The sequence below is a fragment of the Pseudomonas sp. PDM16 genome (assembly GCF_014851865.1).
GTDB lineage: Bacteria > Pseudomonadota > Gammaproteobacteria > Pseudomonadales > Pseudomonadaceae > Aquipseudomonas.
The window spans coordinates 284,139-340,469 of record NZ_JACVAM010000004.1 but is presented as its reverse complement, the minus strand read 5'-3'; the positions used below and the strand labels follow the sequence as shown (position 1 = coordinate 340,469).

Annotated in this window: 53 protein-coding genes (2 of these 53 running past the window's edge); 27 read left to right on the top strand and 26 right to left on the bottom strand. The window is 63.5% G+C overall.

Annotation, left to right across the window (positions count from 1 at the left end):
• The 7 genes from IB234_RS16475 to IB234_RS16445 all read left to right on the top strand — a co-directional run.
• Positions 1-251, top strand: the 3' portion of a protein-coding gene (locus IB234_RS16475) for a hypothetical protein (RefSeq protein WP_192319816.1). 133 nt of this gene lie to the left of the window's left edge; the window shows 251 of its 384 coding nt (coding positions 134-384); the start codon falls outside the window, past its left edge; its stop codon occupies positions 249-251.
• A gap of 162 nt (positions 252-413) precedes the next feature.
• Positions 414-1,256, top strand: coding sequence for an STAS domain-containing protein (locus tag IB234_RS16470; RefSeq protein ID WP_192319814.1), 843 nt, complete (start codon positions 414-416; stop codon positions 1,254-1,256).
• Positions 1,257-1,266: 10 nt separating this feature from the next.
• Positions 1,267-1,692 (top strand): STAS domain-containing protein, encoded by a 426-nt coding sequence (locus IB234_RS16465; protein WP_192319812.1) that lies wholly within the window; start codon positions 1,267-1,269, stop codon positions 1,690-1,692.
• Positions 1,652-2,050 (top strand): ATP-binding protein, encoded by a 399-nt coding sequence (locus IB234_RS16460; protein WP_192319810.1) that lies wholly within the window; start codon positions 1,652-1,654, stop codon positions 2,048-2,050. Before IB234_RS16465 ends, IB234_RS16460 begins: the two co-directional genes overlap by 41 nt.
• 11 nt (positions 2,051-2,061) lie before the next feature.
• On the top strand, positions 2,062-3,021 hold the full coding sequence (locus tag IB234_RS16455; RefSeq protein WP_225580632.1) for an ATP-binding protein: 960 nt from the start codon (positions 2,062-2,064) through the stop codon (positions 3,019-3,021).
• The gene (locus IB234_RS16450) at positions 3,014-4,777 is read left to right on the top strand and encodes an ATP-binding protein (RefSeq protein ID WP_192319806.1); all 1,764 of its coding nucleotides are present in this window, start codon (positions 3,014-3,016) and stop codon (positions 4,775-4,777) included. The genes IB234_RS16455 and IB234_RS16450 overlap by 8 nt, the downstream gene beginning before the upstream one ends.
• Entirely contained in the window at positions 4,767-5,873 is a 1,107-nt protein-coding gene (locus IB234_RS16445; RefSeq protein ID WP_192319804.1) for a response regulator, read from the top strand. The genes IB234_RS16450 and IB234_RS16445 overlap by 11 nt, the downstream gene beginning before the upstream one ends.
• A 54-nt stretch (positions 5,874-5,927) precedes the next feature.
• Here the strand turns inward: IB234_RS16445 and IB234_RS16440 are convergent, their stop codons facing one another.
• Together IB234_RS16440 and IB234_RS16435 are read right to left on the bottom strand one after the other, a co-directional pair.
• Positions 5,928-8,366 carry a glycogen/starch/alpha-glucan phosphorylase gene (locus IB234_RS16440; RefSeq protein WP_192319802.1) on the bottom strand — a complete coding sequence of 813 codons (2,439 nt, stop codon included), beginning with the start codon at positions 8,364-8,366 and terminating at the stop codon, positions 5,928-5,930.
• Between the two features lie 10 nt (positions 8,367-8,376).
• Entirely contained in the window at positions 8,377-8,712 is a 336-nt protein-coding gene (locus tag IB234_RS16435; protein ID WP_192319800.1) for a DUF2513 domain-containing protein, read from the bottom strand.
• A 146-nt stretch (positions 8,713-8,858) separates the two neighbouring features.
• Here IB234_RS16435 and IB234_RS16430 point away from each other — a divergent pair, with 146 nt between their 5' ends.
• The 4 genes from IB234_RS16430 (at position 8,859) to IB234_RS16415 (ending at position 11,731) form a co-directional block, all read left to right on the top strand.
• On the top strand, positions 8,859-9,287 hold the full coding sequence (locus IB234_RS16430) for a hypothetical protein (protein WP_192319798.1): 429 nt from the start codon (positions 8,859-8,861) through the stop codon (positions 9,285-9,287).
• Positions 9,272-10,387 (top strand): DUF3182 family protein, encoded by a 1,116-nt coding sequence (locus tag IB234_RS16425; protein ID WP_192319796.1) that lies wholly within the window; start codon positions 9,272-9,274, stop codon positions 10,385-10,387. Before IB234_RS16430 ends, IB234_RS16425 begins: the two co-directional genes overlap by 16 nt.
• Positions 10,374-11,144, top strand: coding sequence for an alpha/beta hydrolase family protein (locus IB234_RS16420; protein WP_192319794.1), 771 nt, complete (start codon positions 10,374-10,376; stop codon positions 11,142-11,144). Before IB234_RS16425 ends, IB234_RS16420 begins: the two co-directional genes overlap by 14 nt.
• Before the next feature lie 77 nt (positions 11,145-11,221).
• A complete protein-coding gene (locus tag IB234_RS16415; RefSeq protein WP_192319792.1) occupies positions 11,222-11,731 on the top strand; it encodes a DUF4142 domain-containing protein in 510 nt (169 codons plus the stop codon).
• 31 nt (positions 11,732-11,762) lie between these two features.
• Here the strand turns inward: IB234_RS16415 and IB234_RS16410 are convergent, their stop codons facing one another.
• Genes IB234_RS16410 through IB234_RS16380 form a run of 7 tightly spaced genes read right to left on the bottom strand, consistent with a single transcriptional unit; the run spans position 11,763 to position 22,760 of the window.
• On the bottom strand, positions 11,763-15,347 hold the full coding sequence (locus tag IB234_RS16410; RefSeq protein ID WP_192319790.1) for an EAL domain-containing protein: 3,585 nt from the start codon (positions 15,345-15,347) through the stop codon (positions 11,763-11,765).
• Positions 15,344-16,408, bottom strand: a complete 1,065-nt coding sequence (locus IB234_RS16405) for a chemotaxis protein CheB (protein WP_192319787.1) — start codon at positions 16,406-16,408, stop codon at positions 15,344-15,346. The genes IB234_RS16410 and IB234_RS16405 overlap by 4 nt, the downstream gene beginning before the upstream one ends.
• A gap of 11 nt (positions 16,409-16,419) precedes the next feature.
• Complete coding sequence (locus IB234_RS16400; RefSeq protein ID WP_192319785.1) at positions 16,420-18,618, bottom strand: response regulator; 2,199 nt, start codon at positions 18,616-18,618, stop codon at positions 16,420-16,422.
• A gap of 7 nt (positions 18,619-18,625) precedes the next feature.
• Positions 18,626-20,254 carry a methyl-accepting chemotaxis protein gene (locus IB234_RS16395; protein ID WP_192319783.1) on the bottom strand — a complete coding sequence of 543 codons (1,629 nt, stop codon included), beginning with the start codon at positions 20,252-20,254 and terminating at the stop codon, positions 18,626-18,628.
• Positions 20,255-20,267: 13 nt separating this feature from the next.
• The gene (locus IB234_RS16390) at positions 20,268-20,876 is read right to left on the bottom strand and encodes a chemotaxis protein CheW (RefSeq protein WP_192319781.1); all 609 of its coding nucleotides are present in this window, start codon (positions 20,874-20,876) and stop codon (positions 20,268-20,270) included.
• Positions 20,873-22,297: a CheR family methyltransferase gene (locus tag IB234_RS16385; RefSeq protein WP_192319779.1), complete on the bottom strand. Its 1,425-nt coding sequence runs from the start codon at positions 22,295-22,297 to the stop codon at positions 20,873-20,875. The genes IB234_RS16390 and IB234_RS16385 overlap by 4 nt, the downstream gene beginning before the upstream one ends.
• A complete protein-coding gene (locus IB234_RS16380; protein WP_192319776.1) occupies positions 22,284-22,760 on the bottom strand; it encodes a chemotaxis protein CheW in 477 nt (158 codons plus the stop codon). Before IB234_RS16380 ends, IB234_RS16385 begins: the two co-directional genes overlap by 14 nt.
• Positions 22,761-23,008: 248 nt before the next feature.
• Between IB234_RS16380 and IB234_RS16375 the strand changes: the two genes are divergently transcribed.
• Positions 23,009-25,582 carry a PAS domain-containing protein gene (locus tag IB234_RS16375; protein WP_192319774.1) on the top strand — a complete coding sequence of 858 codons (2,574 nt, stop codon included), beginning with the start codon at positions 23,009-23,011 and terminating at the stop codon, positions 25,580-25,582.
• A 17-nt stretch (positions 25,583-25,599) separates the two neighbouring features.
• Here IB234_RS16375 and IB234_RS16370 read toward each other — a convergent pair whose 3' ends face one another.
• Positions 25,600-26,748: a DUF1624 domain-containing protein gene (locus tag IB234_RS16370; RefSeq protein WP_192319772.1), complete on the bottom strand. Its 1,149-nt coding sequence runs from the start codon at positions 26,746-26,748 to the stop codon at positions 25,600-25,602.
• A gap of 135 nt (positions 26,749-26,883) precedes the next feature.
• On the opposite strand from IB234_RS16370, the gene IB234_RS16365 reads away from it, so the two are divergent.
• The 3 genes from IB234_RS16365 (at position 26,884) to IB234_RS16355 (ending at position 28,779) form a co-directional block, all read left to right on the top strand.
• Complete coding sequence (locus IB234_RS16365; protein WP_192319770.1) at positions 26,884-27,570, top strand: SDR family oxidoreductase; 687 nt, start codon at positions 26,884-26,886, stop codon at positions 27,568-27,570.
• Between the two features lie 163 nt (positions 27,571-27,733).
• Entirely contained in the window at positions 27,734-28,147 is a 414-nt protein-coding gene (locus tag IB234_RS16360; RefSeq protein WP_192319768.1) for a DUF2000 domain-containing protein, read from the top strand.
• A 17-nt stretch (positions 28,148-28,164) separates the two neighbouring features.
• The gene (locus IB234_RS16355; protein ID WP_192319766.1) at positions 28,165-28,779 is read left to right on the top strand and encodes a LysE family translocator; all 615 of its coding nucleotides are present in this window, start codon (positions 28,165-28,167) and stop codon (positions 28,777-28,779) included.
• Here the strand turns inward: IB234_RS16355 and IB234_RS16350 are convergent.
• From IB234_RS16350 to IB234_RS16340, 3 genes are all read right to left on the bottom strand, one after another.
• Positions 28,757-29,653, bottom strand: coding sequence for a LysR family transcriptional regulator (locus IB234_RS16350; RefSeq protein WP_192319764.1), 897 nt, complete (start codon positions 29,651-29,653; stop codon positions 28,757-28,759). The two genes, IB234_RS16355 and IB234_RS16350, sit on opposite strands and share 23 nt — an antisense overlap.
• A 61-nt stretch (positions 29,654-29,714) precedes the next feature.
• Positions 29,715-30,347, bottom strand: a complete 633-nt coding sequence (locus IB234_RS16345; protein WP_225580631.1) for an FMN-dependent NADH-azoreductase — start codon at positions 30,345-30,347, stop codon at positions 29,715-29,717.
• Between the two features lie 37 nt (positions 30,348-30,384).
• Positions 30,385-30,867, bottom strand: a complete 483-nt coding sequence (locus tag IB234_RS16340; protein WP_192319762.1) for a GNAT family N-acetyltransferase — start codon at positions 30,865-30,867, stop codon at positions 30,385-30,387.
• Positions 30,868-30,931: 64 nt separating this feature from the next.
• Between IB234_RS16340 and IB234_RS16335 the strand changes: the two genes are divergently transcribed.
• Positions 30,932-32,365, top strand: coding sequence for a PLP-dependent aminotransferase family protein (locus IB234_RS16335; RefSeq protein WP_192319760.1), 1,434 nt, complete (start codon positions 30,932-30,934; stop codon positions 32,363-32,365).
• 11 nt (positions 32,366-32,376) lie between these two features.
• Here IB234_RS16335 and IB234_RS16330 read toward each other — a convergent pair whose 3' ends face one another.
• Together IB234_RS16330 and IB234_RS16325 are read right to left on the bottom strand one after the other, a co-directional pair.
• Positions 32,377-32,856 (bottom strand): carboxymuconolactone decarboxylase family protein, encoded by a 480-nt coding sequence (locus IB234_RS16330; RefSeq protein WP_192319758.1) that lies wholly within the window; start codon positions 32,854-32,856, stop codon positions 32,377-32,379.
• Positions 32,857-33,024: 168 nt separating this feature from the next.
• Positions 33,025-34,536: a PLP-dependent aminotransferase family protein gene (locus IB234_RS16325; protein WP_192319756.1), complete on the bottom strand. Its 1,512-nt coding sequence runs from the start codon at positions 34,534-34,536 to the stop codon at positions 33,025-33,027.
• 125 nt (positions 34,537-34,661) lie between these two features.
• Here IB234_RS16325 and IB234_RS16320 point away from each other — a divergent pair, with 125 nt between their 5' ends.
• On the top strand, positions 34,662-35,870 hold the full coding sequence (locus IB234_RS16320) for an NAD(P)/FAD-dependent oxidoreductase (RefSeq protein ID WP_192319754.1): 1,209 nt from the start codon (positions 34,662-34,664) through the stop codon (positions 35,868-35,870).
• Positions 35,871-35,925: 55 nt separating this feature from the next.
• Complete coding sequence (locus IB234_RS16315; protein ID WP_225580630.1) at positions 35,926-36,945, top strand: hypothetical protein; 1,020 nt, start codon at positions 35,926-35,928, stop codon at positions 36,943-36,945.
• Between the two features lie 7 nt (positions 36,946-36,952).
• On the opposite strand, the gene IB234_RS16310 is transcribed toward IB234_RS16315, so the two are convergent.
• From IB234_RS16310 to IB234_RS16300, 3 genes are all read right to left on the bottom strand, one after another.
• Positions 36,953-38,176, bottom strand: coding sequence for a cytochrome c biogenesis protein DipZ (locus IB234_RS16310; RefSeq protein ID WP_192319752.1), 1,224 nt, complete (start codon positions 38,174-38,176; stop codon positions 36,953-36,955).
• A gap of 63 nt (positions 38,177-38,239) precedes the next feature.
• Positions 38,240-38,998 (bottom strand): alpha/beta fold hydrolase, encoded by a 759-nt coding sequence (locus IB234_RS16305; RefSeq protein WP_192319750.1) that lies wholly within the window; start codon positions 38,996-38,998, stop codon positions 38,240-38,242.
• Positions 38,999-39,043: 45 nt separating this feature from the next.
• Positions 39,044-39,298 carry a DUF2790 domain-containing protein gene (locus IB234_RS16300; protein WP_192319748.1) on the bottom strand — a complete coding sequence of 85 codons (255 nt, stop codon included), beginning with the start codon at positions 39,296-39,298 and terminating at the stop codon, positions 39,044-39,046.
• Positions 39,299-39,490: 192 nt separating this feature from the next.
• Between IB234_RS16300 and IB234_RS16295 the strand changes: the two genes are divergently transcribed.
• The 4 genes from IB234_RS16295 (at position 39,491) to IB234_RS16280 (ending at position 42,841) form a co-directional block, all read left to right on the top strand.
• On the top strand, positions 39,491-40,231 hold the full coding sequence (locus IB234_RS16295) for a response regulator (RefSeq protein WP_192319746.1): 741 nt from the start codon (positions 39,491-39,493) through the stop codon (positions 40,229-40,231).
• Between the two features lie 8 nt (positions 40,232-40,239).
• Positions 40,240-41,535, top strand: coding sequence for an ATP-binding protein (locus IB234_RS16290; RefSeq protein WP_192320075.1), 1,296 nt, complete (start codon positions 40,240-40,242; stop codon positions 41,533-41,535).
• Between the two features lie 124 nt (positions 41,536-41,659).
• Positions 41,660-42,322 carry a ferric reductase-like transmembrane domain-containing protein gene (locus tag IB234_RS16285; RefSeq protein WP_192319744.1) on the top strand — a complete coding sequence of 221 codons (663 nt, stop codon included), beginning with the start codon at positions 41,660-41,662 and terminating at the stop codon, positions 42,320-42,322.
• Positions 42,323-42,334: 12 nt separating this feature from the next.
• Positions 42,335-42,841: a DoxX family protein gene (locus IB234_RS16280; RefSeq protein ID WP_192319742.1), complete on the top strand. Its 507-nt coding sequence runs from the start codon at positions 42,335-42,337 to the stop codon at positions 42,839-42,841.
• Here IB234_RS16280 and rlmKL read toward each other — a convergent pair.
• Complete coding sequence (gene rlmKL / locus IB234_RS16275) at positions 42,838-45,030, bottom strand: bifunctional 23S rRNA (guanine(2069)-N(7))-methyltransferase RlmK/23S rRNA (guanine(2445)-N(2))-methyltransferase RlmL (protein ID WP_192319740.1); 2,193 nt, start codon at positions 45,028-45,030, stop codon at positions 42,838-42,840. The two genes, IB234_RS16280 and rlmKL, sit on opposite strands and share 4 nt — an antisense overlap.
• Positions 45,031-45,435: 405 nt before the next feature.
• On the opposite strand from rlmKL, the gene rmf reads away from it, so the two are divergent.
• Positions 45,436-45,651, top strand: coding sequence for a ribosome modulation factor (rmf, locus tag IB234_RS16270; protein ID WP_192319738.1), 216 nt, complete (start codon positions 45,436-45,438; stop codon positions 45,649-45,651).
• 95 nt (positions 45,652-45,746) lie between these two features.
• Here the strand turns inward: rmf and IB234_RS16265 are convergent, their stop codons facing one another.
• The gene (locus tag IB234_RS16265) at positions 45,747-46,769 is read right to left on the bottom strand and encodes a quinone-dependent dihydroorotate dehydrogenase (protein ID WP_192319736.1); all 1,023 of its coding nucleotides are present in this window, start codon (positions 46,767-46,769) and stop codon (positions 45,747-45,749) included.
• 108 nt (positions 46,770-46,877) lie between these two features.
• Entirely contained in the window at positions 46,878-47,099 is a 222-nt protein-coding gene (locus IB234_RS16260) for a DUF2835 domain-containing protein (protein WP_192319734.1), read from the bottom strand.
• A 144-nt stretch (positions 47,100-47,243) separates the two neighbouring features.
• On the opposite strand from IB234_RS16260, the gene IB234_RS16255 reads away from it, so the two are divergent.
• Positions 47,244-48,134 (top strand): DUF6685 family protein, encoded by an 891-nt coding sequence (locus tag IB234_RS16255; protein ID WP_192319732.1) that lies wholly within the window; start codon positions 47,244-47,246, stop codon positions 48,132-48,134.
• Between the two features lie 62 nt (positions 48,135-48,196).
• Here IB234_RS16255 and IB234_RS16250 read toward each other — a convergent pair whose 3' ends face one another.
• The 4 genes from IB234_RS16250 to IB234_RS16235 form a co-directional block, all read right to left on the bottom strand.
• Entirely contained in the window at positions 48,197-48,553 is a 357-nt protein-coding gene (locus IB234_RS16250) for a ribonuclease E inhibitor RraB (protein WP_192319729.1), read from the bottom strand.
• Between the two features lie 230 nt (positions 48,554-48,783).
• Positions 48,784-49,539 (bottom strand): SDR family oxidoreductase, encoded by a 756-nt coding sequence (locus IB234_RS16245; RefSeq protein ID WP_192319727.1) that lies wholly within the window; start codon positions 49,537-49,539, stop codon positions 48,784-48,786.
• On the bottom strand, positions 49,536-50,459 hold the full coding sequence (locus IB234_RS16240; protein ID WP_192319725.1) for an alpha/beta hydrolase: 924 nt from the start codon (positions 50,457-50,459) through the stop codon (positions 49,536-49,538). Before IB234_RS16240 ends, IB234_RS16245 begins: the two co-directional genes overlap by 4 nt.
• The gene (locus IB234_RS16235) at positions 50,443-51,915 is read right to left on the bottom strand and encodes a flavin-containing monooxygenase (RefSeq protein ID WP_192319722.1); all 1,473 of its coding nucleotides are present in this window, start codon (positions 51,913-51,915) and stop codon (positions 50,443-50,445) included. The genes IB234_RS16240 and IB234_RS16235 overlap by 17 nt, the downstream gene beginning before the upstream one ends.
• A 107-nt stretch (positions 51,916-52,022) precedes the next feature.
• Between IB234_RS16235 and IB234_RS16230 the strand changes: the two genes are divergently transcribed.
• Complete coding sequence (locus tag IB234_RS16230; RefSeq protein WP_192319720.1) at positions 52,023-53,027, top strand: AraC family transcriptional regulator; 1,005 nt, start codon at positions 52,023-52,025, stop codon at positions 53,025-53,027.
• Between the two features lie 3 nt (positions 53,028-53,030).
• On the opposite strand, the gene IB234_RS16225 is transcribed toward IB234_RS16230, so the two are convergent.
• Positions 53,031-55,103, bottom strand: coding sequence for an LTA synthase family protein (locus IB234_RS16225; RefSeq protein WP_192319718.1), 2,073 nt, complete (start codon positions 55,101-55,103; stop codon positions 53,031-53,033).
• 288 nt (positions 55,104-55,391) lie between these two features.
• Between IB234_RS16225 and IB234_RS16220 the strand changes: the two genes are divergently transcribed.
• Positions 55,392-56,171: a class I SAM-dependent methyltransferase gene (locus IB234_RS16220; protein ID WP_192319716.1), complete on the top strand. Its 780-nt coding sequence runs from the start codon at positions 55,392-55,394 to the stop codon at positions 56,169-56,171.
• A 36-nt stretch (positions 56,172-56,207) separates the two neighbouring features.
• Positions 56,208-56,331 carry the start of a VOC family protein gene (locus IB234_RS16215; protein ID WP_192319714.1) on the top strand. Its footprint extends 227 nt past the window's final position, so only the first 124 of its 351 coding nucleotides appear in the window; the start codon lies at positions 56,208-56,210; its stop codon lies beyond the right edge, outside the window.

The following is a 56,331-nucleotide window of genomic DNA, read 5'->3' as shown; positions in this document are numbered from 1 at the left end:
CCGAGCAGCTCACGCTGCAGGTGAAGCGCCCCAGTGACGGAGCACCCTGTCGTTACCGCATCGCCGCGCTGGCGAGTGTGCCGCAGGTAATGCACGAGAAGTGCTATGGCGCGGACATCGACTGCCTGGAAGCCACACTGGATTCGGTCAACCAGACCGTGGTGGAGACCGAGCTGGCCAGCTTCTTCATTCGCTCCGCCGCCCTACCCCTGGACTATATCGCCCAGCGCCACCACCCCGACTATACCTAGCGGCAACTGAGCTTCGGCATGTCGTGAAATAAAGGTTGAACTTGCCCGGCGGCATGGCAGTCGGTTGAGCGGCTTCATCATCACGTCAACCATTCCGTACGGCATGGTTATAAGGGTGCTAGTGTTCCGTCCAATCAGTCACCACGCGACAAGGAATCAGCGATGTCCGTCTCCGCGCTTGCCGAACTGCTCAAACAAAACGAACAACCGCTTTTGGAAAAATGGATGGCTGCCCAGCGTGCGGCAGGCATCCGCGTTGACCTGGTCGACGATCACACGGTGCAGGAAAACTCACGCGAGCTGATCAAGGCCTTCATCATGGCTCTCGCCCAAGGTTCCGACGACATCAATTCACAACCATGGAAGCCGCTCAAGGCCCAGCTCGAGCGCCTGTCCGTCACTCAGGCCCGCCAGGGTTTCAGCCCGTCGGAAACGGCCACCTTCGTGTTCTCTTTGAAAGAACCGCTGTTCGATCTGATTCAGACACAGGGCAATAGCGCCATCGAGCAGGTCTGGCTGCTCAGCAAGGTGATCGACAAGCTCGGCCTGTTCAGCGTCGAGTACTTCATGACCGGTCGCGAAATGGTCATCCGCGAGCAGCAGGAAAGCCTGCTGGAACTGTCCACCCCCGTGGTGCAGCTCTGGGACAGCGTGCTGGCCGTGCCGCTGATCGGCGCGCTGGACAGCAACCGCACGCAGATCGTCATGGAGGCGCTGCTGGAGAAGATCGTCGAAACCGAGTCCGACATCGCGATCATCGACATCACCGGCGTGCCGACCGTGGATACCATGGTCGCCCAGCACCTGCTCAAGACCATCACCGCCGCCAAGCTGATGGGCGCCAAGTGCATCATCAGCGGCATCCGCCCGCAGATCGCCGCTACCATCGTTCACCTGGGTGTGGAACTGGGCGATGTGGTGACCAAGGCCTCCCTTTCCGACGCCTTCAAGACGGCGTTGAAGGAGCTGAATGTTCGCCTTGTCCGCGGCGAAAAGGCACGCTGAGGGAGCAGCCATGGTAGATCGCATTCCGATTCTCAAGATGGGCAAGTACCTGCTGCTCAGCATCCAGGTAGACATGCACGACCAATTGGCCATGGACCTGCAGGAAGACCTGACCGCGCAGATCGTGCGGCACAAGTCCAAGGGCGTGCTGATCGATATCTCCTCGCTGGAGATCGTCGACTCCTTCATCGGCCGCATGCTCTCCCATATCGCCAATGTCTCGCGGATTCTCGATGCCAAGGTGATCGTCGTCGGCATGCAACCAGCAGTAGCCATTACCTTGGTCGAGCTGGGGTTGTCGCTGGAGGGTATCGCCACCGCACTGAACATCGAAAAAGGTATGCGCTGGCTGGAAAACAGCGTGGACGAGGACGACATCGCCGTGGAGCTAGAGAGTGACGAAGACACAGACGCTCCCGCTGAAGCAGGAAACTGACATCGTCGTCATCCGCCAGAAAGTCCGCAAAGCCGCCGAAGAGGTCCGTCTGGGCCTGGTCTCACAGACCAAGATCGTTACTGCGGCCAGTGAAATTGCGCGGAACGCGCTGATCTACGGCGGTGGCGGCGAATGTCTGATCGAAATGACGATGCGAGCAGGACGCGCTGCGCTGCGTCTGGTCATCTCCGACCAGGGGCCGGGGATTCCGGACATCGAGCGCGCGCTGGTCGATGGCTACACCTCGGGCAGCGGCCTCGGTTTGGGCCTTAGTGGTTCGCGGCGCCTGGTGGACGAGTTCCTGCTGCAAAGCCAGGTAGGCGTTGGCACAACGGTGGAATTGTGGAAGTGGAAATGATCGAGCGGAGCATGCAGTTTGCTCATGCCGTTACCCATGAGGCGCACGCGGATGCGGTGCGCCGCCTTGTCGTTCGTCACGCCAATCAGGTCTGCGACGATGAGTCGGTGATCGGCCGCCTCACCGTAGTAGTGCAGGAGATGGCGCGTAACCTGGTGTTGCATGCCCAGGGCGGAGAAATCATCTATTACCAGGATGGCGAGCGCCTGGAGCTGCTGGCGGTGGACCGGGGGCCGGGAATGGCCGACGTGGCCCGCTGCCTCGCTGACAGCTACTCCACCACGGGCACCATGGGGGCCGGTCTGGGCGCGATCAGCCGGTTGTCCGACCGTTTCGACATCTACTCGCAGCCTGGACAAGGGACGGTGGTGTTCGCCCAGTTTCGCCTGATGCCCATCCAGAGCCCGTTGATTTCGGCTGGTATCAGTACGCCTTACCCAGGTGAGGAACTCTGCGGCGACGCATGGGCGGTCAGGGCCAATCGCGTGCTGGTATGCGACGGCCTGGGGCATGGTCACGCCGCGAATGCGGCCAGCACCAAAGCACGCGACCTTTTCCTCGAACATGACCTGAACCTATCGCTGGAAACTCTGCTCGAACGCCTGCATCGGGTTCTGATGTCGACCCGCGGCGGTGCGGTGGCTTTGGCCGAGGTGGTACCAGAACAGGCCCTGATACGCTTCTGCGGCATGGGCAACATCGCCGGCACCCTGCATGAGGGGCGCAGCCGCAGCATGGTCTCTGGTAACGGTACCGTGGGCTACAAAATCGGTCGTATCCAGAGCTTCAGTTATCCCTGGTCACCCGCGACAGTGATGATGCTGGCCTCCGATGGCATCAACACGCGCCACGACCTGAGCGCCTATCCCGGCCTGACTGGGCGGAATCCGGCCATAATCGCCGCGGTGATCCACCGCGACTTCAGGCGTCACAATGACGACGCGACGGTAGTAGTGATGAAGCATGCATAGCGCGCGGCGTATCGCCACCATTCACATCCGTGAAGAAACCGATGTGGTCACCTGTCGGCAGAGCGCCAAACGTATCGCTGGCTGGCTCGAACTATCTCAACTCGAACAGATCCGCTTCGCCACCGCCGTCTCGGAGTTGGCGCGCAACGTCTACCAGTACGCTGGAGAAGGCGCCTTCCATTTCGATCTTGCCGAAAATGCCACAGGCCAGCTCGCCGGCCTTGGCTTCGAGGCCACGGACCATGGCCCAGGCATTGCCGCCATCGACCAGATCCTCGACGGTAGCTATGTCTCGCCCACAGGCATGGGCGTGGGGCTGCGCGGTGCGCAGCGACTGATGGACGACTTCGACATCCGTACCTCGGCCAAGGGCACGCGCATCCGCGCGCGGAAGTTCATCTACCCTCCCCGCTCCTTCCCTGCCCCGGCGCAGCTCAATGTGATCCGCGAGCAGCTGCAAACCGATGGCGCCGCCGACCCCTTCATCGAGTTGCAGGTACGCGGTACCGAGCTGCTGCTGACCGCCGCTGAACTACAGAACAAGCAGGTCGAGCTGGAAGCCACCAACCTCGAGCTGGAGAACACCAACAAGGGCGTTGTGGCGCTGTATTCCGAACTGGAAAAGGCCACCGATGAAGTGCGTGAGGCCAGCGAGTCGAAGAGCCGCTTCTTCGCTAACATGACCCACGAGATCCGCACGCCGATCAACATCGTCGAGAACATCAGCAAGCTGCTGCTCAAGGGGGTTGACGGTCCACTAAACCCCGAGCAGCACAAGCAGGTATCCTTCATCAGCGACGCGGCCTCCGAGTTGTCCGAACTGGTCAACGAGCTGCTCGACATCTCCGAGGCCGAATCGGGGCGGATCGAGATCGTGCCCGTGCGCTTCACCCTCGCCGACTTCATCGAGCAATTGCGCCAATTCGTCAGCGCCCTGTCCCAGCGTTTCCCGGTACTCGACTGGGAAATAGCCGGCACCACCCAGGATGTAGAACTGGAGACCGACCGCCATAGGTTGTTCCAGATCATGCGCAACCTGATCGGCAATGCGTTCAAGTACACCCCGTCTGGCAAGGTCTGCATTCGTACTTACCTGCCCGACGAGCACAGCATCGAGTTCCTGGTTGAGGACACGGGGGTCGGCATCGCGCCGGAGAACCATGCCAAAGTCTTCGAGGAGTTCCTGCGGGTTCGCAGCCCCTCGCAGAACCAGATACAGGGGACGGGCCTCGGTCTACCCCTGGCTCGTCGCCTGGCAGGCCTCTTACATGGTGACATCACGCTGCACAGCGAACTGGGCAAAGGCAGTCGTTTTCTGCTGAAGGTGGACCGCCATCACGGCAGTACGGCCAGAGAGCCAGTGGGGCTGGATCTAAGTGGCGTCAACATCCTGCTGATCGATGACAGCGAAGCAGACCGCTACCTGATTTCCCGCCTGCTACAACCCTATCACCCCGTCATCATCGAGGCCGTTACCGCAGCATCGAGCATCGACAAACTGCACGCCGTACGCCCGGACATCATCTTCCTCGACCTCGACTTGCCGGATATTGCGGGCGAGGACCTGCTCGAAAGCATGGACTGGAGTATGCACGCGCGGGTGCTGGTGAATACCGCCAAACCGCTCGACGAAGCGGCGCTGGAACGTCTCGGCCGCCAGTGCCGGGCGGTTCTGCAGAAGTCTCACCCCGACTACCCAGAACAGGTTCTCTACCAGGTGAGACGCCTGACGGAGGAGCAACGCGATGCGCACTAGACGAATCCTCATCGTCGATGACATGGAAGCCAACCGTTATGTGCTGCGCAAGATCCTCGGCAGCGAATCGAACTTCCAGGTGATCGAGGCCGGTACCGGTGCCGAGGGTCTGGAGCTGATGCTCGAGGGTGTCGATCTGGTGATTCTCGACATCAACCTGCCGGACATGACCGGTTTCGAGCTGATCCAGAAGGCCGAACAGCATCTCGGACCTGCCCGACTACCAGCAATCATCAATATCTCGGCCACCTTCATCAGCGGCAAGGACAAGGCCACCGGCCTCAACACCGGTGCCCGTGCCTACCTGACCCATCCGATCAACCCGGAAGAAGTGCTGGCTACCATCACCAGCCTGATGAAGAGCAATACCCGGCTGGAGCGAGTCGAGCGCCAGCGCAACTGGGCCGAAGCACGCAACGAGCAACTGGGTAAGGAAAAGGTCATGCTCGAGCGCTTCATGCGCTCGTTCAGCCACGACCTGCGCTCCCCACTGGCCGCTGCGGTGATGGCCACCGGCCTCATGCAGCGCAATCCGGCACGTCGTACCGAGCAGCTGCTGGACGTGCTGCAGGAGAACCTCAAGCGCATCGACGAGATGGTGTCCAACCTGCTGGACATCTCACACGTCAGCGTCGGGGGTGGCATCAAGCTGATCGGCGAGTCGCTGGATCTGCCGAGCCTGCTGCGCGAGGCCATTGCCAATCTGACCTTGCAGGTGGAAAACCCCCTGCAGTTGCAGACCGACGAGAGGCCCGTGCAGGTAACCTGGGACCGTACAGCCTTCCTGCGCATCATCGACAATCTGGTGGGCAATGCCGCCAAGCACGGAGAGCCCGGCACACCGATTCGTATCGAGCAGGGGTGCGAGGGAGAATGGGTCCGGCTGACTGTCAGCAACCAAGGCGCCTTCCCTGAGGAGGTGCTTAGCAACCTGGCGACGCCCTACTTTATCTCCAGCCGCAGCGACACCAAGGGCTGGGGCCTCGGCCTACCGATCGTCAAAGCGCTCAGTGAAAGCTTCGGTGGCCAGGTTCAGTTCAGAAACGTCGGTGATCAGGCTCAGGTCGAACTGCAATTGCCGGTCACGGTCACCTGAGTGAATCGACTCCCTCGGGCGCACTGGCGCACCCGAGGGAACTGACGATACGCCTTAGCGTGGTAGCGCGCCCCAGATTTCCTGGGCGTACTCGCGAATCGTACGGTCCGACGAGAACCAGCCCATCCGAGCCGTGTTCAGCACGGCCGCCCGCCACCAGCGCGCCGGCGAACGCCACAGCTCGTCGACGCGGCGCTGAGCCTGCCAGTAGTCCTCGAAGTCGGGACAGACCATGAAGCGATCGTCGTAGACCAGCGAATCCACCAGCCCCACGTAGCGCGCCGGATCGTCCGGCGAGAAAACCCCCGCGCGAATCGCCTCGAGCGCCGCTTCCAGGCGCTCCGACGATGCGATTACCGAGGCCATGTTCAGATCGCCGGTACGCTTGCGTTCCTCTACCTGCTGAGCCGTCATGCCAAAGATGAACATGTTCTCGCCACCGACCCGCTCGCGCATCTCGACGTTGGCGCCATCCAGAGTCCCGATGGTCAGCGCGCCATTGAGACCGAACTTCATGTTGCTGGTCCCCGAGGCCTCCAGGCCGGCAGTGGAAATCTGTTCCGACAGATCGGCCGCCGGGATGATCACTTCGGCCAGGCTGACGTTGTAGTTGGGGATGAATACCACCTTGAGCAATCCACGCACGGTCGGATCGTCGTTGATCGTGCGGCTGATGTCGTTGGCCAGCTTGATGATCAGCTTGGCCTGGTGGTAGCTGGCGGCGGCTTTGCCGGCGAAAATCTTCACTCTCGGTGCCCAGTCGGTAGTCGGGTCGTTGCGAATCGCCTGATACAGCGCCACGGTATGCAGCAGGTTGAGCAGTTGGCGCTTGTACTCGTGGATACGCTTGACCTGTACGTCGAACAGCGCCCCGGTGTCGAGGGTCACACCCATGCGTTCGTGTACCAAAGCCGCCAGCGCCGCCTTGTTGCGCTGGCGCAGTTCGGCGAAGCGTCGGTGCATGGCCTTCTTGTCCGCCTGGGCCTCCAGCTCCTGCAGCACCTGCTCCGGCGAGTCCAGCACCTCGGCCCCCAAGGTCTCGACCAGCAGCTCTGTGAGACCGGGGTTCACCTGAAACAGCCAGCGGCGCAGGGTCACGCCATTGGTCTTGTTGTTGATGCGTGTCGGGTAGAGACCATGGAGGTCACGGAACACCGTTTTGCGCATCAGCTCGGTGTGCAGGGCCGATACACCGTTGACACTGTGGGCCCCGAGGAACGCCAGGTTACCCATGCGCACCCGTCGACCATGATCTTCCTCGATCAGTGATACCGAGCGCAGCAACGCGAAGTCATGGATATCCTGCGCCCGCAGCGAGTCGATGTGATACGCGTTGATCAGATAGATGATCTGCATGTGCCGGGGCAGCAGGCGTTCCATCAGCGACACCGGCCAGGATTCCAGCGCTTCGGGCAACAGCGTGTGGTTGGTGTACGACAGCGTCGCCACCGTCACCTGCCAGGCGTCGTACCAGCCAAGCTGATGCACATCGACCAGCAGGCGCATCAGCTCGGCGACGGCGATGGCCGGGTGGGTGTCGTTGAGCTGAATCGCCGCGTGCCGGGGCAGGCTGGCAATCTCGCCCTGCTCGCGCAGATGTCGCTGCAGCAGATCCTGCAGCGAGGCGGATACGAAGAAGAACTCCTGGCGCAGGCGCAGCTCCTGCCCCGCCTCGGTGCTATCGGCAGGGTACAGAACCCGGGAGATACTCTCGGCACGCACCACATCCTCGACGGCACCTATATGGTCGCCGGCATTGAAGCGGTCCAGTTGCAGATCTTCCTCGGCACGGGCGCGCCACAGACGCAAGCTGTTCACCGCGGAACGTCGCCATCCCACCACAGGAGTGTCGTAGGCGATGGCGCGAATGGTCTCCATCGGCTGCCAGGTCTGCCGCGGCACTTCGCCTTCTTCCGCGTGGCTGAGCACACTGCCGCCGAAGCCAATGCTATAGGCGACTTCCGGTCGCTCGAACTCCCAGGGGTTGCCGAAGTCCAGCCATGTTTCGGTCTGCTCCAGTTGGAAGCCGTCGGCGATCACCTGGCGAAACAGGCCGTGTTCGTAGCGTATGCCGTAGCCGTGGGCGGCCAGCCCGAGGGTCGCCATGCTCTCCATGAAGCAGGCGGCCAGGCGGCCAAGCCCGCCGTTGCCAAGCGCCGCGTCGGGCTCGACCTGGCGTATGCGTTCCAAGTCGACGCTCAGCTCCGCCAACGCCTCACGGGCGATCTCGAGCAAGCCGAGGTTGCTCAGGTTGTCGATCAGCAAGCGACCAATCAGGAACTCTAGCGACAGGTAGTAGATGCGCTTCTGCTCACGCCGGTCGATGTCGGCAGAAGCCTCCTCCCAACGGTCGACGACGTGATCTCGTGCAGCCAGGGCGACTGCCTCGAACCAGTCATGGTCGTAGGCATGGCCGGGATCCTTGCCGACCGCGTACTTGAGTTTGGCGAGGATACTTTCCTTGAATTCGGCGACATCCGGCTGCCCAGCCATCGCAACCTCCTCAGGCACTGCGACGCAACGCTTCGGCGCCATCCACGGCGGCCACCTGCGTCAATACCGGCACCGGCTGCAAAGTCGGGCGGGAAACGCCCTCGCGTAGGCTATCCAGCAGATCATGCCCTTGCAGGGTCAGGTTGCGGCCGATCAGTTGAGGGGCGCCGTCCCAAGGTTCGTCGAGTTCACACTCGACCAAACCTGCCTGGTCGAGCAGATGCAGGTGGTATTTCACCGAGTCCAGATCGTGGCCGGCGAACGGTTCGGGAATGAAATAGCGGCCCTGCTCGCAACCTTCTATCTCCAGCATCAATGCCTTGATCAGCTCCCAATCTCTTTTCATTACTGCCATCCCTCCTCTGGGTTACTCCAGATATGGGTCCGCACGGGCGCGCTTAGTTCCCCCTTTCTTACCGGAGAAAATCTGAACTTCCGCTGCGCCATTCTGTTCGGAAACCATAGGTCCGCGAATCGCACTGGAGGCAACAGATGATCGCCAAGACTGCAGTTTTGCTGGTCGGCAGCCTGTTCGGCTCGCTGGCCATGGCCGAGGGCTGCCACGTCCTGACCCGATCCGCCAGCCCGGGCGTGGAAGCAGTGGAGACCGAGAGCTGTTACGAGTTCCGCGGCCTGCCGCAGGGCTCGATCAACTGGTCCTGCAGTAACGAGAGTCAGGAAACACTCGGCACCAAGCAGGAAAAAGTAGCCAAGTGCGAGACCAACTACGACGCCAGCTGCTCTGCCTCTATAACCCAGGAGACGCTGGCCAACCACAAGTCGTCCAGCACCAACCCACCAGCCAATGAGCCGAACGTCCCTGACGATGCCAAGGTGGTGACCTACTACTACGGCCTGGCAGACAAGGCTCAGGCCCGAAACGATTGCGAGCGGGGTGGTGGCGAATGGCAGGACCGTTGAGCAATAACAAGGACGGTGTGCTGCTATTGCCAAGCGATTCCGGTGTGAGCCAGCACGAGCTGGGTGTGCATCATGTGCTGGGACGCAAGATTGCCGCCCAGCTCGGCATCCGCTTTCTCGGCGAGTACGAAGCCGCCACGCATGGCGAGGGCCGGTTCTATTTCATACCCAGCGATACTCTCATCGGTGCCGATCAGCGCCGGGCACTCGGTATCGGTGGCCCGGACGACTTCTTCGGCGGCGCGATCGCCGAGCCTTTCATGGCCACCAAGGCCATCACCCATCCCCTTCCAGAGCATGCGCGGCATGTGCCGGAAGGCTGGTCCTCCGATTTTTCCAGCGAGGTGGCCAGCGCCATTCTCGGCGGATACACGGTGTTCGACCTGGCCGATGCTCAGCTCGCCGGAGAGCAACTCCTGGAACGCGGCACACTGCGCATCAAACCGGTGCTGGGCAAGGCCGGGCGTGGCCAGGAAGTGGTGCATGACCGCCAGTCCCTGGCCGAGGTACTGGCTTCGCAAGCCCCGGAAGAAGTCGCCACCTGGGGACTGGTGCTGGAGGAGAATCTTACCGATGTGGTCACCTTCAGCGTCGGGCAGGTGCTGGTCGCAGGTCAGGTTGCCAGCTACTACGGCAGCCAGCGTCTGACGCGTGACAATACGGGCGAGGAAGTCTACGGCGGGTCTGATCTCACTATCGTCCGCGGTGACTACGAGGCGTTGATGCGTCTCGAGATGCCGGAGGCGATTCGCCTCGCGGTTGCCCAGGCCCAGGTCTACGAGCGCGCCGCTTTTGCGGCCTTCGGACTGTGCGCCTCACGGCGCAACTACGACGTGGCTCAAGGCATGGATAGCCAGGGGCAGCAGCGCTCCGGCGTGCTGGAGCAATCCTGGCGTATTGGCGGAGCCAGTGCCGCGGAAATCTTCGCGCTGGAAGCCTTCGCAGGTGACCCGCAGCTGAAATGCGTACGTGCCTCGACGTACGAGTGCTACGGCGAGAGCAGGCCGCCCGACGACGCCGTACCGCTGTACGAGGGCGAAGAGCCCGAGGTGGGTCGGATCAGCAAGTACGTCAAGGTGGAGCCTCATGCCATCCCATAGTGAAAAGGTGGAGATAGTCGTGAACGAGGATGTGCTCGACGGCACCATGGTCTCGCCGCAGAGCAAGGTGCCCGGCGTGCTGTTCGTCCATGGCTGGGGCGGCAGTCAGGAGCGCGACCTGGCTCGCGCCAAAGGCATTGCTGGCCTTGGCTGCGTGTGCCTGACCTTCGATCTACGCGGCCATGAGCGGACGCGCTCGCGCAAGCAAAGCGTGACCCGTGAGGAAAACCTGGCCGATATAATCGCCGCCTACGACCGCCTCGCCAACCACCCGGCCACGGACACTGAGGCCATCGCCGTGATCGGTACCAGCTACGGTGGCTACCTGGCGGCGATCCTCAGCACTCTACGTCCGGTCAAGTGGCTGGCACTTCGCGTTCCAGCACTGTACTGGGATGACGAGTGGGATTCGCCCAAGCAACTGCTCGACCGTGAACGCCTCGCCGACTATCGCCGCACCTTCATTCCTCCACAGGGCAACCGCGCCTTGTCGGCTTGTTCGGAATTCACCGGCGACGTGCTGCTGGTGGAATCGGAACACGACGATTTCGTCCCGCACACGACGCTGATGAGCTATCGCGCCGCCTTCGTCAAAGCCCACTCGCTGACCCACCGCATCGTCGATGGCGCCGACCACTCGCTACGCAACGACAGCGACCAGCGTGCCTACACGTCGATGCTGACCAGCTGGATCAGCGAAATGGTCATCGGCGCTCGGGTAGGAGACTACCCGCACCACCTGGCCATCTACTCCTGATCGTCGAGAAAGGCTGAACCCTGGCTGCTCGAGCCCGTCACAACCCTACAACCTGAAACGGCACGGGAGGACCCGTCATGTTCCACTCTCTCATCCCCAGGAGCCTTGGCCTCTGCCTGTTGCTGGGCCTTGCCGGCCCCGTGTTGGCCAATCCCGGCCTCGATCCTCAGTCATTCATCGAGCAGGCGGTAGCCGCCAAGGTGGCAGACTCGGAGTCCGCGCAATTGGCGCTGCGCGAGAGCCAGTCCGCCGATGTGAAGAGCTTCGCCCAGCAGGTCATCGACCATCACCCGCGGGAAAACGCGGACTTGCAAGCCTTTGCGCGCACCCGACAGGTGGAGCTGCCCGCCGACGAGGATCTGCGGGCCCAGGCCAAACCGGAGGTCCGTGAGCTGGCCGGAGAAAACTTCGACGCGCTCTATGCCGAGCAGCAGGTCAAACGCTACGAGAGTTCGCTAGCCCTCTACACGCAAGCTGCCGAGCAGGGTGACCAGGAGCTGCAGGCCTTCGCCCGGGCCAAGCTGCCCGTGCTCAAGCATCACCTGCAAATGGCCCGGATGCTGACCCGAGCTCATCCCCTGTCTTGATATCGCGGTCATGGCGGCGGGCAGCGCGTGTTCAGCGAGCTGCCGCCGAATGCTTGCGCAGGCGCTTGTTCTCCCGATGCAGCTCGCGCTGCTGGAAAGCATCGCGCAGCTGGTTGCGCAGGTCTTCTGGCTCGCAAGGCATGGTCACGAAACGGTAGATAACCCCTTCGTTGACCGCCTTGAGGATGCTGCCAACCTCGGCAGCGCTGGTTACCAGCATGCGGATCACGTCGGGATAGATGGTCCTGATCTTGCGAAGAAACTCCACGCCGCCCATGTCGCCCAGCCGTAGTTCGCTCAGAACCACTTCAACCGGATGAGTCGCCAGGATGTTGAGCGCCTCCGCTCCATTGCTGGCCATCAGCACCTTGTAGCTTTCCAGGCGCAGTGTGCGGCTGAGCAGTTCATGGGCGGCGGGATTGCCGTCGATCACCAGCAGATAGCGTTCGGTGCCATCGATAATGTTCGCCGGCAGGCTCAGCTGACCGCCGGTCTGCAGGAACTGCATGCAGGCCAGGGGGGGCAAAGGTGGCGAGTAGAAATATCCCTGCAGTTCGTCGCATCCTGCGGCGCGCAGGAAACTCATCTGCTCGGCCTGCTCCACCCCTTCGGCGATCACCTTGATGCCCAGGTTGTGACCGATGGAGATCATCGAACGGGCCAGCGAAGCGCTGTCCGGCTCGGTGAGAATGTCCATGATGAAACTGCGGTCGATCTTCAGCTGGCTGAACGGGAAACGCTTGAGATAGCCGAGCGATGAATAGCCGGTACCGAAATCATCGATGGAGAAACGCACGCCGTGTTCGCACAGGCGCTCCATCTTCTGCTGCACCACATCGGCGTCGCTGGCCAGGATGGTCTCGGTCAGCTCGATCTTGATCCAGCGCGATGGTATGCCCTGCGACTTCAGCACGCTCAGGATACGCTCGATGAAGTTCTCGTCGGCGAAACTGATGGCGGAGAAGTTCACCGCCACGCTGAGGTCCTGGCTGAAGTTCTCGCGCCAGATGGCCAGCTGCTTGCACACTACTTCGAACACGTAGAAGTCGATGGCAACGATCCAGCCTGTCTCCTCGGCCAGCGGAATGAATTCGCCGGGCGACACGATGGTACCGCCACGGTTCCACCGCACCAGTGCCTCGAAGCCGCACAGGCGGCCATTCTGCAGGTCCAGCTGCGGCTGGTAGAAAACGACGAACTCGTTGTTCTGCAGGGCATGGCGGGTCTGCTGCTCCATCGCCAGGCGGGCCTGCACCTGCTCGTTCATCTCCTGCATGAAGGCGCAGATGCGGTTACGCCCCTGGTGCTTGGCCTGGTACATGGCGGTGTCGGCGTTGCGCAGCAGCGTTCCCGCGTCGCGGCCGTCGCTGGGGAAGCAGCAGAAGCCGATGCTGCAGCTGACTACCACCTCCTGGCCGTCCAGCATCATCGGACTGGCAATGCTGTCCTTGATGCGCTCCAGCCGACCGACCTGCTCGCTCAGTTGCTCGGTGTCGGCCAGCAGGACGATGAATTCATCGCCTCCCAGTCGCGCCACAGTGTCTATGTTGCGTACTCCGGCGCGCAGGCGATCGGCGACTTCGATCAGCAACTGGTCGCCCGTGCCATGGCCAAGGCTGTCATTGACGACCTTGAAGTTGTCGATATCCATGAAGGCCAGGGTGAACTGGCCGCTGCCACGGCTGGCGAATGCGATGGCCTGGCCGATGCGGTCACCCAACAGGTTACGGTTGGGCAAGCCGGTGAGGCTATCGTGGTTGGCCTGGTGCTCCAGCTCCTCCTGATAGCGTTTGCTATCGGTGACATCGTGCAGGATGCCGACAAAGTGGCTGACCCTGCCGCGATCATTGACCACCGGCGCGACCCGCAGATCGTTCCAGAACTCCGAGCCGTCCTTGCGGAAGTTGCGCAGCAGAGCCGCGCCCTCCTCCTTCGCCACCAGGGCCCGGCGAATGGCATCCAGCCCGGGTTGATCATGCTCGCCGCCCTGCAGGAATCGGCAGTTGCGTCCCAGCACCTCGTCCACTGAATAGCCGGTGATTCGCTCGAAGGCTGGATTGGCATACACGATCGGCTGGTCTGGCTGCTCAGCGTCGGTGATGATCACCGCGTTGACGCTAGCCTCCACCGCGCGAGTTCGGGTGCGCGTCTCCAGATCGCGGCGGCGCTGTTCGGTGATGTCCTGGATCACCACGATGGCACCCTGGATCACCTTGTTGGCGTCGAGGAAGGGCGCCGACGAGTTGAGGATGGTCTTGCGCTCACCCTTGAAAGTCTCGATGTCTATCACCTCGTTGCGCGAGGTCTTGCCGTGCTGCACGGCACGCATCATCGACCAGTCAGCCTCGGTGATACGTTCTCCGCTCTCGGCCCACCAGCCCCGGTAATGACCATATCCATCCGCTGAACTCGGGTGGTTGCCACCCCAGATCAGACTGCTCTCCGGATTGCTCATGATCAGCCGACCGGCCTGATCGGTGACCAGCACCCCCACCGGCAGACTGTCGAGCACCTTGCGCAGCAGCTCCTCGCTCTTGGTCAGGGCCTGGGTGCGCTGTTCCACCAGTTGTTCCATGCTCTCGAACAAGCGCACACGCCCCAACGCCATGGCCAACTGGCGACCGATGGAGGCCAGCGCGCTGAGCGATTCGTCCGACCAGGGCTGGGCTTCACGCTGCACCACGTTGAGCATGCCGATGATCTCGCTGCCCATTTGCAGCGGGATGCTGGCATGGATGCTCTCGCCGGACTTGCCCACCAGTGCCGGACAGTTGCTGATGTTGCTCGGCTGCGACAGCCGGTCATGCAACCAGGCGTGGCGACAGGGGCAGTTGTTTGCACAGTTATCGAGCTGCTCACGCGAATATCCCTGGCCTCTGGCGCGGGCGCCGGCCACATGGGCCTGCTCGGCGGGATCGGCGGCATCGGCCAGCAGCAGCCACGCGCCAGTCGCATCCGGGAATTCGAGGATGCGCCGCAGCGCTGCATCGATCACGTGCCGTTCGCTTTTGGCGTCGGTCAGGCCGCTGGTGAAATGGAACAGGCAGTTGAGCAAGGAATTGGTACGGGCCAGTTCGTCGTGCTTGGTCTGCAGCTCGTTGTTCAGCCGCACGCCCTGCTCGTAGGTGGAGATCAGCAGGTCGAGTATCTGCTGGCGGCTGGCGGTGATGAAATGCCGCTCGCCCTCCAGAACGACTTCCACGCCCATCTGCACTCGCTCGTGGTTACGCAGTTCCAGATTGACCAGGAAATAGCGGATGCGCGACATCAGATACTTCTCGTCGAAGGGCTTGACGATGAAGTTGTCCGCGCCCGATGCCAGGCCATGCACGACGTCGCGGGCGTCAGCCAGTGCGGTGACCAGGATGATCGGGATGTTCTGGGTCTGCGCCGAGCTCTTCAGTTGGCGGCACAGCTCGTAGCCGTCCATTTCCGGCATGACGATGTCGCTGATGACAATGGTCGGCTTGCGTGCAGCCACCATTTCCAGTGCCTCGCGACCATTGCCCGCGACTCGCACCTTGCAGCCGACGGCCTCGAGCATGTACTGCAGCTCGGTGGCTTGGGTGGGACTGTCTTCCACCACCAGGATTTCGGCGTCTGCATACATGGTCATTCCCTCCCCTTGCTTCCATTCACCACATTCATGTGGACGGCGATGGTATTGAGCAGCTCCGCTATGCCCTCCGGGGGCAACACCTGGCTGGCCGCCTGCATGTCGATGGCAGCCCGCGGCATGGAGTCGACAACTGCGGTGGCTGGCTCCTGTACCAGTGTCAGCGCTCCGGTCTGGTGCAGTTGGGCCAGGCCCTGGGCCCCGTCGCGCCCCATGCCGGATAGCTGGATGCCTATAGCCTGACGGCCGAAGTACCGTGCCACCGAGCGGAATAGATGATTGGCGGCTGGCCGCACATGATCCTCGGGCGGGCTGTCGTCCAGATTCACGCAGCGGTCGGAGGCGAAGCCCAGGTGGTGGCCATCCGGTGCCAGATACAACGTCCCCGGTTGCAGGCGCTGCCCCCGCTCGGCGACCAGGACGGGCATCGAGGTTAGGCTCGCCAGCCAGTCGCGGAAGCTAGGCAGGAATCCCGGAGCGATATGCTGCACCAGAACCAGCGACCACTGCTGCTGGGGCTGAAGGTGTTGCAGCAGCGCCTTGATCGCCATCGGCCCTCCGGCCGATGCGGAAATGGCTACCAGCTGCGGTATACCGGAAACCGCCTGGACCACCAAAGGCGGCGCGCCGACGGCGGCAACATCCGGGCTGCGGCGTTTGCGCCGAACTATCTTGACCTGAGCCATGCTGCGCAGCGTGCGCAATATGATGGCTATACGCTCGCCGAAATCGACGGCATTGGGACCAGAGGGCTTCTCCAGCACTGCCAATGCCCCGGCCTCCAGGGCTCGCATCGCGGTGGCCGAGGCCTGGTGGTCGACACTCGCGCTGAGAATGACGACCGGCAGGGCGTACTGTTCGAGGATGCGCTCAGTGGCCTCGTAACCGTCCATTCCCGGCATGTGAACGTCCATGGTCACGATATCCGGTGTCAGGGTCGTCAGCAGCTGCAGCGCTTCTTCGCCGGTGCTGGCCTCGTCGACTTCATAGCCTTCCCCCTCCAGCACCGCGCGCAGCAGCATTCGGCTGACCGGTGAATCATCGACTATCAGTACGCGCATCCTGCGTCTCCTCAGATCAGTCGTCGAATGGCGTCGAGCAGGCTGTCCTGCTCGAAACCGCTCTTGGCCAGGTAGGCACTGGCCCCCGCATCCAGGCCACGAGCGCGATCCTCGGCGGAATGCAAGGCGGTAACCAGCACCACCGGCAGCTCCGCCAGTTCACGGTCGGCACGTATGCGACTGGTCAGGGTGAAGCCATCCAGGCGAGGCATCTCAACATCTGACACCAGAAGGTCAAATTGTCCCTGCTTTAGTGCGTTCCACGCCTCCAGCCCGTCGTTGGCGGTAGTCACCCGGTAGCCGGCAGCCTCAAGGATCGCCTTGAGCAGGCCACGGGAGGTAAAGGAGTCCTCGGCTATCAGCAGACGCTGTGCAGTACGCCCCTCCCGCGGCCGCGACTGTTGGCTGAGGCTGGAGCCTTCTGCCTGCTGGGCGCTGCGGTACAGGTCACCGGGATGCAGGATGGGCACCAATTGCCCATCCCCCAGCTGCGCGGCCCCCATCAGGTTGCGCACGCGAACCAGCTGGCGACCAAGGCTCTTGACGATGATTTCCTGGTCCCCGAGCAGCTCGTCCACCAACAGAACGAAGCGTTCTCCCCGGACCTTGAGCAGCAGCATCGTCTGCTCGTCTTGACCCATCGCCGGCTGCGGCAGCCCCAATACGTCGCCCAGTGGCCAGAGTGGCAGCACCTCGCCCTCGTGCGTGATCGTCGGGCGGTTTTCCAAGGTCCGGATAACAGTTGCAGGCAGTCGCAGGCAACGCTCCACCGCCAAAGCCGGCACCGCGAACACCCGTTCGGCATTGCGCACCATGACGGCACGGAAGGTAGACAGGCTCAGAGGCAGATGAAGGTGAAAGCAGGTCCCCGAGCCCGGGTTGGACTCCAGCTCGATACGACCTCCAAGCCTTTCCACCGTTTCCTGGACGATGGCCATGCCCAGGCCTCTACCGGAAATATCCGTGATCATTCGGCTGGTGGACAAGCCGGATGCGAAAACCAGCCCCAATGCATCGCGCTCGCTCAGAGCCTCCACCTGCACCTGAGTCATCAGGCCGGCATCCAGTGCCTTCGCCTTCAGGCGCTGAACATCGATACCCCGACCGTCGTCGCCGACCCTGAGTTCGAAGCGGTCGGCCGATTCCTGGAACAGCTCCACCTCCAGGGAACCAACCGGCCCCTTGCCATTGGCCAACCGCTGATCCGGCGTCTCCAACCCGTGATCAATGGCATTGCGCAGCAGATGGGTGAGCACGGTGCGTAGCTCGTCAAGGATACGTTTGTCGACCTGCAGGCTTTCTCCGCGAAGATGCAGGTCAGCACGTTTTCCAGCCTGGCTGGCAAGATCCTGAACCATGGACGGCATGCCTTCGTACAGACTGCTGCCCGATAACAGCAACAATGTCTGCAACTCGGTATTCAGCGTGTCGGATAGCTGCGCCAGGCCAAGGGCCGTGTGGTTTCCGTCTCTGGCCAGCCGCGTCGCGCCGAAGTGCAACCGGTCGAGCTGAGCCATGCTCCAGTCCAGGTGATCCAGCAGAAGCTTCAACCCCTCCTGGGTACTCGCAGGCATGTCACTCAGGTTGTCGCGCAGTGTTCGGAGAGCGCCGGAAGCCAGCATCTGGCGAGTCTTCTGGGGCTCGAAGGACTGGGCATGCTCCCGCAGGCTACGGGCATGCGCCTGGGCCTCCAGTTTATGCTGCAGCAGCACTTCGCCGTGGTACAGCAGAGCCTCCAGATGCTCGGCAGCCACCTTGACTCGTGCCGCGTCGCGAGGCGGTTCCGGCGCTTCCGGAACGACACTGGGCAGATCGACCTCGATGCCCTGCGTGCTGTCGTCGAGGCTATCAATCATCTGCATCAGGTCGTGACGCTCCACCGCCTGGCCGGCGTGCAGATGCTGCACCATCCGCAAGGCGAGGCGGCACAACTCGACCCGTGCCGGCGTCAGTGCGAGGTCGCCATGTCGTACCGCACTCAACAGGCTTTCCCAGGCATGGCACAGCTGCTCGATCTCAGCGACACCTGCGGCTCGGGAGGCCCCCTTGATGCTGTGCACCTCGCGGAACAACGACTCGATGGCCTCCTCGCTGGCCGCCGATTCGCGCCAGTTGGCCAACAGATCGCCAAGTGCGCCCAGGCGTTCGGCTGCCTCTGCACGGAAGCTGGCCAGCAGACGCTGGCGAAGGGCTTCCCGATCCAGGCTCATGGCAGGCTCACAGCTTGAAACGCGTGGCCAGGCCCTTCAAACGCAGGCCCAGCTGATGCAGATTACGTGCAGCCATGTCGACCTGCCGAGCGCCGGCCACATTGTCCTGACTGGCCTGCCGGATGTTCTCCATGGCACTGCCGATCTGATCCATGCCGATCATCTGTTGCTGACTGGTGGCTGCAATCTGCAGGGCAATCTCGCTTGACTCCTCGACACTGCCACTCAGCGTCCGTATCGCCTCGCCGCTGATCTGGGCGCGCTGGTAGCCGCCCTCTACCGACTTGCTGCCTTCCTCGGCCTGGATCACCGCGCGGGTCATGGCCTTCTGGATATCACCGAGTATGCCGCGCACCTGAGCGGTAGCCTGCTTGGACTGATCGGCCAGGACCTTGACCTCCTGGGCCACCACCGAGAAGCCCTTGCCAGCCTCTCCGGCCTTGACCGCCTCAATGGAGGCATTCACCCCGAGCAGGTTGGATTGTTCCGCCAGATCATTGACCGAGGCTACGATCTCACCGATGGTCTGGCTTTGCTCCCCTAGTCGCATGATGCTCTCAGCCACCGCCTGCATCTGCTCACGGATCACGCCCATGCCGCGGAGTGTTTCCTCGACCGACTGGCGGCCACTCAGAGCCACCTGGCGGGTACGCTCGGTGCTTTCGCTCACCGACTGAGACTTGCTGCCGGCCAGCACCGCAGTCTGCTTGACCTCCTCTACGGTGGTGGCGATCTCGCTGATGGCGGTTGCGGTTTCCTGGGTGCTGGCAGCCACCTGCGTGGTCACGGCCAGTATTTCCTCGCTGGCGCTGGCCAGCACGGAAATACTCTCGTTGAGTTCCTGTACCAGCTCGCGGAGATACCCGCTCATATTGACGAAGGCCTGCCCGAGGCGGCCCACCTCATCCTGCCGGGTGCCCTCGGGTAGCTCCCGCGGAATTTCGCCACGGCCGATCTGCTCGGCCAGACTGGTCAGGCGCGCCAGCGGCTGAGCGATATGGCGACTGAGCAGCCAGGCCAGCAGTGCGCCCCCCAGCACCAGGACAAGTCCAGCCTGGAATATCTTGCTGCGCAGGGCCTCTATGGTCTGGCGAGACTGTTCGGTGCTCTCGGCAATACGCTGATTGGTACGGGCCACCAGTTGCTCGGCCAACTGGTGCAATCGCTCGACCCGTTGCTTCTGGGAGCCCGACATCAGGGCCCTTGCCTCGTCGAGGCGGCCAGCCTGGATCATAGGTATCAGCTCGCCATCCCGGCTTCGCAAGTATCCGGCTCGTACTTCCTGCATCTGCTCCAGCAGTTCGACGGTCACCTGATCGCCCTGTACAGCCTCCTGCAGGCGTTTAAGCAGGCGATCATTCTTCTCACTCCCCGCTCGCAGGCTCTCCAGCAACCCCTGGCTGCTTCCTCCGATTGCAGCCAGGGTTTCCACCCGTTGCAGATTGATGTTGACGAGGAGGTCCTTGACGTCGCTCACCCTCGCGTAGCGCCGGGAGAACTGTTCCTCCTCTGCCTTCTGCAGTGCGACGAACTGCTCCAGCGTGCTCATCAGCAGAAGGGCGAAACCGAGAATCAGCACCGCGAATGCCAGCATCAGCTTCGTACCGATGCGCAGGTTGAGCAGGTTAGCCAACATGAGTCCTCCTTGGTCAGTCTTCATCCTGGATACGCAAGCCGGGGTCACCGAGCAGTCGACGACCATCCAGAACCGTCTTCTGGTCTTCAGTTACGCCCAGCAGGTAGCTGGCTCGTATGCCAGTCAGGTTGGCCAGGCCGGTTTGCAGGGCGTCACGCCGAAGTTGCTCTATGCCGCGGATGCGATCGGCGAGCAGGCCGAATTCCATATCGTCGTCACGCAGCACCACCAGATAATTCCGGTCGGAGAGTCCTTCGATGGGCAGCTCGAAAAAGACCCTCAGGTCCAGAACCGAGACGACATGCCCGCGCACGTTGACGATGCCGAGCACGAACGGAGGCGTGCCCGGCAGCGGAGTGAACTGCGGCAACGGCATCACGGCCGAGACGCAGGTGCTTTCGATGGCGTACACCTCCTCGCCAATGGTGAAGCAGAGCACCTCCATCCGCTCCACACCACGGTCGTCATCGACGACCCGAGCCCAGGCTCGAGTGCGCTCCAGCAGGCGCTCTTCGCTCTCCAGCGGATCGGGAGAGAAGCTTTCCTGAACACGTTGCTCGAACTGCGCCAGCCGCTCACGGATCTGCATCCAGCGCTGGTCTGTGCTCAGAGGCTCTGTCATGGACGATCCTCCAGCAGTTGCTCACACAGCTGGCTCAGCCTGCCGTGACTGAGTCCCTCACCAAAGGGCACCATGTCAGTCGCGGTGGTGTCTCCCAGCAGTTTCAGGCATACCCGAAGTGCCTTGTCGCCAGCTGCGTGGCGCCCCACCTCTCGCAGCAGAAGTCCCTGCTGGAAATGCGCCATGGCTAGGTTCGGCTCCAGATACAGCGCCTTGTGCAGACTCTGCAGCGCCGCCAGGGCGTCGCCGTTCTGAATAGCCAGTTGCGCCTGCAGCCAATAGCTCATGGGATTCGAAGGGTCGAGCTCCCGGGCGCGCTGCAGCCAGTGATGGGCATCCTTGTCATGCTGACGGTCGGCGCAGCGACGCGCCATCTGCAGGCAATCGTCATATCGGTTGCTGGCACTTGAGTCCGGGCGAGACGGGGAAGGTGCCGGTTGCTGCTGGGTTTCTATATGCCGGGAGAACGTTGCCGGCTCCTCCGGCCGCCTAGATCCGCCCGCTGTCGGCAACACCACGGCGGACGGGCTCGGCTCTGCATGAGGGGAGACGGCACCGGAAATCTGCCCCCCTGGCCTGAGGGCATAGTTGGTGCCCGCCCAGAACCCCTGCAGCCCTGCGTGGGTAGCGAGTGCCGCCTCCACCGCACTGAGCACCAGGATGCCGTCCTCACCCAGGCACGCCATGAGCCGGTGCAGCGCAGCTGCCGCTTGCCCCTGAGAGAAATACATCAGCACGTGGCGACACAGAATGAGGTCGGCGGACGCCAGTCCACGCTTCGGGTCGGGCAACTCCCCACTGGCCAGATTGTGGCGCAGGAAGCGGATGCGCCCGTGCCATTCGGGGCGTACCTGCCAGCTGCGCCCTCTGGTCTCGAAATAGCGTGAACGAAAGAGTTCTTCACTGCGCCGAAACGCGTTCTGGCCATAGCGTCCCTGTTCAGCCCTGGCGAGGAAGCCTGCGTTGATGTCGCTGGCCAGTACATCGATGGTCCACTGCGATCGCTCGTCACCAAGAAGGTCATCAAGAAGGAACAGCAAGCTGTAGGCTTCCTCCCCCGTGCAGCAGGCCGCGCTCCAGATACGCAGATACCTGTGCCCGGCGGCGCGGCGGCGCTGCAGCAGTGGGGCCAGATGCTGACGCGCCAGCCAGTCCAATGCCTCGGCATCCCGGCGGAAGTAGGTTTCCCCGACGGTGAAGGCCGGTGTCAGCATCTGGATCTGCTGGTCGCTCCAGTCGCCAAAGGCCAGGCTCTCCAGCCAGGCCCTCGGCTCTTCCTCCTGTTCCTGCGCCAATTGCCCCAGACGCTTCAGCAGGTCAGCCCTGCGCGCTCCAGAGAAGTCGAGCCCCAGATGCTGGTGGACCTTGGTGGCGAGCACATCCAGCAGCCTCGCGGAACAAGGGATCTCAGTCTGATTCATGTCCTGCTCCGCTGCTGTCCAAGGCCTGCTGCAGGCCTTGCTCATCGGCTTCGGACAACAACTGCTCAACGTCCTGAATAAGCAACATCCCCTCCTCCGTCCGCACGACCCCTCTCAGTACCTCGCTGGGCACTTCAGGCTGAGGGGCCTCCAGGAGATCGGAAGTGTCGAAATCCGCCGCGGTCTCGACCCGCTCGACCGGGACCAGCAACTCTCGGGTTCGACTGCGCAGCCAGATGAATGGTTGCCACAATTCGAGCGGCGGTGCCGGCCAGCCGAAGCGTGAAGCCAGATCGAGCACCGGGATGATTTGCCCACGGACGTTTGCCAGGCCCAGCACCGTGCGAGGTGCTCCCGGCAGAGGGGTACATTGCAGCGCCGGAATAACCCGGATCACGCTGTCCAAAGGTATGGCCAGGTGCTGCCCCGCTAGCCGAAAGGGCAGCACGAAAAATCTATCCATAGAGGCGTCCAGTTGCCGCTAGCGGTACACCATTACCCTAGCCCAGAGCCGCGTGACGTCCAGCAAACTGTCAGGCGCAATCGCCACGATCTGCCTGAAGCCCGCTCGGCTGCTCGATCTGTCAACCCAGATCCCATCCCGTAAACACATTGAACGTAACTCGAGGGCCTGACCTCATAGTCGTTGTCGGACTCATGCTCGCGGGCGTGGCTTCTCTCCTCGATTTCATATGTATTAACGTCGAATCCATGGAACTGCTTTCCGCAATCGCCCCAGATGGTGCTGCCGCCGAACAGCCGGGCTTTCTTCGCAATAGCGGATCGGTCGGCGCGCTGCTGCACTCGATCGACTGGTCCGCCTCGCCACTGGGACCACCCGAACACTGGACTCCAGCACTCAAGACGCTGATGGCAACCGTGTTGCCGGCCAGCGCCCAGATCGTTCTTTTCTGGGGCCCCCAGCTGGTTGCGCTGTACAACGATGCCTATGCGCCGACCATCGGGACCAAGCACCCGCGGGCGCTGGGCAGGCCTGGTATCGAGAATTGGTCCGAGCTGTGGGACGACCTTGAGCCGCTCCTGCGCGGCGTGCTGACGACCGGTGAAACATTCTCGGCCAAGGACCGCCCCTTCTACATTGAGCGGCATGATCTGGGCGAAACCGTGTATTTCGACGTGTCCTACTCCGCTGTCCGGGAGGCGGACGGCTCGATCGGCGGCGTGCTGTGCATCGTCACGGAAACCACCGAGCGGGTGCAGTTCGAGCGGCGCCAGGCATTTCTGCTCGAACTCGGCCAGACGCTGCCTTCGATCAGGGACCCCGACCAGATCCAGAGCATCACCCTGCGCAAACTGGCCGAAGCGCTTGGAGCATCCCGAGCTTTCTTCGGCGAGAACCATGCAGATGGTTCGACTTTCGAGGTGCGTCAATCCTACTCGCGGGTAGGAGGCTCTGCCGTCGGTCGCCATGCCTATCGGGATTTTGGTGAAGAGTTGCCCGGTCTGTTGCGTAACGGGCACACCGTGCTGCGTGAGGATATCGCCAGCGAGCCCGGTCGAAGTGCCGAGGAGGCAGCCAAGGCGGCACAATTGGGCATGGCAGCCACGATTCATGTTCCTGTGGTTCGCCACCATCACCTCGAGGCGGTACTGGCCATCCACTATGACCAGCCACATGCCTTCTCCGAGCACGAGCGCAAGCTGGTGGAGGAGACGGCAAAGCTGGCCTGGATGTCGATCACCCATGCCCGTGCCGAGGCTGCCCTGCGCAGCAGCTCGGCCCAGCTTTCGGCCATGTTCGATCAGGCCAGCGCCGGTATCGCGGTGTGTGACCACACCTGGCATTTCACCCGGGTCAATGATCGCTATTGCGAGATAGTTGGCCGCTCGCGCGCGACCCTGCTGGGATTGCGCATGCTCGACATCGTCCATCCCGACGACCTCGCCAACCTCGCCCCGCTGGTCGATCACGGGATTGCCAGATCCCAGTCGCTGGACATCACCGAACGCTATTCCCGTCCAGACGGTACGCCCGTCTGGGTACAGAACCAGATAACTCCACTGAAGGGGCCACAGGCGGGTGTGCTCTGCGTTTCCGTGGATATCAGCGAGCGCGTACGCGCCGAAGAAGACCTACGGCAGCTGAACGAAGGGCTGGAGGAGCGCGTCATGGCCATGGTTGGCCAGCGCGAGGCTGCTGCCGCGCAGCTGCACGAAGCGCGCAAGATGGAGATGATTGGCCAACTCACCGGCGGCATCGCCCACGACTTCAATAACCTGCTGACGCCGATCATGGCTTCACTGGAGTTGATCCGCAGGCGGCTGGACGACGAGCGCTCCACCCGGCTCATCGACGGTGCACTGCAGGCTGCGGACCGCGCCCGCATACTGGTCGGGCGGCTGCTGACCTTCGCCCGTCGCCAGACCCTGAAGCCGCAGAACGTCGCACTGGCCCAACTGGTCAACGACATGCGCGACCTCATCGAACGCTCGCTCGGGCCGACAATCGATGTAGCAATAGACGTCGACGACCATCTGCCGGCAGTGGTTGTAGACCCGCATCAGCTCGAGCTGGCCATTCTGAACCTGGCGGTGAATGCCCGTGACGCCATGGAAAGCGGCGGTCGGCTGGAAATATCGGCCGCGCCGGATGAGGTCGTCGATAGCGGCATACATGACCTGGCGGATGGTCGCTACCTATGCCTGACGGTCACGGACACCGGCACGGGCATGAGCGATGAAACCCTCAGTCGTTGTGTCGAACCTTTCTTCTCTACCAAGGGTGTGGGCAAGGGCACGGGCCTCGGGTTGTCGATGGTCCAGGGATTGGCGGCTCAATCCGGTGGCGGGTTCGGCATTTCCTCTCATCAGGGGATGGGAACACGCATCAGCATCTGGCTGCCGCTGGCCAGCGGCGACCCGGCATCTGCCAGCGAGGCCTCTACCGAGGCGCCGGTAGCGCCTAGGCCGACCCATGTGCTGCTGGTGGATGATGAGGCAATGGTCCGCCATACCACTGCCCTGCAACTCGGTGACCTGGGTTATCAGGTTACCGAGGCTTGCTCGGCCAAGGCCGCGCTAGATGAAATAGAGGCAGGCCTCGTTCCGGACGTGCTCATCACGGATCATGTGATGGCCGACAAGAATGGCGCCCAGTTCGCCCAGGAGTTGCGCCAGCGCATACCCTCACTGCCGGTGCTGATCATCACCGGATACGCCAACCTGACGCCCGCCCAGATGCAGGGTTTCGAGGTACTGGCCAAGCCGTATCGCCGGGCCGAACTGGCGGCCCGGCTGGCGCGGCTGCTGAGCCCCGATGACTGACGTTCCTGAGTAATCCGCTACAGGTACTTGAGCCAGGCGATATCGCGGCGGCGCGCCTTGAGCCTGGAGAACCAGCGCACCGGCGGGTACAGCGCGATCGACAGCGCCGCGGCGGTCAGCCAGACGGCTGAGACGGAGTCGAAGCCGAAGAACTGCCCCTGATTCGCCCCCCAGATGCCCAGGCTGGCCAGGTAGAGCAGCTTGAGCACATACAGGTGCAGCAGATAGAAGAACATCGGCGCTGAACCGAATACCGCGAGCCAGCGCACCGCGCGGCCCTGGTTGCGCGCCTCGAACAGCACCAGCAGGAGCAGGCCGCAACCCAGCGTCAGCGCCAGGAACAGCAGCGACGGCGGATACTTGGTGATGTTGAAGAAGCTCATCAGCGTCTGCACGACCGACTCGCCTGCTGCCCATGGCTTCTCGCCATAACCGTTCAACAGCCGCAGCAGGAAAAAGCCGAGCAACGCACCGGCGCCCGTGGCGATCAGCAGCATGCGGCGCCTCGCGGCGTTGCTGCCACAGGCGAACCAGGGGCCGATGGCGTACCCCAGTGCGATCACGCCGACCCACGGCAGCACGGGATACGACGTGCGCAAGCGCAGTTGTTCCGAAACCTCGATCCAGCCGCGATCATGCAGGATGGCCCATGGCACATGCATCCAGGTGTCGGCGGCAAAGTGCACGCTGTCCAGCAGATTGTGCCCAGTCACCAGAACCAGCCCCACCAGGATCAGAACGGCACGCGGCAGCCACAGCAGGGCCGCCAGCGCCAGCATGCTCAGGCCGATGGCCCAGATGACCTGCAGGTAGATAACCCCTGGCGGGAACTGAAAGGTCCAGGCGAAGTTCACCAGTGTGAACTCGAGCGCTATCAGGAACAGACCGCGCTTGAGCAGGAAGGCGGATACCGCGAACCGACCCTGCTGCTTCTCCCCGTAGAGAAACGCCGCCAGCCCCGTTAGCAGGATAAACACCGGAGCACACAGGTGGGCCAGCGTACGACTGAAGAACAGAGCCGGCTCCGTCAGGGTCACGTCCATCGGATCGCTTACCTGCATGTGCAGATAGAAGGTTTCCCGGACGTGGTCCAGCAGCATGAACAGAATGACCAGCCCACGCAGGGCATCGATCGAATGAAGACGGGTTGAGGGTGTTTGGGTCATGAGCCATTCTCTATACGCAATGTAATATGATTACATTCGATAAAGTAAATGCCAACCTCTCTAGATCGGACCTCTCGTGACGCTCCAGAGGTGCGTTACCATGATTCGCTCAGGTTCAATAGAAGGATTTCGACCATGCAGCACATCCTCATCGCCGGTGCGTCTCGCGGTATAGGTCTGGGTCTGGTCAGGGCATTTCTCGCCAAAGGTGATCGGGTTCATGCCATCGTGCGCCGCGCGGACAATCCCTCGCTGAACGAACTGGCCACGCTCCATCCCGGCCGACTGAAAGTGCAGGCCTGCGACCTGGCGAGCACGGGCGCTGCAGCTGAAATCACCGACGCGCTGGCTGGCACTCCTCTCGACCTGGCCATCTTCAATGCGGGCATATCCGGTCCAGAGCACCAGGACGAGTGCCAAGTGGTAGCCGAAGAACTGGCCGAGCTCTTCCTGATCAATGCTATCGCCCCCCTTCGCCTGGCCAAGGCCCTCGCTCCGGGCCTGTCGCCCAATGGCGTGCTGGCCTTCATGAGCTCGCAGATGGGTAGCGTGGAACTGGCACGCTCGGCCAGCATGCCGCTCTACGGCGCCAGCAAGGCGGCACTGAACAGTCTGCTGCAGAGCTGGGCTCATTCGACCCAACCACCACAAGCCACCCTGCTGGCCCTGCATCCTGGCTGGGTCAAGACGGACATGGGGGGTGAAAGCGCGCCGCTAAGCGTCGAGGACAGTGCCGCCGGCCTGGTGAGTACTATCGTCGCTCACCAAGGGGCAGGAGGATGTCATTTCGTCGACTATCAGGGCGCTACATTGCCCTGGTGAGCACCGGCAGATCCGCTTTTCGGTCCACGCAAGGCCTGCGCATCAAAGACAGCCTTAGAGGAATCCCCCTTAATCGGTGCTGACATTCCCGATACCGTTTCCAGCAGTGGGACGAACCTTGATAGGCGGCCGTTCCCCTGCGGATTAATCATCGGGAAACAGCATGTCAGACCATAAGTGCGTCATCGTCATCGACGAGAATCTGCCTCTGGGCGTAATCGCCAACACCGCAGCGGTCATCGCAGCGAGCTTGGGCAGGCTCTATCCGGACATGATCGGGCACGACCTCACCGACCACCAGGGGCATGTGCACCAGGGCATCACCACCCTCCCCCTGCCAATCCTCAAGGCTGCGACCGACGTGCTCAAGTGCATGCGCGATCAGCTGCGTGAGCTCGAGCCCGAGCTGTTGGTGATCGACCTCATCAGCGCTACCCGGACCACCCGCTCCTACGAGGAATACGCCGCCGTGATGGCACAAGGCCCCGACGAGGCGATTGTCTACCAGGGGCTGGGCATGATCGGCGACAGGACGCTGGTAACCCGGATGACCGGCAATCTGGGCCTACTGCGCTGAAGGCAAGGAGATCGACGATGGAACTGGCCCTGATTCTCGCGATGACCATGTTCTCCCTGAGCATGTCCATCTCTCCCGGCCCCGTAAACATGGTGATCATCGCCTCCGGCGCCAATCACGGTTTCTGGCGCACCCTGCCATTTGTATCCGGCGCGACAATAGGCTTCACCCTATTGCTGGTATTCGTGGGCTTCTGGTTGCTCGCAGTGATCGAGCACTATCCAGTGTTCTTCAAGTACCTCGGAGTCGCCGGCTCCGCCTTCATCATTCATGTCGGCTACAAGATCGCCACGGCTCGCCCGGAGCTGGAGATGAAGGAGACCGCCAGGCCGGGGTTCCTCCAAGGCGCATTGCTGCAGTGGCTCAATCCCAAGGCCTGGATCGCCTGCGCATCGGGCGCGGCGCTGTTTTCCAGCCCACAGACACACTCGACGCTGATCGCGTTCATGGCGATCTACTTCGTGGTCTGCTACCTGTCACTCGCGGCCTGGGCTGTCCTCGGGGACAGGGTCGCCCTGCTGCTGAACAGCCGGCAGCGCATCCGCCTGTTCAACCTGATGATGGGGGGGGGCCTGATAGCGACTGCCTGCTACATGCTCTGGATGCAGGTTATTCCAGGGAACGCGAGCTGAAGGCGTCGTAGATCCGGTTTATCAGGGTGTAGGCGATGCTGTTGGTGGACACATTGGAGGGCCACACGGCGTAGACCTTCAACGGCTCAAGCGACCACTCCGGCAGTACAGCGACCAGTTCATTGCGCCTGATGGGCTCGTCGCTCAGGTAGTTCGGCGGTGCAGCCAGCCCAACACCGAGACTCGCCAACCGGCAGGAGGCCTCGACATTGTCCACCCGCACGCCCGGCACATAGGTAATTTCCGCCTCTTCGCCGCTCGCATGGTGGAACACGCGCGTATTGGGGCGCATCGTCAGCCCCACCCACTTCATCGTCTCGAGGTCTCTGGGGTGTTCGAGAGGGCCATGGCTGACGAGGAACTCTCGCGTCGCCACCACACGCCGCGGCAGCACGAACAGGTGACGAGCCTTCAGCGAGCTGTCCGGCAGCTCGCCGATACGGAAGGCGACATCGATGCCTTCGGCGATGATGTCGTTGCGGCTGTCATCACAGGAGATGCTAAGCCCCACATCCGGGAAGTCGCGGATGAACGCTGCGATGTGTCGGGTAAAGTCGCTGTTGATGAACAGCGCTGGCATGGAGATGCGCAGGTTGTTGCGGGTCGCGACGGATCGCTGCTTGAACTCGATGACCCCCTTCTCGTAGAGCTCCAGCATGGACTTGGCTGTTTCCAGCAGACCGGCGCCATCCTGCGTCAGCGACAGCTTGCGGGTGTTGCGGTACAGCAGCGCACAACCGAGATTCTTCTCCAGCCTGGTCAAGTGCTGGCTGGCCGTCGCGCTGGTCAAGCCCAGCGCCTCTGCACCACCGGAGATCGAGCCGACTTCGGCAATCTTCGCGAATACGATCAGATAGCGGATGTCATCGATCATCGGTGGGCGGTCTCGGCGAGTGGCAACCGGGCAAGATTACCAGTACTGCCGCCCGCCCTCTTCATTGCGGCGTGAAGAACGACCTTATCGCCTCCTTTGCCATTTCTCTGGCCTGCTCCAGGGCGACATCGCCCCTCGCCGTCCCTTCGACGCTGAAGAACTCCAGGGCATGCAGGCCGACGGTGCCCAGCGCCGCCTTGAGATAGGGCCGCAGGAAGTCCGGCTGGCGCGCCTGCTCGCCACTGATCAGGCCGCCGGATGAGATCGCCACGTGCACCGGCCGGTCGCGCAGCACGCCCACCTTGCCCTGTGGCGTCGGCGTGAAGGTCACACGCACCCGCACGATATGGTCGATCCACACCTTGAGTGCCGAGGGTACGGTGTAGTTATGCATCGGCGTGGCGATCAGCAGCACATCGGCTTCGTCGAGCTGGCGGATCAACTCGTCGGAGCGGCGCTGCGCGCTACCGAGCTGCGGCAGGTCCACCGGCGATGCCAGCGCCAGGGCGTAATCGCCGTCGACATGGGGCAGCGTGTTGAGGTCCAGATCAATGAGCTCGATGGCTCGGCCACCGGACTGCACGGCCAGCCCTTCGAGAATCTGCTGCGACAGGCGCAGGCTCTCGGACTCGGCACCACGAGGGCTGCCGATCAGCCGAAGCACGCGCAGGGGAATGGTGTCTGGAGAGGTCATGTCGAGGTTTCCTGAAAAAGTGAGTGAGTTCGAGAGTTCAAGGGGTATCGAGCAGCTTCTGGAAACGCAGTGCGCCGGTATACAAACCTTCGCGAAAATAGAAACGCTGTGCGCGGGCATTGGACAGGCCGGTATCCAGTACCAGCCGTGCACACCCCTCGGCGCGAGCGACCCGCTCCAGCGCTCGTAGCAACCGCGCGCCCCACTGGCCACTGCGGTGCGCTTCGGCGGTGACTAGGTCATCGACGTAAAGGAAATTGCCGTAGACGAAGTTGTCCTGCAGACGATAGCCGGCCAGAGCCACCAGGGCGGCACCGTCGAAGGCGCCAACCAGTCGGTAGCCCTGGAGATGCATGCGCTCCACCGCCGCGACGAACTCGCATTCGCTGCTCAGGTGCGGACGCAGTTCGCGCATCACCGGGTAGGCCATACGCAGGTCGCCGGCACTGTCGAGCGGACGAAGCGCCGTGTCGGCCAGGTCCAGCACGCTGGGGAGATGTTGATGAGGAAAGTAGGTCATGGCGCCATCCTAGATCGCCGATGCCATAATGCATTGATCCAAGAAGCCGAATTTCGACTAGGCCATGACTACGTCTCCGTTCCATCGCTTCACGCCCCTGGCCGAGCAGGGCAACGTCCCGCTCTACCGCCAACTCTACGACCGTGTGCGCAGTGCCATCGCCGTCGGCACCTTGGGCCCCGGCGACCGCCTACCCTCCGCCCGCGCCCTGGCCAAGGAGCTGGGCGTGGCCCGCGGCACCATCGAACTGGCCTATTCGCTGCTGACCAGCGAGGGCTACCTGCTGGCGCGTGGCCAGGCCGGCACCGTGGTCAATCCGCACTTGCAGCCGCAGGCCGCCCCGGTGGCCGCGGAGCCGGTAGATGCACGACCTGCCGAAGAGGCGCCGGACAGCTTCTGGCGACCACCCCAACTGTTGCCGTTCCAGATGGGCGTGCCGGCACTGGACGCGTTCCCGCGCAAGATCTGGGCGCGCCTAGGCGCACGCTACCTGCGTGGCATGCGCATGGCCGACCTGGATTACCCGCCAGCCCATGGCTTGCCCGCGTTGCGCAGCGCCATCGCCTCCTATCTGCAGGTTTCGCGCGGCATCGACTGCGGTGCCCACCAGGTGTTCGTCACCAGCGGTTGGCGCGCCAGCCTGTCGTTCGTCGCCCACGCCGTACTGAGCGCCGGCCAGCGCGCCTGGGTGGAAGACCCCGGATACCCGCCGGCACGGCAGATCCTGCGCCAGTTCGGGCTGGAGCCGGTGCCGGTCGAAGTGGATGAACAGGGTTTGCGGGTGGAGCGCGGCATCGCCCTGGCTGACGATGCACAGGTCGCGGTGGTGACACCGGCGCACCAGAGCCCGTTGTCCATGACCTTGTCGCTGCCGCGCCGGCAGGCACTGCTGGAATGGGCCGCGCGCAACGGCGCCTGGGTTGTGGAGGACGACTACGACGGTGAGTACCGCTACACCAGCCGCCCGCTACCAGCGCTGGCCAGCCTGGATCGACACGGCCGGGTGTTCTACGCAGGCACCTTCAGCAAGGTGTTGTTTCCTGGCATTCGCTTGGCCTATCTGGTGGTGCCGCAAGCCCAGGTCGCCCGGTTCGAGCAGATCGGCCGTGCACTGTTCGCCGCCGCAACGCCGACCATGACTCAGACGCTGGTCGCCGATTTCATCGCCGAGGGGCATTTCACCCGCCACATCCAGCGCATGCGCCGGCTGTACGGCGACCGTCGCGCCGCGACCATTGCCGCGCTTGAAAACGGGCTGGCCGGGAGGCTGCGGGTGGAGCAGTCGCCCGGAGGCATGAACCTGGTGCTGCGCATGCCGGGTGACGCCAGCGATCATCCGCTGGCCGAGCATCTGCTGGCCCAGGGCATGGCCGTGCAGCCACTGTCGCGCTGGTGGGCTTCGGAGCGCCGCGACTCGGCGCTGCTGCTGAGCTTCACCAACTGCACCTCGGCGGAACAGGCACAGCGCCTGGGCGAACTGATCCGCCAGGCGCTCTGAGCAAATACCCGTTAGCTGAGGTTGGCCTTGTCCAGCCCGAACAGCTCGTCGGAGGAGCCCGGTACGGCCTGGAAAGCCACATTAAGGCGGTTCCAGCCGTTGATGGCGATGATCAGGAACGACAGGTCAGACAGCTCTCGGTCGGGGAACTGCTCGCGCACGCTGGCGAACAGCGCATCGGGCACTCCATGCGGCGGCAGCTGGGTCAGCGCCTCGGTCCACTCCAGCGCCGCACGCTCACGCGGTGAGAACAACGGCGACTCGCGCCAGACGGCAACATGGTGCAGGCGCAGCTCACGCTCGCCATGGATCTTGGCTTCCTTGACATGCATGTCCACGCAGAACGCGCAGCCGTTGATCTGCGAGGCGCGCAGCATGATCAGGTGGGCGATATCAGCGAACTGCGGCTTCTGAGTCAGCAGCATGCTGAACTCCACGAATTTCTTGGAAGCCTGGGGAGATTGTTTGAAGTAGTCGAGACGCTGGCTCATGGTCACATCCTGCAGTGGGTAGAAAGTGAACGTGACTCTAAGCAGCCTTGGCTCGGTCACCCAGTACCAAGATAGTGTCTTTCGACTGGGCCATCTGGACTGGGCCATACGGTCTGGACCATGGGCTCTGGGCATATGGTTCTGGCCGGCCGACCTGTACAAAGCCGGTTAGCGCCGCGGCATGCCCTCCAGCGTCCGCTGTACCACCTGCGCCGCCTCGAATATCGCCTTCTCCTCGTACGGGGCAAAACCAATCACCAGCCCCGGCGGGCGTGGAGCGTGGCAGTAAGCGGAGAGCGGCAGCACGTCCACGCCTTGTTCGAGTAGCGCCGCGCAAGCCGCCGCCTCGTCTTCCACCTGCAGCCGGCAGGCAGTGTCCAGTCCGGCACGGATCGGCGGCACATCGATCAGCCCGCGCCAATGGCGATGCGCCGCCTCGCTCAGCGCATCGGCCCGTGATGCATAGAGCTTGCGCATGCGCCGCACGTGGCGGTCAAAGTGACCATCATCGATGAAGGATGCCATCACCGCCTGGCTGAGGCTGTTGGCGTGCCGCGCCATCAAGGCCGAGGCACGGGTGAAGCTGTCCACCAGTTGTGGCGGCAACACCAGATAGGCCAGGCGGATGGCCGGGAACATCAGCTTGCTGAAGGTGCCAGCGAGAATCACCGAGCTGTCCGCCGCTGGCAACGAGCGCAGCGCCGGGATCGGCTTGGCGATGAAGCGATACTCGCTGTCGTAGTCATCCTCGATGATGTAGGCGCCGCTCTCGGCGGCCCAGCGCAACAGAGCCAGGCGTCGTGCTGGCGACAGCTCGCTCCCGAGCGGCAACTGGCGCGAGGGCGTCACATAGGCCAGCCGCGCCTTCGGCGCCAGGCGAATGCCCTCCTCAACCCGCAGGCCGTGCTTGTCCACCGGCACGTTGACCCAGCTGCAACCGGATACCTGCATCAGCTGTCGTGCACCGGGATAGGCCGGGTCCTCCAGCCAGATCTGCTCACCTGCCGGCACCAGCAGGCGCAGGCACAGGTCGATGCCCTGCTGCACGCTGTTGAGCACCAGGATGCGCTCCGCCGACACCTGCACCCCACGGGCAATGGCCAGGTAACCGGCGATGGCCTCGCGCAGTGCCGGCAGGCCGGAGGGATCGGAGTCGAGCAGGGTCGGCAGGCGCGACGACCGTAGCTGCTGGATGTGCAGCTTGCGCCACAGGTCCACGGGAAAGGCGCTGACATCCCCGCGATGGGGAAAGAACGGCCGGCTGCCCGGCGTGACCGCGCGCCGACCGAACACCGGCCTGATCGCGCTCAACCGCTCCACCCAGGGCGTTGCCGGCGGGTCGCGCTGCGGCTCGACGTTGGGTACCACTTTGCGCTGCACATAGCCGGCGTGCAGCGTGGTGTCGGGCAGCACTTCGCTGACATGGGTGCCACTGCCGACTCGCGCCTGCAGATATCCCTCGGACAGCAGCTGCTGATAGGCCGCCTGCACCGTGCCGCGAGCCATACCGTAATGCTCCGCCAGAGTCCGGGTACTGGGCAACTTGGCACCAGCCGGCAGACGTCCGCCGAGCACAGCCTCGCGCAGGCTCTGGTACAGCCAGGCTTGCAAGCTCACACCTGGACCGGGAGCACCGAGCGGCAGGGAAACCACCAGCGAGGGGCGTTTATCAAGGGACATGCGGCACCAAAGTGGACTAATGCACTACAGAGATATTGGATCAATACCATGATCCATATTGGTCGCACACTCACTTCCGTCGTTCAAACCAACCCACTGCTTCTTTTTCGATTCGGGAGTGAGCCATGAAACAACAAATCCTCATCATCGGCGCCGGCTTCGGTGGCCTCTGGAGTGCCCTCAGCGCCGTTCGCCTGCTGGACCAGCACAACCGCCTCGACGTTGCCGTCACAGTACTGGCTCCGCAAGCCGAGCTGCGGGTGCGTCCGCGCTTCTATGAAAGCGACATCTCCACCACCGTCGCCCCGCTGGGTGAGCTGTTCGACGCCGTGGGCGTGAACTTCATCCAGGGCAGCGCCACCGGCATCGACGCCGACGGCAAACGCGTCAGCTACCGCGACGCCAGCGGCGCCCAGCAGGAGTTGAGCTTCGATCGCCTGATCCTCGCCGCCGGCAGCCAGGTCGCCCGCCCTGCCGTGGTCGCCGGTATCGAACGATTCACCTTCGACGTCGACAGTTATGAGTCGGCGCAGAAGCTCGACGAGCACCTGCAAGGCCTGCGCAACCTGCCCGACAGCCGTGAGCGCAACACCGTGGTCGTGGTCGGCGGCGGCTTCACCGGCATCGAGACCGCCACTGAAATGCCGGCGCGCCTGCGTGAGGCGCTGGGTGGCTCGGCCGACGTACGCGTCGTGGTGGTCGACTCCGGCGCCGCCGTGGGTGCCGCCATGGGCCAGGCCATCGCTGAAGTGGTAGCCCAGGCCAGCGACGAACTGGGCGTCGCCTGGCGCCTGGGGTCGGCCGTGCAGTCAGTGGATGCCAAGGGCGTGGTTCTCGCCAACGGTGAGCGCATCGACGCCAAGACCGTGGTCTGGGCCGTGGGCGTGAAGGCCTCGCCGCTGACCGAGCAAGTCGCCGGCGAACGCGATCGCCAGGGCCGCCTGCACGTCGACCGCAACCTTAAGGTTCTCGGTCAGGACAGCGTCTTCGCCACCGGCGACACCGCCTACGCAGCCACCGACGACCTCGGCAACTACGCGCTGATGACCTGTCAGCACGCCATCGCCCTGGGCCGCTCTGCCGGCAACAATGCTGCGGCCGACCTGCTAGGCGTGGCGCCGATTCCCTACAGCCAGCCGAAGTACGTGACCTGTCTCGACCTGGGAGCCTGGGGCGCCGTATACACCGAAGGCTGGGAGCGCAAGGTCGTGCTCACCCGCGCCGAGGGCAAGGAGCTGAAGACCCAGATCAACACCCAGTGGATCTACCCGCCGGTCGCCAATCGCGATACCGCCCTGGCCGCTGCCGATCCGCTGATCCCTGTGGTCGCCTGATCCCACCCCTTTCGAAACCCGGGCTCGCCCGGGTTTCCCTCCTTAGGAGAACCCCATGCTCGACGTCTCCCGGAGCGTGCCCACGCACTCGGCCCTGGCACAGCGCTGGCCGCTTTGGCTGCCGCCGCTGGTCGCCGCGTTCTACCCCTACCTGCTCGACGCCTTTCACCACCTGGTGAAGAGTGACGGGCGCATTTTCCCGGAGGCGGCGCTGCTGTTGCTGGCCGCCTTCGCGGTGCCGGCACTGGGCCTGTACCTGGCCTGCCGCGACTCGGGCATCGGCGCCGAACAGACCCGCGCCCGCCGCCTGGCACTGTTGCTGGTGGCCACACCGACCCTGTACTGCTTCGTCGGGGTCAACCTGTACATGCTCGGCGTTCCCGTGGCCGATGGCTGGGTGTGGACGCCAGCCTGGCTGGCGCTGGCCCTGCTGGCCACGTTCCGCACGCCGGCCACCAGTGGCGACCTTGACCAACGCCCGACGCCGCTGCGGGTGGCTCACGGCGTCTCCGGTGCGCTGGTGGCGCTGTTCATCGCCTTCCACCTGTTCAACCACCTGTTCAGCCTGGCCGGGCCGGAGGTGCATGCGGCACTGATGGAGCGTGGCCGCCAGGTGTATCGCTCGCCCTTTGTCGAGCCGCTGCTGGTCATCGCCCTGCTCTTCCAGGTGGTTACCGGCCTGCAACTGGCGTGGCGCTGGAGCGTCCGGGGTGGCGACTTCCAGCGCATGTTCCAGCTCGCCTCCGGGGTGTTCCTGGCGGTGTTCATCCTCGGCCACCTGAATGCGGTGTTCGTGTTCGCCCGTACCTGGGCCGGCATCGAGACCGACTGGGCCTTCGCCACCGGCGCCCCCACCGGCCTGATCATGGACCCGTGGAGCATCCGCCTGCTGCCGCACTACGCCCTGGGCGTGTTCTTCGTGCTCGCCCACCTCGGCTCGGGCCTGCGCGTGGTGCTGCTGGCTCATGGCATGGCAAGGCGCAACGCTGACCTGACCTGGTGGATAGGTGCCGGCTGCGCCTCCTTGGTATCGCTGGCCATCATGCTCGGCATGACCGGCCTGCGCCTTGACTGATTGCCCGTCACCGCGGGGTGACGACCGGCTCGGCGCTGCGCCGAGCCTCGGCCAGCAATGCGACGATCACCCTCTCCTGCTCTGCGTAGCCGCCTTCACCAATATGCAGATAGCGGATCCGCCCTTCGGCATCGACGAAGTAGTGCGCCGGCCAATAGCTATTGGAGAAGGCGTTCCAGATTCGGTAGTCGTTGTCGATGGCTACCGGGTATTCGATTCCGAGGCGTTCGACCTCCTCGCGCACACCGCTAATCACTTTCTCAAAGGCGTACTCGGGCGTGTGCACACCGATCACCACCAGGCCCTGATCGCGGTAGCGGCGCGCCCAGTCCTGCACCTTGGGCAGGGTGCGCTGGCAGTTGATGCAGCCATAGGTCCAGAAGTCGATCAGCAGCACCTTGCCACGCAGCGCCCCACGATTAAGCGGTGCCGAATTCAGCCATTGCACCGCACGTCGCAACTCCGGCATCGCCGGGCTGACGGCAGGGTCTTTCAGTGGCACGGCCTCGACGTGAGGTAGCAAATGGTCGAGCGAGAGCGTCGGCGCGCGTTCGATCAGGCCACGCTCGATCACATCGGTGGTGATGGGCTGAAAACGGGCAAGCAGTTGCCGGTCCAGACCGCTGCTCATCACCAGCACCGCACCGAGCATCACCACGCCAGCGGTGCGGCGCAGCAGGATACTCAGCGACAGGCTGCGTCGCAGTCGTGCCATGAGCCGGTCGCCGGCCAGTGCGATCACCCCGAGCGCGCCAGCCGCGCCGCTACCGTAGGCCAACAGCAACAAGCTGCTGTCGGCGCTGCCACCACCGAGCATCGCACCGGCCAGGATCAGGCCGAGAATCGGCCCTGCGCAAGGTGCCCACAGCAGGCCAGTAGCGACGCCGAGCAACACGCCACCAAGCGAGCCGGCACGATGACGGCCAACGGTGTCCAGATAGCCACCGAGGCGACTGAATGGTCCCATCACCCATTCGGCGAGACGCGGCGATGCCAGCGCCAGGGAGAAAGCCGCCAATCCCGCCAGTGCCAGGTGACGTGCGAACTGGCTGGCCTGGACGACCCACTCGGTACTTGCAACGGCCAGGCTCGACACCAGTGCGAAGGTCACCGCCAGGCCTACGAAGGTCGGCAAGCGCTGGCCGCTACGCACCAGCAGGAACGGCACGATGGGCAGGATGCAGGGGCTGAGCAGCGTCAGCGCTCCGCCGAAGAAGGCGACGATCAACATGACAGAGTTCCTGTGCAAGGCGCTGCCCGGCACGGAGCCGGGCATGTAGGGAGCACCGCAGTTTCAGCGGGCCACCTGTTCAACCGCATCGGCAATGACCGTGGCCACCGCTTCAGGCTGGGCGAGCATCGGCGCATGACTGGTCGCCAGTTCGGTGGCATGAGCGCCAATGGTCTTGGCCATGTCGCGTTGCAGGCGCGGATCGATCATGCGGTCCTGGCCGGCGACGACATACCAGGACGGCCGTGTCTTCCATGCAGCCGTGCCGATTTTCTCCGCGAAGTTAGCGGCACGGATCGGCCCTTGGGTGGCGGCGATCAGCGCAGTTTCCGCCAGAGGCAGATCCTGCGCGAAATCGCTGGCAACGGCGGCAGCCGGCAGGTGCAGATAGCCACCCGGACCGACGACCAGCTTGGCGATACCGGGTGGCGTCGGGTACTGCTTGCCCAACTCGGCACTGGCCTGGCCGCTGTCCGGAGCGAAGGCGGCGACGTACACCAGGGCCTTCACCCTTGGGTCGTTGCCGGCCTCGCTGATCACCGTGCCGCCCCAGGAATGGCCGACCAGCACCACGTCTCGGTCGGCCTGCGCGATGGCACGGCGCGCAGCGGCCACGTCGTCGCCCAGGGAGCTGAGCGGATTCTGCACCGAGGTGACCTCGATGCCATTCTGTTGTAGCAGCGCTATCACCTTGCTCCAGCTGCTGCCATCGGCGAAGGCGCCGTGAATCAGCACCACCTCCGGCTTTCCGGTGGCGAACGCCGGTGTGATACCAGCCATGGCGAGGATGGAAGCGGCCAGCAGGGTCCTGATGGTATTCATGGGTTTTCTCTTCTCTATGGATGGAGGGTGTGAATAACGCGGTGGTCAGCCACTGGCGTCGCAGGCAGCAGCCTGTACCAGGTAGTCGAGACCACGGACCTCGCCACTGGAGTTCACGTAGGTCATGTGAGCGTTGACTACTGAGCAGTACGCCGCCGGTGCGACTTCGATGGAGAGCACCTTGGCGATGTCCAGTGCCATGCCGTAGCGATAGATCTCGCTGTCGCCGGCCTGGGCGATGGAGGCACTACCGAGCATGGCGAGCAGGCTTGCGTTGGCGATGAGGCGGGAGATGTTCATGGCATTTGCCCTCGGGCTGGTTTAGACGAGGGCTATTCAAGGGCGACGGCGTATCGACGGTGTGTCCGCATCGGCCTCGAAGGTATGGCCATGTGTCCGTCGCACGCTGGATACACTGCAATACAAAGGCCGCGAGCATTCACCATGCCACTGGATAGAATGCGTGCAGACAGCGATTACAGAGGCCATGTCATGGAGCATGTCGATCACATCCTGGTCGTCGACGACGACCGGGAAATCCGCGAACTGGTGGGCAACTACCTGAAGAAGAATGGCCTGCGCGTGAGCCTGGCGGCCGATGGCCGGCAGATGCGCACCTTCCTCGAAGGCAACGCGGTGGACCTGATCGTGCTCGACATCATGATGCCCGGCGACGACGGTCTGAAGCTCTGCCGCGAGCTGCGCGTGAGCCGACACAAGGCCACACCAGTGCTGATGCTTACCGCACGCAACGAGGAGACCGACCGCATCGTCGGCCTGGAGATGGGCGCTGACGACTACCTGACCAAGCCCTTCTCCGCCCGCGAGCTGCTGGCGCGGATCAACGCCGTGCTACGGCGCACCCGCATGCTGCCGCCGAACCTGCAGATCAGCGAGAGCAGCCGGCTGATCGGCTTCGGCCAGTGGCGCCTGGACACCAGCGCCCGCCACCTGCTGGACGCGGCCGACACGGTGATCGCCCTGAGCGGCGCCGAGTACCGCCTGCTGCGCGTGTTCCTCGATCATCCGCAGCGGGTGCTGAGCCGCGAGCAGCTGCTCAACCTGACCCAGGGCCGCGAGGCCGACGTGTTCGACCGTTCCATCGACCTGCTGGTGAGCCGCCTGCGCCAGCGCCTGCTGGATGATGCCCGCGAACCGGCCTACATCAAGACGGTGCGCAGCGAGGGCTACGTGTTCTCGCTGCCCGTGCAGCTGATCGAGCCGGGCCTGTGAACGTCCTGCTGCGCTGGCCGCGAACCCTGGCCGCGCGCCTGGGCCTGATCTTCCTCGTCGGCCTGGTGCTGGCCTATGGCATGTCCTTCAGCTCGCAGTTCTACGAGCGCTACCAGACCGGCCGCGACATGATGCTCGACACCCTGGAAATGGACCTGAGTACCACGGTCATGCTGATCGATCGCCTGCCAGCCGCGGAACGTGCAAGCTGGCTGCCGCTACTGGAGCGACGCAACTACCGCTACCGTCTCGACCAGGGATTGCCAGGCGTGCCGATGGATATGAAGGCCCCGCCCATGGCAGTGCCATCCATCGAGCGAGCCATCGGCGCGCATTTCCCAATGCGCTTCGAAACCATCGAAGGGCCTGCTCCGCACTTCCAGGTACATATACGCCTCAGCGACGGTAATCCGCTGGTGCTCGACGTCACGCCGGGCAACATTCCGGTGGCGCAATGGCTGCCGCTGATGCTACTCGTTCAGCTGCTGGTGCTGCTGTTCTGCACCTGGCTCGCGGTGCGCATGGCGATCCGCCCGCTTACCCGCCTGGCCAGTGCGGTAGACAACCTCGACCCGAACACTCCGGCCCCGCAACTGGACGAACGCGGGCCGAACGAAGTGGCCTACGCCGCCCGCGCTTTCAACGCCCTGCAGGGGCGTATCGCTGCCTACCTGAAAGAGCGCATGCAGCTGCTGGCGGCCATCTCCCACGACCTGCAGACACCGATCACACGTATGAAGCTGCGCGTCGAGCAGATGGACGACTCGCCAGAGCGCGAGCGCCTGTGGAGCGACCTCGACGAGATGCAGCACCTGGTGCGCGAAGGCGTGGCCTACGCGCGCAGCATGGACGGCAGCCGCGAGGTGCTGTGCCGGGTCGACCTGGACGCCTTCCTCGACAGCCTGGTGCTCGACTACCAGGACAGCGGCCAGGCGGTGAGCCTCGACGGCCGCAGCGGCGCCCTGGTGGAAACCCGACCGCATGCGCTGCGCCGGGTACTCAGCAACCTGATCGACAACGCCCTCAAGTTCGCCGGCAGTGCCGAGCTGCGGGTGGAGCACGACGAGCACGGCGTACGCCTGCAGGTACTGGACGAAGGCCCCGGCATCGCCGAGGCGGAGCTGGAGGAAGTGTTCAAGCCGTTCTACCGGGTGGAGAGCTCGCGCAACCGCAGCACCGGCGGCACTGGTCTGGGCCTGGCCATCGCCCTGCAGCTGAGTCAGGCACTCGGCGCGCGCCTGACCCTGAGCAACCGCGAGCACGGCGGCCTGTGTGCGCAACTGGAGCTGTTTGTAACAAGCTGAGCCGGCGATACACAGGGATACAGGACGGCCCGCGGCAGACACATCCAGGACAAACCACCTGGCGAGCATGGCACGGACCGCGCGATGGCACTCCGCCGACGCGCACCGTTCCCGGAGCCCGTCGATGCCCCCCATCACCGCAACCACTACCGCCCCCGCCAGCCTGCATGGCTGGCGCCTGTTCAGCCTGCTCGCCCTGCTCGTTATCGTCGCCACCGCGCTGGCCCTGCTCTGGCAGCCGCAGCTAGTGGAGGCACTGCGCAGCGCCATCCGCGTCACCGCGCGCACCTCCTTCGCCCTGTTCCTGCTGGCCTTCCTCGCCTCGTCGCTGGCCCTCCTGGTGCCCAGCCCGACCACCCGCGCGCTGCTGCGCGAACGGCGCTTCTTCGGCCTGGCCTTCGCCTTCTCCCACCTGATCCACGGCGTGCTGATCCTGACCTACGCCCAGCTGTTCCCCGAGCTGTTCTGGAACGGTCGCTCGGCGGCCACCAACATCCCTGGCTCGGTCGGCTACCTGTTCATCCTGCTGCTCGCCCTCACCTCCTTCCCCTGGGCGATGAAGGCCCTCGGCGGCCGCGGCTGGAAGGCGCTGCACAGCACCGGCAGCTGGGTGCTGGCGGTAATCTTCTGCCTGTCCTTCTACAAGCGCATCCCGATGAGCCCCGGCTATGTGCTGGCCTTCGGTCTGATGTTCTCGGCCATCGTGCTCAAGCTCGTCGCCAAGCTGGCCCAGCGCGTACGCCGCAATGCCCAGCCGGCCCGTACGTCGCTCGCCACCGCCCGCTGATTCGAGGTCACCATGAACACTCTCGCACTCGCTCCGTTGAAGAATGTCTTCACCCACATCGACCGCCTCGGCGCCTGGAGCGCCGACCTGCCATTGCGTCTGTTCCTCGCCTGGGAATTCTTCGAGGCCGGTCTGGAGAAATGGAACGGGCCGAACTGGTTCGCCCAGCTCCAGTTCCCCTTTCCCTTCCACCTGTTGCCGGCCGAGGTGAACTGGCAACTGTCGATGTGGATAGAGCTGATCGCCCCCGTGCTCCTGCTGCTCGGCCTGGGCACGCGCCTGGCGTCGGCCACCCTGATCGTGCTGACCGTCGTGGCCATCGCCGCGGTGCATTGGCCGGCGCACTGGTCGAGCCTGGCGGAGCTGGGGTTGGGCTACTCGATCAGCGACCACGGCCATGGCAACTACAAGCTACCGCTGATCTACCTGGTCGCCCTGCTGCCGCTGCTGCTCAAGGGCGCCGGGCGTATGAGTCTCGATCAGCTGCTGCGACAAACGCCCCGGGGGCAGGTGAACTAGCCCTTGGCGGTCAGTCTCCAGGCACGGTGGATCTTCGCGTTGCGCGTGAAGTCCTGGTCGACAGTCTGCGTGCTGATCTCTTCTACCGCGTAGCGCTCGGCCAAGCTCGGGTCGAGCTGGAACTTGCGGAAGTTGTTGGAAAAGTACAGCACGCCGCCCTTGCCCAGGCGCGACATGGCCAAGTCGATCAGCCGCACGTGGTCGCGCTGCACGTCGAACACGCCTTCCATGCGTTTGGAGTTGGAGAAGGTCGGCGGGTCGATGAAGACCAGGTCGTATTCGCCACGATCGGCCTCCAGCCAGGCCATCACATCGCCCTGCTCCAGGCGGTTCTTGTCGGAGAAGCCATTGAGCGACAGGTTGCGCCGCGCCCAGTCCAGGTAGGTTTTCGACAGGTCGACGCTGGTGGTGCTGCGCGCGCCGCCCTTGGCCGCGTGCACGGTGGCCGTGGCGGTGTAGCAGAACAGGTTGAGGAAACGCTTGCCGGCCGCCTCCTGCTGGATGCGCAGGCGCAGCGGACGGTGGTCGAGGAACAGGCCGGTGTCCAGGTAGTCGGTGAGGTTGACCAGCAGGCGCACGCCGCCCTCGTTCACTTCCATGAACTGACCCTGCGTGGCCTGTCGCTCGTACTGCTTGGTGCCAGCCTGGCGCTCACGGCGCTTGATCACCACCTTGTCCGGGGCGATGCCCAGCGCCACCGGGATCGCAGCCAGGGCGTCGAGCAGGCGCGCCTGCGCCTTGTCCGGATCGATGGAGCGCGGCGGTGCATACTCCTGCACATGTACCCAGTCGCGGTACAGGTCGATGGCCAGGGCGTACTCCGGCATGTCGGCGTCGTACAGGCGATAGCACTCGATACCGGCCTTCTTCGCCCACTTGCCCAAGCTCTTGAGGTTCTTCTGCAAGCGGTTGGCGAACATCTGCCCGCCCTCGGACAGGCGCGCCGGCTCACTGGCCACCGGCGCCGCAGCGCCCTCCTCGCCAGCCTGGCGGCGCTCGCCGCGCTCACCGGTGACGAACTGTTCAGGCAGCACCTTGAACAGCAGCAGCTTGCACGGCAGCGCGCCGTTCCAGAAGGAGTACTGCTTGTGGCTACGCAGCCCCATGCGCTTGCCCAGTTCCGGCGCGCCGGTGAATACCGCCGCCTCCCAGTTCAGGCAGCTCTGGCGCAGGCGCTCGCCGAGGTTTTGGTAGAGATACAGCAGGCTCGCCTCGTCGCCCAGGCGCTCGCCATAGGGCGGGTTGCTGACGATCAGGCCGGTCTGGTTCTTGTCCGGGCGCGGCTCGAAAGTGGCCAGCTCGCCCTGGTACAGCTTGACCCACTCGCCGAGACCGGCGCGGTCGATATTGTTGCGCGCCGGCTGGATCAGTCGCGGATCGGCCTCGTAGCCGCGAATCCACAGCGGCGGCTTGGCCAGGCCGGCGGCGGCACGCTGCTCGGCCTCGGCATGCAGCTTCTTCCAGATCGCCGGCACATGGCCCAGCCAGTTGCTGAAGCCCCAGCGCTCACGGCGCAGGTTGGGCGCCATGTCGGCTGCGATCATCGCCGCCTCGACCAGGAAGGTACCGACACCACACATCGGGTCCGCCAGCGCGCCGCCCTCGGCGGCAATACGCGGCCAGCCGGCGCGGATCAGGATGGCCGCGGCCAGGTTTTCCTTCAGTGGCGCAGCGCCCTGCTGCAGGCGGTAGCCACGCTGGTGCAGGCTGTGTCCGGAGAGATCGAGCGAGAGCACCGCCTCGCCCTTGTCCAGGCGCAGGTGCACACGCATGTCAGGGTCGACCTTGTCGATCGACGGTCGGGTGCCTGCGGGCGTGCGCAGCTTGTCAACGATGGCGTCCTTGACCTTCAGCGCACCGAAGTGGGTGTTGTCGATGCCGGCGCCATGGCCGCTGAACTCCACCGCCAGGGTGCCGTCCGGCTCCAGATGCTCGGCCCAGTCCACCGCCAGCACGCCCTGGTACAGCTCCTCGGCGTTCTGCACCGGGAAACGACGCAGCACCAGGAGCACACGGTTGGCCAGGCGCGACCACAGGCACAGGCGATAACCCACCTCGATGGGCGAGAAGCCACGCACGGCGGCAGTCTGTTCACGTGCCTCTTCCAGCCCCAGGCCGCTGGCTTCTTCGAGCAGCAGGCCTTCCAGGCTCTTCGGGCAGGTCAGGATCAGTTCATAGCGGTCAGACATGGGGCATCCAGTAATCAGTGATGGCTGCAAGGCCACCATATGTGACGGAAGGCCGCACGGCGACCCTTCGTCGGAATAAATAAGGCCTGCAGACGAGAGAAGTTCGCAATGGCAATACGCCTTCGTCCCGGGCTGAGGCTCACGAACGGCGCGGTCCCTCGGCAATCGGCCAACAAAAAAAGATGGAACCTTATGGCTCCCATCCCACTCGCGTTACGTCCTTATGACAAAACGATCATTCACAGGGTGGGATGCATTCGTTAGAAATCAATCCAGGTCGACACCGCAACGGTAGCGACAAGGTGGTCCGCCACGCCGGCAGCGGACCCCGCTGGCAGAACATTTCTGCCCGGCCCCACCAAGGGGCCAACGGGACATAACAGTCAACAGTGAGGGCAACACCCTATGAGAAGACTTAAGCGTGATCCGTTGGAACGAGCATTCTTGCGCGGCTATCAGCACGGCATTCATGGTAAATCCCGCGATATGTGCCCCTTCACCCACCCCTCCACTCGGCAAGCCTGGATCAACGGCTGGCGGGAGGGCCGTGGTGACAATTGGGACGGACTGACCGGTACCGCCGGCATCCACAGACTCAACGAACTTCACGCCGTCGGCTGAAACAGGATCACCCCGACTTCACCAGACCGTCCCATCCGGGCGGTGGGCGAGAGCCCGAGGGCCCCTCCGGGGCCCTTTTTTATGACCTTCAGTCTTTACTTCGGCAGCGAGGCGATGGCATCCACCGCCTCGCGAATCAGCGCCGGTCCCTTGTAGATGAACCCGGAATATATCTGCACCAGGCTGGCGCCAGCGGCGATCTTTTCCGCCGCGTGCGCCCCCTCGGTGATGCCACCGGCGGCGATGATGGGCAAACGCCCCTTGAGCTCACCAGCCAATACACGCACGGTGTGGGTGCTCTTCTCGCGCACAGGCGCACCGGACAGACCGCCAGCCTCCGTGCCGAACGGCAGATTCTCGACTCCCTCTCGGCTCAGGGTAGTGTTCGTCGCGATCACCGCATCCATGCCAGTCTCGACCAGCGCCTGGGCCACCTGCACGGTTTCCTCGTCGCTCATGTCCGGGGCGATCTTGATCGCCAGCGGCACGCGTTTGCCATGCTGTACGGCCAGATCTTCCTGACGCAGCCGCAGGGCTTCGAGCAACTGCTTGAGCTGGTCGCCGAACTGCAGGCTGCGCAGGCCCGGGGTATTGGGCGAGCTGACGTTGACGGTGACGTAGCTGGCGTGGGCATAGACCTTGTCCAGGCCGATCAGGTAGTCATCTACCGCGCGCTCGACCGGAGTATCGAAGTTCTTGCCAATGTTGATGCCCAGAACGCCCTTGTACTTGGCACTCGCCACACGGGCCAGCAGATGATCGACACCATGGTTGTTGAAGCCCATGCGATTGATGATCGCAGTGGCTTCAGGCAGGCGGAACAGACGCGGCTTGGGGTTGCCCGGCTGCGGACGCGGAGTCACGGTGCCGATCTCGACGAAGCCGAAACCGAGTTGGGCGAAGCCATCGATGGCGTCGCCGTTCTTGTCCAGGCCGGCGGCCAGTCCTACCGGGTTGGGGAACTCCAGGCCCATTACCTTCACGGGCAACTGGCTCGGCGGCCTACATACGAGGCCGTTCAGGCCCAAGCGCCCGCCGGCACCGATCAGATCGATGGACAGCTCGTGAGAGGTTTCGGGGGCAAGACGGAACAGCAGCGCGCGTGCCAGGTCGTACATGGGCTGATTGGCTCGGATTAGGATGACAGTGGGAGGCAGGGCGCGATTATAGCCATCAGCACTAGCCTCCGGCGAGGCAAGGGAGTAATAAGGAACACCGAAAATCAACTACCGCAGCTGTCGCAGGTCGACCAGCTTGCCATTTGTAGTGAATTCCAGCTCGAACACACCATGGATACCCTCATGGCTGAGGAATGGACGCAGATGATAGGCAGGCAGACTGACCTTGCGGCCATCTCGGCTGTAGAGCAGGACCCGATTGGCGTGCCCCTGGTACACGGCCAGAAAGCGCTCCGCAGATAAGGCAATATCCAGCACCATGCTGGGCATGGAGGCATCCTCGAAAATGATCGGCACCATTCTGCCACAGCCGGCAGTAGCAACTCTCGGATACCTTTTTCACCCGCACAGCGCTAGTGCGCCCCATCAAAGGCTCTGCCACACTGAACGGGTAGTACCCGGAGTCAGCCGTCAGTGAGTCTGTCCGAATCCTTCACCATCGCCTCGCGTCTTTCCGCTTTGGCCCAGCGTCTGGGGCTGAAGGGGCGCGGACCGCGTGTGGTGTTCGAGCGAGCACGCAGCCTGCGTTTGCCGTTCAAGCCATTGCCCATCCCGACACCGAGCATCTGGTGGCAGGCTGGCCTGCCCCTGCACCGCCTGGCCGATCTGCCGCGAGACGCCCTGTCGGGCCCCGTCCAGGAAGACAAGGCAGCCGCACGAACCGTGCTGATGGGGGTGGTGGAGCGGGAGGTGGTGCATCTCGACGACTTCGACCTACGGACCATCGATGGACTGTGTGGGGCTCCACTGGAGGGTGCAACGCACCTGAACAGCTTCGAAGAGCTCGCCGCCAGCCCGCTCGGCCGCAGCATCCGTATCATCAGCTATAAGGATTTCCTCAAGACCATCAGCCAGGCCATGCCACGATTTCTGGCCGCCGAAGCCATCGAGCTCCGCCAGGCCAGCTGGCACGGCGAGCGCCTCTTCTGGCGCGGAGAACAACAGGGTGCGGTATTCGCCTGTGCCATCGCCTACGCCCGGCTGCGCGGCCTCGAAGTGACCCTGCCGGCCGACCTGGTTCGCTACCGACTCAGCGTTGCGGGACTGGCCGAGCTACGCAATCGCTACCACATGGCCGCCATGCCTGCGCAGGCATGGAGCGAGCCCGCCTTCATGAGTCTGCTGCTTGATCATGGCCTGCCCTACTCCCGCCTGTCGCTGCTGCGTTACCCGGACGCCCCCGAGTGTCTCCTGCTACCGAAAAACTCCGAAGAAGCCAACGCGCTGGGTGAAGGTCTGCGTCTGGCTGGAGCACCGGATGTGATCGACTACCTGGAAGCGCTGCATCAGCGCATCGCCAGCTGACTCACTGGAAACGAAGGGACTTGGAACCGACCAACCCGAGGGTTGGCCGGCATTCACAGCGCTCAGATCCGGCTGGCGACCTGAGCGTCGAGACGGACTTCCTGGGTCACGCCCCAACCGTCCATCACTCCGCCAAGAGGCGCCACCAGTGCCTCCAGATCCTGCTCGAAATCGCCGATGCCGGCGTGGGTGGCATACATCACCTTGCTCACCTGCAGGTGCCAGGCACCGTCATCCCGGACGCTGACCTGCGCATTCAAAGACTCACCACGAAACTGCCTTGCCGCCTCTCTGGCCCGATTCTCATTCGGGAAGATGGCGTAGAACTCGATGGGGTGGAAACGGGCGAAATCGAAACCGCCCTCTTTCATGCGGCGCAGAACATTAGTGCTGACATCATCGTGGAAGGCTGTGCTCATATCAAAGACCTCCTCTCAGGCGATGGATTGACCGCAGCCGCCAGCGGCGGCCTTGCGACACCGTTGGGTGCCGCCCGAGAACCAGGCAGGTGCTGCCTGATCTGTCATGACGGGCATGAATGCCCGAGGACGGCTGGCTTCGCGAATGCAAGCCAGGACCGACCTCACATGAGGGTAGCGCCTGATCGGCTGCTGTGCCCAGACATCGACTGCCGGTAATGACGGGCGGCTCAGTCCCGGGACAGCCAGCCCATCACGGCACGGTTGATCGAAGGTGGTGATACCTGCCCGGACCAGTACAGGAGGCGGAACATCCAGTGGATGGTGCGGTGCACCCGTGGCGAGCGTACCTGTCGCCAGGCAGCCTCGGCTACGTCCTCGGCACGCAGCCTGACGCCCAGGCGACGCAGGGCCGGAGGCGTGAAGCTCTGGCTATCGACCATGGGCGTGGCGACGAACGGCGGCATCAGCTCGCCGACACGAATGCCGTGCCGCCGCCATTCCAGCTCCAGCGCCTCGGTCATCCCGCGCACCGCAAACTTGGAGGCTGAATAGCTGACCATATGCGGCGTGCCATACAGCCCCGACGCCGACCCCATGTTGATCACCTGCCCCCTCGCCGCCTTCAGGTAGACAAACGCGGCATGGGTGACCTGCAACAGACCGAACACGTTGATCTGCAGGACTCGGGCATGCTCGTCCAGGTCGATCTCCTCGAACAACCCGAAACGCAGCACACCTGCGCAGTTGAACAGCACATCCAGCCGCCCTTCTTCGCCACAGAAACCCACCAACGCCTGCCGCACCGCCTCGCCATCGGTAACATCCAATGCCTTGTGCCATGCGCCGCCCAGCTCCAAAGCCAACGCCTCGAGCGGCTCCGCGCCGACATCCAGCAGGCCGACTCGCCACCCACGCGCATGAAACAGCCGGGCACTGGCCGCCCCAATGCCTGAGGCAGCGCCGGTAATCAGAATGCTCTTCATCGGCAGCCCTTCTCCGCCAGGAATTTGGCAACCCGGCGCAGCGCCAGGGCAGCAACCTCCAACAGGCCAGCGTTGATCTGGAAAACATGCCACTGCCCTGGATACACCTCCAGACGTAGATTCAAGCCATCGTGCTCGCGCAGCTTCAGGCTCTGGGTCAACAGGTGCTCATCCTCGCCAACCTGCACCATAAGCGGCGGCAGGCCCGACAGGTCCGCCTGCAGGGGCGAGAGCAACGGCAAGCGTCGATCTATGTCTGGTGGGCAATAGGCATCCAGGCCTTGGCTCAGCCAGGCGTAGCTGAGCAGCGGATCGCCGGCCCCCGGCTCATGCCAGGTCGCGCCACTCAGGTCGGTGACGGGCGAGAGGCAGACCAGCGCCGCAGGCAACGGCAGACCTGCGTCGCGCAAACGCAACGCGGTACTTAGCGTCAGCTGCCCGCCCGCCGAGTCGCCGGCGATGACGATGCGCTCGGCCGGGTGCCCCTGAGCCAGCAGCGCCTGGTAGGCCGCCAACGCATCATCGGCCGCCGCCGGCCAGGGATGCTCGGGGGCCAGGCGATAATCCAGAGCGCACACCTTCAATCCCGCAAGTCTCGCCAACGCGGTGGTGATGGCCCGGTGGGTGCGTGGCGAACCGATCATGAAAGCGCCACCGTGCAGATAGAGCATCATCCAGCCGTTATCCTGCTGCGGTACCAGCCACTCGCAGGGCAGACCGCCGATCACATCTGGCTCGATTCTCACCCCACCCGCCCGCGGCGCAATCGAGGTGGCCAAACGTAGCGCCACGCGTTGCAGACGCGGCGGCACCCGAGGATGCATACCGGTACGAAAAACCATGCGGGTGCAGATGCGCAGCAGTCCGCTGAGCAAGCGCTGGCCCGCGCCCGGCACAGGCAGGTCAGCGGACCAGTTCATAGTCGCTCCACTGCGGCCGACGGGTGTGATTGCGGTAGCTGAAGGTGAATCCGGCCCAGTTATTGGTGTGTTTGCCGGCCGCATTCTTGTACCAACTGCTGCAACCCTGCTCCCACACCGACTGACCGATATCGTGCTGCACCTGGCGATTCCAGGCATCCTGCACATGGCGCCGCACGTCCAGGTAGCGCACGCCCTGGTCGAGCTTGGTCAGGCAATCCAACACATAGGGGAACTGGCTCTCGAGCATGTAGATGATCGAGTTGTGGCCCAGGTTGGTGTTCGGCCCATAGAGGATGAACAGATTGGGGAAACCACTGACGCTGATGCCCTTGTAGGCCTCGGCACCGTCGCGCCAGGCCTGGTTCAGGTCCAGCCCGCCCAGGCCGCGAATGCGCATGGGCGCCAGGAAGTCACTGGCGGCAAAACCGGTACCGTGGATGAGCACGTCCACCTCGCGCTCCACGCCATCGGCCGTGACGACGCCCCGCTCGGTCACCTCGCGAATCGCCTCGCTCACCACCTCCACCTGCGGCTGCTGCAGCGCTGGGTAGTAGTCGTTGCTGATCAGGATACGCTTGCAACCCAGCGGATAGTCCGGCGTCAACTTGGCCCGCAATGTCGGGTTCGGCACCTCACGGGCCAGGTGACGCAACACCAACTGACGCTGCAGCTTCATCACCCAGGGCCAGAGGAAGAACGCCACGCCGCGCACCTCGTGGTACAGGTACTGCCAGGCCCGGTCGAGCTTCTGCGTCCAGGGCCAGCGTTTCATCATTGTCAGTTCGAAGGGCCGGTAGGGGCGGTCCGGCTTGGCCATGACATAGGCAGGCGTACGCTGGAACAGGTGCAGACGTCCTACCTTCGGCACGATCTGCGGCACGAACTGGATGGCACTGGCGCCCGTGCCGATCACCGCCACTCGCTTACCGGTCAGATCGACATCGTGGCGCCAGCGCGCCGAGTGGAAGCTCTCACCGGCGAAGTGCTCCAACCCCGGCAGCTTGGCGTAGAGCGGGCGGTTGAGCTGGCCACAGGCACTGATCAGCGCCCGCGCGCTGAACTCGGCGCCATCAGTGGTGGTGACCCGCCACAGCGCGGCAAGCTCGTCGAACCTGGCCTCCGCCACTTCGCTGCGGCAACGAACGCGCGACGCCAGTTGGTGGTTGTCGATGCATTGGCGCACGTAGGCGAAGATTTCCGGCTGCGGAGCATAACGACGGCTCCAGTCGAGCTTGGGCTCGAAGGAAAACGAATACAGGTGCGAGGGCACGTCGCAGGCCGCGCCGGGGTAATGGTTGTCGCGCCAGGTGCCTCCGGGCTCATCGCCCTTTTCGAGGATCAGGAAATCCTCGTGGCCCTGCCTTCTCAGCAGCATCGCGAGGCCCAGGCCGGCAAAGCCGGCACCGATGATCAGCACGCGCAGGGGTGCCGGTTCGGGAGTCTTGTTGTTCATTGTTCTCTCCGTGAGCCGCCAGTATTGCGGATGAACGGATGCTACCCACTCCCTACGTCACGGTTTATGGCATAGTCGGCCAAAAAATTGTGACTTTCGGACAAGCCATGCCTCGCACCCGCCGCAGCGCCATCAGCGTGCAGCTCCTGACCCAGTACGCCGTGGACCAGGGACTGTCCATCGCCACCTGCCTGCACGGCACCGGCCTTGACTGGCGCCTGCTGGCCGACCCCGGCGCCGAGGTCGATCCCGAGCAGGAGCTGCAGCTGGTGCGCAATCTGATAAGCGCATGCGGTGCACCCCCTGGATTCGGCCTGCCCCTGGGCCGACGCTACCAGCTCAACAGCTATGGCATCTGGGGGTTCGCCCTGCTCGCCAGCCCAACCTACGGCGCCGCCGCTCGCCTCGGCCTGCGCTACCTCGACCTGACCTATGCCTTCCACGGCATGCACCTGGAAGAGCACGGGGAGGAAGTGCACCTGCTGCTGGATGATCGGGACATACCGCAGGAGCTGCGCGGCTTTCTGCTGGAGCGCGATCTGTCGGGGATGCTCCAGGTGATGCGCGAACTGTTCGGCGATGAACCGCCCCTGCTGCGGATGGAACTGCGTCTGCCCATGCCGGACGATGCGAGTGTCTACCTGAACGAACTCGGTCTGCTGCCGCTGTTCGAGCGAGCCGAAAACCGCTTCGTCTTCCCGCGTCATCTGCTCGACCTGCCGCTGGCCGGCGCCCATCCCCAGGCCGCTCAGTTGTGCGAGGAGCAGTGCCAGCGCCTGTTGGCCAAGCGTACGCTGTGTGGCGGCCTGGCCGGACGGATTCGCGGGTTGCTGGTCGAACGACCCGGCCGCCTGCCGGACATGGAGCAGGTGGCGACCAGCCTGAACATGAGCTCACGCACCCTGCGCCGCCGCCTGGACGATGAAGGCAGCAACTTCCGCCTGCTGCTGGACGAAGTGCGCCAGGCCCTCGCCGAAGAACTGCTGGCTACCGGCGGCCTGACGCTGGAGGAAATCGCCGAACGCCTCGGCTACGGCGAAACCTCCAACTTCATCCACGCCTTCAAGCGCTGGAAAGGCGTAGCGCCGCGCCAGTTCCAGCGCGGCGCCTGAGCGCTACTGCTCCGCGCGAACAGCGCTGCCCCCCACCGCACCGGCGGTATTCTGCAGCAGGCTCTTCGTCGCCACCTGCAGGAACGCCTCCAATCGCTTCTGCAGAGCCTGCTGCTGGGCGTCGCCCTGCAGTACCTCGACCCTGCGCTCCCCGAGGTCGTAGCGGTACAGCTTGGCCGGCTGATCCTTCGGTTGCACCAGAATCTTCTCGCCACTGACGATGGCCACCGTCTGGTCGCTACCGGATGGCTTGATCACCCCGACACCCTGATCACCCTCCGGCAGCCCGAGCAGATCGCGCCCCCAGCACTGCTGGCGAGTCTCACCGCCCAGACGGGCCATGATGGTTGGCACGACGTCGATCTGGGTGCCGACAGTATCGCGGCGCTCGCCGAACTTCTCACGGATACCCGGAGCGATCAGCAGCAACGGCACGTTGTGGCGGAACAGATCCATCTCGGTAAGCTGCTCCGGGCTGCTGAAACCATGATCGCCAACAACCACGAACAGGGTGTTCTTGTAGTACGGCGACTGCCTGGCCTTGTCGAAAAACTGACCCAGTGCCCAGTCGGAATAGCGCATGGCGGTGAGGTGCTGGTTGAACGATCCCCTGTCGGTCACCGGAGGCATCGGCAACTGTTCCGGCAGCGCGTAGGGCGTGTGGTTGGACAGGGTCTGCAGCAGCGCATAGAACGGCTTGTTCGGGTCCAGCTTGGCCAATTCTGCGGCCCCGCGGTCGAACATGTCCTGGTCGGAGACGCCCCAGGTCGGGTCGATGAACACCGGATCGACGAAGTCCTCGCGGCCAATGAAATTGCGCATGCCCTGGTTGCTGAAGAAACCGGACTGGTTGTCCCACTGGAAATTGCCGTTGTAGACATACAGGTCGTCGTAGCCACGCGCACTGAGCTGTTGTGGCAGGCCGGAGAACTGGTGGCTGCCCTCTGGCGTACGCATCAGGTATTCGAAGCTAGGCAGGTTGGGGAAGCAGGCCATGGTGGCGAACATGCCCTGGTGGGTGTGCGTGCCGTTGGAGAAGAAACGGGTGAACAGCAAGCCCTCCTGGCTCAGACGGTCGAAGTTCGGCGTAATGCCGGCATCGCTGCCCAGGGCACCGACCCAGCGGCCGGCGAAACTCTCCATCAGGATCACCACCACGTGCTTGATCGGCAGCGTGCCTTCGATCGGCGGCGTGGAGTCGCGGCGGATTGCGGCACTGTCGGCATCGACCAGCACGTCGTGCTCGCCGAGCAGCATGTCCCGTACCGTCTGCAGTGCCTCGTCCTCAGGCAGCGTGGCTTTCCAGGCGTTGTCGCGGTGACTGGAGAAACTGTTCTCGGCCGCATCGACCAAGGTCAGAACACCGTTCAGTCCCAGATGGTTGGCGAACATCGAGTCGGTGGTGAAGGCATCCCCCCAGCGCAGCGGCGGACCCTGCTTGAGCGTGCCACGTGCGCAGATCACCGCAACCAGCAGGCAGAGGAAGAACACACCGAGACGCCAGTACCAGGCCAGTGCTGGTTTGGCTCGGCGCGGCCGGGTAGCCCCCTCCAGCCAGTGGAAGAGCATGCCCAACGCCAGCGTCGCCAAAGCCCAGGCCGACAGGTAGCGACCGACCGGGAAACCATGCCAGAGCATGCTCGACACAGTGGCCAGATCCTCCTCCAGATACTGGAAGACCAGGCTATTCAGACGCTGATGAAACTCGCGATAGAAATCCAGCTCGACCACGCCGAGCAGCAAAGTAAGGCTGGCCGCTACCGTCAGCCAAACTACATGCGCGTTGCGCGCGGCCATGGCGCGCGGACTGAGAAGAGAAAGCAGCAGAGGCGCCACGGCATACACCACCACCCGCAGGTCGAAGCGCAGACCATTGAAGAAGGCCTCGAACAGGTCGCCGCGGCTGACATCGGCGATCAGTTCATTGTTGTGATGCAACAACGCCAGACGCAACGACGAATACATCAGCATCAACACCAGCGCACTGGCGAGGGTGAAGATCAGGTGGCTGGTGACGTTGGGTTGCAGGCGGGCAACGGGAATGGCGGCGGAACGGGTGGCGTCCACTGAAAGCATGCTAGGGAAGTCCAGTCTCTGAAACGGAAGGCATTGAGTTGATTGCGGAATTGTCCGATCCAGCAAGTGAAAATTCCGTTCACGAAGCAGCTCATACGGCTCCTCAACGAAACCACGAGGGTGCTACCCCTCCTCTAGCGGCACTTCCGCCAAGACCCTGCTGGAAAACGGTATTTCCCGGACGTTGTTGACCTTGGTCAGGCCTTCGCAACACGGAGTCGGTCTGCATAACCGCGTTTTCGGTTATCTTCCCGCTGCCCTGTTGTTTGTTCCCAAAGGATGTAACGAATGCTCGACGCAGAAATCGCCAAACAGCTGATCGTGGGAAGGTCCTGGCATCACGACTTCGAAATCGTGCCGGGGCTGTACACCCAAGGTAACTACAACCCTACCGGCTTGTGGAAGGAGCTTGAGCTGCCCGAGGACATGGATGGCATCAGCCTAGCCGATGTCGGCGCATCCAACGGCTTCTTCAGTTTCGAAGCCCATCGCCGGGGTGCGCGCGTCACGGCATTCGATTTCCGCCACAAGGACAACTCCGGGTTCGGTCTGGCCCAGTACATCAATGGCCTGGAAGACATCGAACACCATCATGCCAATGTGCTCGACATTTCCCACCAGCAGTACGGCAAGTTCGATGTCGTGCTGGCCCTGGGCCTGCTCTATCACGTATCAGACCCCTATCTGGCGCTGGCGAACTGCGCTGGTCTGTCTCAAGACCGCCTGCTCATCGAATCCTACTGCATCGACGCATTACTTCCAGGTCAGCTCGCCGACGAGCCCGTGATGCGCTTCATTCCCGATGGCAGCCGCTTCCCCGAGCATGGTCAGGTAAACGCCGATCGCAGCAACTTCTGGGGTTTCACTTCGAAATGCCTGAAGCTCATGCTGGAAGATGTCGGGTTTTCCGTTGAGCGCATGAATGTGCGCGGCGAACGGGTCTTCATCGATGCACGCCGCCAGCTCCCCAACGAACGTGGCACCCGATTGAACATGGCATACAAGACTGCCCAGGCAACCCCTCGTGGCGAAGAGCCAGACGATCCTCAGGCATGGAAGATCTTCTGACCCGCCCGAATCCCCGCAAAAGCCAGGAGATGGACAATGCACCAGCACCACAGCATCAACTACCTGGAAATACCCTGCCGCGAGCCCGAAGCGAGCAAGGTCTTCTTCGCCAAAGTATTCGGCTGGGCCTTCACTGACTATGGCCCGGACTACACCTGCT

Bases quoted from the DNA above. Each gene is read 5' to 3' on its own strand.
- IB234_RS16430 (WP_192319798.1), top strand. From the start codon at position 8,859: ATGATCGCCAAGACTGCAGTTTTGCTGGTCGGCAGCCTGTTCGGCTCG.
- IB234_RS16235 (WP_192319722.1), bottom strand. From the start codon at position 51,915: ATGAACAACAAGACTCCCGAACCGGCACCCCTGCGCGTGCTGATCATC.
- IB234_RS16315 (WP_225580630.1), top strand. From the start codon at position 35,926: ATGCTCGACGTCTCCCGGAGCGTGCCCACGCACTCGGCCCTGGCACAG.
- IB234_RS16470 (WP_192319814.1), top strand. From the start codon at position 414: ATGTCCGTCTCCGCGCTTGCCGAACTGCTCAAACAAAACGAACAACCG.
- IB234_RS16310 (WP_192319752.1), bottom strand. From the start codon at position 38,176: ATGTTGATCGTCGCCTTCTTCGGCGGAGCGCTGACGCTGCTCAGCCCC.
- IB234_RS16250 (WP_192319729.1), bottom strand. From the start codon at position 48,553: ATGAGCACAGCCTTCCACGATGATGTCAGCACTAATGTTCTGCGCCGC.
- IB234_RS16375 (WP_192319774.1), top strand. From the start codon at position 23,009: ATGGAACTGCTTTCCGCAATCGCCCCAGATGGTGCTGCCGCCGAACAG.
- IB234_RS16425 (WP_192319796.1), top strand. From the start codon at position 9,272: ATGGCAGGACCGTTGAGCAATAACAAGGACGGTGTGCTGCTATTGCCA.
- IB234_RS16455 (WP_225580632.1), top strand. From the start codon at position 2,062: ATGCAGTTTGCTCATGCCGTTACCCATGAGGCGCACGCGGATGCGGTG.
- IB234_RS16445 (WP_192319804.1), top strand. From the start codon at position 4,767: ATGCGCACTAGACGAATCCTCATCGTCGATGACATGGAAGCCAACCGT.
- IB234_RS16260 (WP_192319734.1), bottom strand. From the start codon at position 47,099: ATGCCCAGCATGGTGCTGGATATTGCCTTATCTGCGGAGCGCTTTCTG.
- IB234_RS16330 (WP_192319758.1), bottom strand. From the start codon at position 32,856: ATGAGCCAGCGTCTCGACTACTTCAAACAATCTCCCCAGGCTTCCAAG.
- IB234_RS16305 (WP_192319750.1), bottom strand. From the start codon at position 38,998: ATGAATACCATCAGGACCCTGCTGGCCGCTTCCATCCTCGCCATGGCT.
- IB234_RS16340 (WP_192319762.1), bottom strand. From the start codon at position 30,867: ATGACCTACTTTCCTCATCAACATCTCCCCAGCGTGCTGGACCTGGCC.
- IB234_RS16405 (WP_192319787.1), bottom strand. From the start codon at position 16,408: ATGCGCGTACTGATAGTCGATGATTCACCGGTCAGCCGAATGCTGCTG.
- IB234_RS16240 (WP_192319725.1), bottom strand. From the start codon at position 50,459: ATGAACTGGTCCGCTGACCTGCCTGTGCCGGGCGCGGGCCAGCGCTTG.
- IB234_RS16295 (WP_192319746.1), top strand. From the start codon at position 39,491: ATGGAGCATGTCGATCACATCCTGGTCGTCGACGACGACCGGGAAATC.
- IB234_RS16335 (WP_192319760.1), top strand. From the start codon at position 30,932: ATGACTACGTCTCCGTTCCATCGCTTCACGCCCCTGGCCGAGCAGGGC.
- IB234_RS16440 (WP_192319802.1), bottom strand. From the start codon at position 8,366: ATGGCTGGGCAGCCGGATGTCGCCGAATTCAAGGAAAGTATCCTCGCC.
- IB234_RS16400 (WP_192319785.1), bottom strand. From the start codon at position 18,618: ATGAGCCTGGATCGGGAAGCCCTTCGCCAGCGTCTGCTGGCCAGCTTC.
- IB234_RS16465 (WP_192319812.1), top strand. From the start codon at position 1,267: ATGGTAGATCGCATTCCGATTCTCAAGATGGGCAAGTACCTGCTGCTC.
- IB234_RS16280 (WP_192319742.1), top strand. From the start codon at position 42,335: ATGAACACTCTCGCACTCGCTCCGTTGAAGAATGTCTTCACCCACATC.
- IB234_RS16410 (WP_192319790.1), bottom strand. From the start codon at position 15,347: ATGACCATGTATGCAGACGCCGAAATCCTGGTGGTGGAAGACAGTCCC.
- IB234_RS16325 (WP_192319756.1), bottom strand. From the start codon at position 34,536: ATGTCCCTTGATAAACGCCCCTCGCTGGTGGTTTCCCTGCCGCTCGGT.
- IB234_RS16435 (WP_192319800.1), bottom strand. From the start codon at position 8,712: ATGAAAAGAGATTGGGAGCTGATCAAGGCATTGATGCTGGAGATAGAA.
- rlmKL (WP_192319740.1), bottom strand. From the start codon at position 45,030: ATGTCTGACCGCTATGAACTGATCCTGACCTGCCCGAAGAGCCTGGAA.
- IB234_RS16320 (WP_192319754.1), top strand. From the start codon at position 34,662: ATGAAACAACAAATCCTCATCATCGGCGCCGGCTTCGGTGGCCTCTGG.
- IB234_RS16450 (WP_192319806.1), top strand. From the start codon at position 3,014: ATGCATAGCGCGCGGCGTATCGCCACCATTCACATCCGTGAAGAAACC.
- IB234_RS16245 (WP_192319727.1), bottom strand. From the start codon at position 49,539: ATGAAGAGCATTCTGATTACCGGCGCTGCCTCAGGCATTGGGGCGGCC.
- IB234_RS16415 (WP_192319792.1), top strand. From the start codon at position 11,222: ATGTTCCACTCTCTCATCCCCAGGAGCCTTGGCCTCTGCCTGTTGCTG.
- IB234_RS16345 (WP_225580631.1), bottom strand. From the start codon at position 30,347: ATGACCTCTCCAGACACCATTCCCCTGCGCGTGCTTCGGCTGATCGGC.
- IB234_RS16385 (WP_192319779.1), bottom strand. From the start codon at position 22,297: ATGAATCAGACTGAGATCCCTTGTTCCGCGAGGCTGCTGGATGTGCTC.
- rmf (WP_192319738.1), top strand. From the start codon at position 45,436: ATGAGAAGACTTAAGCGTGATCCGTTGGAACGAGCATTCTTGCGCGGC.
- IB234_RS16220 (WP_192319716.1), top strand. From the start codon at position 55,392: ATGCTCGACGCAGAAATCGCCAAACAGCTGATCGTGGGAAGGTCCTGG.
- IB234_RS16395 (WP_192319783.1), bottom strand. From the start codon at position 20,254: ATGTTGGCTAACCTGCTCAACCTGCGCATCGGTACGAAGCTGATGCTG.
- IB234_RS16420 (WP_192319794.1), top strand. From the start codon at position 10,374: ATGCCATCCCATAGTGAAAAGGTGGAGATAGTCGTGAACGAGGATGTG.
- IB234_RS16390 (WP_192319781.1), bottom strand. From the start codon at position 20,876: ATGACAGAGCCTCTGAGCACAGACCAGCGCTGGATGCAGATCCGTGAG.
- IB234_RS16300 (WP_192319748.1), bottom strand. From the start codon at position 39,298: ATGAACATCTCCCGCCTCATCGCCAACGCAAGCCTGCTCGCCATGCTC.
- IB234_RS16225 (WP_192319718.1), bottom strand. From the start codon at position 55,103: ATGCTTTCAGTGGACGCCACCCGTTCCGCCGCCATTCCCGTTGCCCGC.
- IB234_RS16285 (WP_192319744.1), top strand. From the start codon at position 41,660: ATGCCCCCCATCACCGCAACCACTACCGCCCCCGCCAGCCTGCATGGC.
- IB234_RS16350 (WP_192319764.1), bottom strand. From the start codon at position 29,653: ATGATCGATGACATCCGCTATCTGATCGTATTCGCGAAGATTGCCGAA.
- IB234_RS16370 (WP_192319772.1), bottom strand. From the start codon at position 26,748: ATGACCCAAACACCCTCAACCCGTCTTCATTCGATCGATGCCCTGCGT.
- IB234_RS16365 (WP_192319770.1), top strand. From the start codon at position 26,884: ATGCAGCACATCCTCATCGCCGGTGCGTCTCGCGGTATAGGTCTGGGT.
- IB234_RS16360 (WP_192319768.1), top strand. From the start codon at position 27,734: ATGTCAGACCATAAGTGCGTCATCGTCATCGACGAGAATCTGCCTCTG.
- IB234_RS16380 (WP_192319776.1), bottom strand. From the start codon at position 22,760: ATGGATAGATTTTTCGTGCTGCCCTTTCGGCTAGCGGGGCAGCACCTG.
- IB234_RS16230 (WP_192319720.1), top strand. From the start codon at position 52,023: ATGCCTCGCACCCGCCGCAGCGCCATCAGCGTGCAGCTCCTGACCCAG.
- IB234_RS16265 (WP_192319736.1), bottom strand. From the start codon at position 46,769: ATGTACGACCTGGCACGCGCGCTGCTGTTCCGTCTTGCCCCCGAAACC.
- IB234_RS16355 (WP_192319766.1), top strand. From the start codon at position 28,165: ATGGAACTGGCCCTGATTCTCGCGATGACCATGTTCTCCCTGAGCATG.